At 32.5% G+C, this 45527-nt stretch carries 13 protein-coding genes (1 of these 13 cut by a window edge); all 13 read right to left on the bottom strand.

Translation table 11 applies throughout. The features are described 5' to 3' along the window. A partial coding sequence (locus tag BVC87_RS06540; RefSeq protein ID WP_200799168.1) for a hypothetical protein occupies positions 1–535 on the bottom strand: 535 nt, incomplete at its 3' end. A 219-nt stretch (positions 536–754) separates the two neighbouring features. Continuing rightward, positions 755–3277, bottom strand: a complete 2523-nt coding sequence (locus BVC87_RS06535) for a leucine-rich repeat domain-containing protein (protein ID WP_075341553.1) — start codon at positions 3275–3277, stop codon at positions 755–757. Between the two features lie 152 nt (positions 3278–3429). Next, complete coding sequence (locus tag BVC87_RS06530) at positions 3430–3708, bottom strand: hypothetical protein (RefSeq protein ID WP_075341552.1); 279 nt, start codon at positions 3706–3708, stop codon at positions 3430–3432. Positions 3709–4003: 295 nt separating this feature from the next. Further along, complete coding sequence (locus tag BVC87_RS06520; RefSeq protein ID WP_075341550.1) at positions 4004–5875, bottom strand: tetratricopeptide repeat protein; 1872 nt, start codon at positions 5873–5875, stop codon at positions 4004–4006. A gap of 163 nt (positions 5876–6038) precedes the next feature. Then, on the bottom strand, positions 6039–11264 hold the full coding sequence (locus BVC87_RS06515; RefSeq protein WP_143569734.1) for a leucine-rich repeat domain-containing protein: 5226 nt from the start codon (positions 11262–11264) through the stop codon (positions 6039–6041). Positions 11265–11429: 165 nt separating this feature from the next. Further along, positions 11430–15527 carry a leucine-rich repeat domain-containing protein gene (locus BVC87_RS06510; RefSeq protein WP_075341548.1) on the bottom strand — a complete coding sequence of 1366 codons (4098 nt, stop codon included), beginning with the start codon at positions 15525–15527 and terminating at the stop codon, positions 11430–11432. Between the two features lie 238 nt (positions 15528–15765). Then, positions 15766–16809, bottom strand: a complete 1044-nt coding sequence (locus BVC87_RS06505) for a T9SS type A sorting domain-containing protein (RefSeq protein WP_075341547.1) — start codon at positions 16807–16809, stop codon at positions 15766–15768. Positions 16810–16967: 158 nt separating this feature from the next. Beyond that, entirely contained in the window at positions 16968–23198 is a 6231-nt protein-coding gene (locus BVC87_RS06500; protein WP_075341546.1) for a hypothetical protein, read from the bottom strand. A gap of 14 nt (positions 23199–23212) precedes the next feature. Beyond that, positions 23213–28408 carry an HYR domain-containing protein gene (locus BVC87_RS23770; protein WP_075341545.1) on the bottom strand — a complete coding sequence of 1732 codons (5196 nt, stop codon included), beginning with the start codon at positions 28406–28408 and terminating at the stop codon, positions 23213–23215. A 14-nt stretch (positions 28409–28422) separates the two neighbouring features. Beyond that, positions 28423–31458, bottom strand: coding sequence for a leucine-rich repeat domain-containing protein (locus BVC87_RS06490; RefSeq protein WP_143569733.1), 3036 nt, complete (start codon positions 31456–31458; stop codon positions 28423–28425). An 18-nt stretch (positions 31459–31476) separates the two neighbouring features. Next, positions 31477–39444, bottom strand: a complete 7968-nt coding sequence (locus BVC87_RS06485) for a matrixin family metalloprotease (protein ID WP_075341543.1) — start codon at positions 39442–39444, stop codon at positions 31477–31479. A gap of 1795 nt (positions 39445–41239) precedes the next feature. Beyond that, positions 41240–42325: a helix-turn-helix transcriptional regulator gene (locus tag BVC87_RS06480; protein ID WP_075341542.1), complete on the bottom strand. Its 1086-nt coding sequence runs from the start codon at positions 42323–42325 to the stop codon at positions 41240–41242. A gap of 129 nt (positions 42326–42454) precedes the next feature. Beyond that, positions 42455–45527: the 3' portion of a M4 family metallopeptidase gene (locus BVC87_RS06475; RefSeq protein WP_075341541.1), read on the bottom strand. It continues 1124 nt past the right edge of the window; only the last 3073 of its 4197 coding nucleotides appear in the window; the start codon falls outside the window, past its right edge — the gene reads right to left on this strand; the stop codon is at positions 42455–42457.

Raw genomic sequence — 45527 nt, 5'->3', positions numbered from 1 at the left:
TTACTGGACCACAGGCTGTAAAAAACTGACCCGTAAATAAATCTGTAGCTTCAAAAGTTACATTAGGTGATTCATTAGTATCTACATACTTAAACTTGATACTGTATAAATGCGATGGTGTACTAGTAACATTACTAGATATACCAAAAGCAGTAAACGCAAACTCACTTGAGCTTTGTTGAAAAGAGGTAGAAACTCTAGAAGTAGTATTGTCATTAACAATAAAATCTTTGTAACCCACAGGATCAAAAATTCCTGTACCAAAAGCGGTATCTAAGATACATCCGTCTGGAGTTTCCATGGTAAAATTACCACTGGTCTTTACATTTTCTCCAAATGCAGCAGTATTGTAATTAAAATAAATCTGTCCTGAACCTAAAATGAAATCTGTATCTGATGCAATATAGATATCAGCTTCATAATAATCATCTGTACCATCGTTTGTGTTTCGCGCATTCACAAACGTAAAGCTTATATTCTGGGCAAAAGATGTTGCCGAAATAAGACTTATGATAGCTAGTAATAATTTTCTCATATTTCTGTTTTTTGAGGTATAGTTTATTGTTATAGTCTTTGAATATTTATAATCTGCATGTTTATTCCATTAAACGACTTCTCGATCTTCACTTTTGACAACCAAAAAAATGTACCTTGGTGAATGATCGGTAGAAAAGCATACTTTTCTATTACTTTTCTTAATGTTGGTCTCCTGTTGCTTTTTAAATTAAATTGCATAGTAATAAGCTGTTAAAAATTAAAACTGTTCTCCCTTACCTACATTTTGTAGAATTCCATTAACATCTGTATTTTGAACCTGGCCGTTCATATCTACATCAAAAATGTTGTAGCCTGCGACTCCTATTTGTAATACAGTATTATTTACGTCTATATTTTGTACTTGTCCATTTTCATCTATATCTCCTGAAGGCATAGCGAAATATCCATCTCCCATATCTGCTAAGGCTCCATTGCTTCCAAGTATATTATTCGGGTCAATAAAGTCTACACCAATTGTTGGTCTAGATCTTAATTCATAAGTTGAACTACTAACTATGGTTAAATGATTTCTATGTGCAATTGACACATAATAGTTGCCTTGCCAGACAGAAAATCTTGGATCTTCATCTCCATCGGTATCTACTACGTCTCCATTTCTTAGTAATAGTGCAGATCTTCTGTGTAGAATTTCAGAAATATCATCTGGATTTCTTAGTTGTATTTCTACCCAGTCTACTACGGCATATTCATCAGTTAAACTAAACAAAGAGCTATCACATGTTAATCCATCAGCATAAGGAGAAGTTGTAGGTAATACACTACTTAAATTATTGTGCATTAGGTAATCGTCATCATTTCCATCAAATTGAAAAGCACCTTCTAAAATTACTTGTGGAGCTACAGTTAGTGTTCCGCAAACTGTACTAAAATTAGCTGTTGCATCTATGTTTGTCCAGTTTGTTCTTGAGTATACAGAATCATCAACTTGGATACATACTAAATTCGGATTGTTTGTAGCATCGAAATACGTGATATTAGTATTAGCTCCATTTTCAATGTTTAAGCTTGATAAATTGCAACTTTTTGCTTCAAAAAGAGTCAATTTAGGTAGTCCACTTACATCTATAGTTGTAAAACTATTATTGCTTGCCACTAATGATGTTAACGCTGTAAAATCTTCAATACCTGTTATGTCTGCAATATTCTTATTATCTACATTCAAAGAAGTTACGACCTCAATTAAAGCTGTTGGCACTTCTCCATCTCCATTAGTATCATTATCATAGCCCAAAGCTTCTAAAGCTGCTTCAAAATTATCATCTGGAATTGCAGTGTAACGACAGTATGTATCACTGAAATTTGTATGATCATCTTTATATTCCCATTTATCTGTTGCATAAACAGCATTATCTACCAAAACACAAGTTAAGTTCTCATTATCTTCTGTTACAAAGAGTGACAAACTAACATTGGTTCCATTTTTAAGATTTACAAAAGTTAGATTGTTCTTGTACGCTAAGAATTTATCTAGCGCTGGATTGGAAGAAAGATCGATAGTTTCTATCTGATTCTCTCCCATTTCTAAATCTTCCAAATTAGTATATTCAGATACATCTAAAGTTGTTAACTGATTTTTAGTAACTACAATTTCTTCAATGCTTGTTGTACCTGTAGGCAATACTAAATCTGAAATTAAATTGTCTTCAACATCAATCTTTTTTAATAATGTATTCGCAGAAAGATCCAAACTTGTAAGTTTATTTGACTCTAAATCAATCTCTCTCAACAAGGTATTCTCTGAAAGATCTAAACTTGTAAGTTCATTAGACTCTAGGTCTATTTTCTCTAACAAAGTATTAGCACTTAAATCCAGCGACTCTAAATCATTATTATCTAAATCAATGAAATTCAACAATTCATTTTCAGAAAAATCTATGGTTGTGAATTCATTTTCATCTCCTTTAAAAGCTTCCAATTTTAAATTATTGGTAAGGTTAATTCCTTTCAGTAGATTCCCTTTGCAATTCATGTATACTAGATCTCTGAAATCTTCGACACCTGTAAGATCTGCGATAGATTCGCCATCAATTTCTAAACCTTTAACAGTTTCAATTCGTATGGTAGGCACTTGTCCGTCTCCTGTCATGTCATCATAGGAAGACAGTACATTTTCAAAGTTTGCATCTGGTATAGCTGTATATCTACAATAGTTTTCACTATAAACATCAGTTGATGATACATCTGTCCAATTACCTAATGCATAACTTAAGTCATCAACAGCAACACATAAATCATCATTTCCATAAATAGAAATTTTACCGCTAGCAATAGTATAGTTATTTCCATTTTTGATGTTGATATATTTTGCCTCACTAGAGACAATAACTAATTCTTCTAAAGCTGCATTACTTCTAAAGTCATAGCTTTCAATACTATTTCCCGTTGATATAAAAGAAGTAAGATTGGTATTATCACTTATATCTAAAATTTCTAAAGCTGTATTAGCACTTACATCAATTGTAGAAAAAGAATTTTCACTAGCATATAATTCCACTAAAGCTGTAAAATCTTCAATTCCTGTGATATTACTAATTCCTTTATCCTCTATATCTAATACAGTGATAACTTCAATTCTATCAGTTGGCACTTGACCATCTCCAAGAATATCATCATATGCAGATAAACTCGCCTCAAATTGTGGATCTGGAATTTGAGTGTACTGTGCAACTAATGTAGATACACTTAAAAAAAGGATTAATATTAGTACTAGTTTCTTCATTTTAGAAAATCAAACTTGACGTTTAAAATTTTTTAATTCTTTATGTAATGTTTCGTTTTTGTATTACGTCATACATTACATGTATGTTCTTTTTTATAAATTCTTTGCTAAAGTAGTATGGATTCAAAGTAAAAATCAAAAAATCAGGGGGTTCAAAAGAGGGTGCAAAAATTTAAATCACTGAATTTCAGTGTTTTATTTTTTAATCCATAGGGCTCAGCATCCTCCATTTTTAATTGAAATTGCCCTATTTTTTCTCTGTTTTCACCTACAAGATCCACTTCTGTTTTTTGAGTTTGACCATACATATCTATATCGAATATGGAACATTCTGAATTTTCCGGTTGGGTAATCCATATTATGTCGACACATTGTATTATACTATGGACGGTAATGATTAGGGTAAAAAAGCTAAGTAGTTTTGTTTTCATTTATGACTATTTTTTACAAATTCAATTTTGAACTTAATTATCTCTAATTTTTTTAAATGACTTTTTAAAAATTTGTTCTGATTTTTAAGTGCATTCCTCATTCCAGTAGGCTCACTTTTTGATTCATCTTTGTATTTTAAAATTGTCTTATATATATTGAAATTAAAAATTGACATGATCCGTAATTTTGCTTCGACAAAGTAATTTCATTCTCAAATGAATTTCAAAAAACAAGGCTAGACAAAAGCATGGACATTTTTTAAATAATTGATAATCAATTTATTTAATATTAACCTTAAAACTTTAGAAGAAAATCTTCTAAATTAATTTCGTCAGAAACACCTATCTTTTTTCGGATGCGATAACGTGATTTACTCACAGCAGCTATTGACGTATTTCTGAATTGTGCGATTTGTGTTCTGTTCAATCCAATTTTTATAAATGAACAGATTTCAATATCCGTTTTACTGAGTTCAGGGAATTCAGTTTTTAATCTTTTAATAAAATCATAATTAACTTTCTCAATATTATTTTTAACCAATAGTAGTTTTGCATCATCAGACTTATTTGCATTTAAATCAGCGATGATACTTTTAATATTTACATCTCCATTTTTATCAACGACTTTTTGTAAGCTTTTGGCAATACGTTCTTTTGATTTGATATGTTGAACCGTTTCAGTAAGTAGTTCATTTACTTCTTCAGTTTTTGTTGCTACTTTATTATTCAAAAGAATATTCTGATAGGCTTGTTCTCTAATTTTTTGATGATTTCTATAATAGATGAATACAATTGCAATTACAAAAAACAACACTATACCTACTATTAAGGTGTTACGTTTATTCTTAGTTAATCGTTGTTCTACTTCAAGTTGTTTAATTTTTGCATCTTGTAGTAACAGTTTTCTTTTCTTTTGCTCGGTTTCAAACTTAGTTTGATAGTATAATAGGCTATTCGTTCGCTGAGAATTAAATATAGAATCATTAAGTTTTATATTGGATTGACGAAGTAAGCTAGCCTTTTTGAAATTTCCTTCTTTCTCGCATAATTCCGCTAATTCTTTTTGAGCATACTGTAATACATTGATTTGACTTATACTTTTTCTTTGGATTATTTTTTCAAGAATAGGTTGTAACGCTTTAACATCGTTTTTAGCTTCAAAATATAAAGCCTTTGCGTACAATACTGCTTCTTCTGTATATTGTGGTGATCTTGTTTTGTGTGCTTTTTCATCTAACGTAAAAACATATTTCTCAGCCTCTTTTAGGTTGTCGGTTTTGATATAGAAAGTTGCTTTATGAAATGTTAATCCAAAGTCATTAAATTTTCTACTACTCTCTAACGTAAGACTGTCCTTGTAATAGTCCATTTTTTTTATGACTTCTTTTTGCTTTTGATATTGCTGAAGTTTGAAATAAGAGGATGCATTTTGAAAGGAAAGACTCATGTAATTTCTATAATCTTTTTGTGCTAAAGCTTCTTTTAATAATGCTTCCCTTTCTGAAATTCCTTTTTCGGTAAGTCCATTACGATTATAAAGTACTGATAAATTATTTCCTGCTAGTAATGCATAGCTATCATCTCCTAACTTTTTATATAGTAAAGAGGCTTGTTTGTACCCTTCTAAAGCTGCTAGAAAATGATTAGCATCTGACTTTACCTGTCCGCCATAGAGATAAGCATCTGCAGCAAAAATTGAATCACCACTTTTCATAAAAAGTTGAGCAGCTGTGTCGTAATTTTTAATCGCTTTGTTGAATTTACCTAAATCATAATACGCCAATGCTCGCTTCAATAAAATATGAGCCTCTGAACTTTCTTTTTTAAAGTGTTTTTTTAATGTTAAAAGAGAATCTGATACTTCTAATAATTTATTAGGCTCAGATCGATTTGCATACAACATCAACAAAAATCTAGACTTCGATGCCATCAAGTCATACTTTCCTAATGATTTTGAAAGTGATAGGTATTGATTGAGATAACCTTCTTGCTCATTACTATTATTTCGAACTAATGCTTTGGTTAAATCGTCTAAAATTTCTAATTGTGCAACACTATCTGTAGTTGTCTTTAAAACTATCTTCAACGAATCTATCTTACTTTGAGAAGTACCCAAGTAGGTAGCAAAAATGAAAAGCGTAAAAAATACCAGTAGCTTTCTTGTCATATATTGAGGGTTTAAGTTGCCTAAACTTTAATTTGTAATTTAAATCGTAAAGGCGTTTACAAATATTTATAAAGTCAATTGGAGTCCAAAAAAATAAGGGTTTACAAAATCTTAGCAACTTGTTAAAACCCTTATTATATCTAGATGTATGTGATTTTAATAACTAATCTGGTAACTGGATCTGTTCTCCTTTTCCTAAGTTTTTTCGAATTATGTTGATATCTATATTTTGAACTTGACCGTTCATATCTACATCGAAAACGGAATATCCTGAATTACCTAGTTGTAAAATGGTATTACTTATTCCTAAGTTTTGAATTTGTCCTCTATTACTTACATCTCCTGCAGGAAATGCAAAAACTGAAGTTGCTACTTCTATCAAAGCATTGCTTCCGTTTAACACATTACTAGTATTGGTAAAATCAATGTTTGTTGTAGTACCATTAAAAGAAATTGGTGAGGCTGATACAACCGTTAAGTGATTTCTATGCGTAATAGCAACATAAAAATCTTCTTGTATTCTACTAAATAGTACTGGAGAAACGCCATCTGTATCTACTATGGTTCCATTTCTTAACAGCAATGCAGATTTTGTAGCTTCTATCTCGGAAATATCGGTGATACTTCTTAGTTGCACTTCTACCCAATCTACTACTGCATTTTCTCCAGTGGTACTAAAAATAGTTTCATCACAAAACTCACTTTCACTATACGGAGAAGTAGTTGGTATTAATACGGTAGTATTGTTTCTTAAATTATCATGCATTACGGTGTTACCTGCATCTAACTTAAAAGCGCCTTCTAAAATTACTTTTGGGGCAATTGAGAAATTATAACCGCAGTCTACATTAAATGAAGTTTGATTATCAATGTAGAAACTACCACCTGTAACTTCAGAATTAGCATAAGTTACATCGTCAATCTGAATACAGGTTAAACTAGGATTCTCGGTAGCATCTAAATAATATATATTGGTGGTATTCCCATTTTTTAAATTTACCGCAGTAAAATTAGAATTAGATACATCTACTTCTTGAAGATTATTAAAACTACTTAAGTCAAGATATCCTTCTAATTGGTTACCTCCTATATGAATCCATTGCAACAATTTATTATTTGACAAATCTAAACTTGTTAAGTTGTTGTTTAAAATGTATAGTCCAATAAGATTATTATTATTTGAAATATCCAAGTCTGAGGTAGAACAGTCTTCCAGTGCTAATTCCTTAAGAGCTTTATTTGATGTAATATCTATTTCTGAAATATTAACATTATTGTTTAATTGTAAAAATTCTAAATGAATATTATTTTTAACATTAATTGAAGTCAAACTATTTGAGTTCATCTTAAGCGAAATCAATTTTTCGTTTTCTTCTAAGTTTACACTACTTATATTATTATTAGTAAGATTGAGCTCTTCTAACTTTTTGTTTTCTTTTAAATTTATAGAAGCTAAACTATTTCTAAAAGCAATTAGTGATATCAAATTTTCATTCTTTGAAACATCCAAACTATCCAGTTCATTTTTTGAACAAATCAAAAATTCTAATGCCATAAAATCTTCAATTCCTTTTAAATTTGATATCATTTTTTCAGATACATCTAAAGAAGTTACGTACTCAATATTTTCTGTAAGAATAAATCCATCTCCAGAAATATCATCGTAACCCAAAGCCTCTAATGCAGCTTCAAAATTAGTATCAGGAATTAAGGTATATTCACAAGGATAATTTTGATACACTTTAGTATCTGGAGTACTTGAAGGCCAATTTGACACAAAATCAACAGCATTGTCAACCGCAATACATTCAAGTACGTCGTTGCCTTGGAATGCTACTTCTGTAAGATTAGCGTTATTTTCATTTTTAAGATTAATCGTTTCTAAATTATCATGATATCCCACATTTATTTTAGTTATGCTAGGATTATCAGCAAAATTTAAATTGATAAAGCCGTTATTATTAAATGTAACTTCCTTTAAAAGAAGTAATTTAGAAAAATCAAACTCTCTTACTGGATTAGCAGTCATCTCTAAATTTTCTAAGGCTTTAAAACCCTCAAGCCCAGATAAGTCACGAATGTCAGTATCTTGAAGTATTAGAGAAGTTACATTTTCTATTAACTCAGTAGGTACTTGTCTATCACCTGAGATATCATCATAACTCAAGCTTCCTAATGCGGCTTCAAATGAGGGATCTTCAATTCGAGTATAACGACAATAAGTATCGCTAAAACTTGTGGTATCATCAATATCTTTCCAAATAGTATCTTTCCAATTAGTTGTACTATAGGCGGCGTCGTCAACTTGAATACAGGTTAAGTTTGAGTTACCAGTAGTCTTAAAAAAGGTTACATTTTTGTTATTACCATTTTTAACGCTTAAAAAGTTTAAATTATTATTACTAAGACTTACCTGGGTAAGTGCGGTAAAGTTTGATAGATTTAGAGAAGTAAGTAAATTATCTGTAGCGAATAAACTAGTAAGCTTTGTGTTATTACCAAAGATGATATTTGACAAAACACCAGTTTCATTGATCACTAATGTTTCTAAGGCTTCATTCTCTTCAATATTTAAAAAAGAGATATTCGTATTCTTTAAATCTAACTCTACTAGTTTGGTATTCAAACTTAGATCTATTGATTTTATTGGGTTACTTGATAGATCTAAATTTTTTAATTCTTTAAGTTTACTAACATCTATGGAGGTTAAGTTATTGGATTGTGCATCCAAAGTTTCTAAGGCAACAAAATCTTCAATTCCCTTAATGTTGGATATTCCGTCATAAACAATAGATAAGGAAGTTATATTTTCAATTAAAGCTGTTGGTACCAGTCCATCTTCTCTAATATCATCATAACCTAAGATATATAATGCAATTTCAAAATTGACATCAGGTATGGCAGTGTAACCGCAAGGGATGTCTCTTACAATCTCTTCAAGAGTCACGTTTAATGCTCCCCAACTGGTAAGAAAGTCTGTCGTATTGTCTACAACAACACAACCCAAATTTGAGTTAAATTGAATGACTACATTTGTTAATTGCGCGTTTTCTTCATTGTTTATTTCAAGGGTTTCCAGATATTCATTAGAATCTATAACTATTTCTGTTAGACTTGTATTTTCAACTAGGTTAATATTTGTAAATTCACAATCGTTTATAAATATTTTTTCTAACTGAGATACCATAGAGAAGTCAAAACTAGTCATGGGAATGTCTATCAGTTTTAAATCTGCTAATGCTTTAAAATCTTCTAACCCTGATAGATTACCTATATCTACACTTATAAGATCTAACGAAGTTACATTTTCAATTAAAGCAGTTGGTACCAGCCCATCATTTTCAATATCATCATAACCCAAATTATAAAGTACTGCTTCAAAATTAATGTCAGGAATTTCTGTGTAATAGCAAGGATGGTCTCTTACAGTATTAGTAGCTGTAATTTCATCTTCCCAATGGTTTAAGAAATCTGTGGTATTATCTACAACAATACACCCCAAATTTGTATTAGTTAGAATTTCTACTATGGTAAGCTGCTCATTTTTTCCATTGTTTAATTTTAACGTTTGTAAATTTTCTTGTTTATTAACAATTACTTGAATTAAGTTAGTATTCTTACTTATATCTAAAGTAACAAAACTATTATTTCTAAAATCAATTCTTTTCAATTGAGGGAGTACTGAAAAATCAAAATCTTCTACAGGTGTATTTGTTATTGTTAAAGAAGTTAAGCTTTTAAAATCTTTAATTCCAGACAGGTTAGTGATATCTAAACTTACAAGGTCTAACGAATATACATATTCAATCAATGCCGTTGGAACTTGTCCATCTCCAGCGATATCATCATAGTCTAAATCAAAAAGTGCTGCTTCAAAATTGGGGTCAGAAATAGTTGTGTAACGACAATAGGTATCGCTAAAATTTGCAGTAGCATCAATATCTGTCCACTTAGTTGTACTATAAGCTACATTATCTACCACAATACAAGTTAAATCGGGGTTGCCAGTTACACTAAAATTTTGAATAAGTTGATTGGTGCCATTTTTTATATTTAAAAAATACATATGTGAATCGTCAATGTATAAGTTAATTAGTGCCTTATTAGCAGTTAGATTTAAACCTAACAACGGGGTTTCTTTAAGACTTAAAGTTACTAGATTTGTATTTGCAGCAAGATTTATACTTTCAGATAAATTATTATCCAATTCTAGGATTTCTAAATTAGTATTTGTGGTAAAATCTAAATCAAATAAATTATTTGTATTTGCTTTCAATTCCTTTAGCTGCTCACAATCTTTAACGTTAAGATTTTCAAGTTCATTAGTGTTAGCACTTAAGTAACTTAATTGTGAAAGTCCACTTACATCTAAATCTTCCAACTCATTATTATCAACAATTAATGTTTCTAAGGCTGTAAAACTTTTGATTCCAGCAAGGTTGGAAATTTCTTTATTTGAAACATCTATTGATGTAACGGTATTAATTAATGCAGTAGGTACTTGTCCATCACCAGTAATATCATCAAAGCCAAGTGATTCAAGTGCCTTTTCAAAGTTAATATCAGGGATAGTAGTATACTCACAAAAGTTAGCATAAATAGACGCTGAATCTACGTTAGTCCATTTTGTAGTACTGTAATCAACATCATCAACTGCAACACAATTTAGGTTAGGGTTATTTTCAATTCTAAAATCAATAAAGATTTTGTTATTACCGTTTCTAACATTTAATGCTAATAAATCTGCATTTTGTAACCATAGCCTTTTTAAATTAGTATGTTTACTAAAGTCAAATGATGTTATTGCAGAGTAGCCAGTCATTTTAAAATCTTCTAATAAGAGATTGTTACTAATATCAAGAACTTCTAATCCTAAACTATTTAGGTTTACAACTTTTAAATTCACATTGTTAATAATGTTGATTTCACTGATGTCTGTTTTTTGACATTCAAGTGTTTCTAAGGCTGTATTCGCTTCTACATTTAGTTCATCTAATGCTGAGTTTTGAACTTTAAGGACTTTTAAAGCAATGTTTGCAGAAATGTCAATTTGTGTAAACTGAGCTCGTTGTGCATCCAAGGACTGTAACAGGGTATTTTGAGAAATGTCGAATGACGTAGTTAAAGGATTATTACTACAATTAAGTGTTGTTAAACTTGTAAATCCTTCAATACCTGTTAAGTCTAAAATATTAGAGTTCCTGATGTCTAAGCTAGTTACGTTTTTAATGGAATCGGTTGGTACCTTTCCATCACCAGAAATATCGTCGTAACCTAATATTCCTAGTTTGGCCTCAAAATTTGGATCTAAAATTGTGGTGTATTGTGCGCTTAATTCTAAACTCAAGAACAGCATCAAACAAATATTAAATACTAATTTTTTCATCATATGTATAGGGATTTAAAGAAGTAAAACTTCTGTTACATTAGTTTAGTTGTATTTATTACTGCAAATATTTACAAACCACTCATGGTCACAAAAAAATAGGGTTTTACAAAACCTTAGCAACTTGTTAAAACCCTTATTGTACCTGAGGGTTTATAATTTCAATAACTAATCTGGTAGCTGGATTTGTTCTCCTTTTCCTAAGTTTTTTCGAATCATATTGATATCTATATTCTGAACTTGTCCATTCATATCTACATCAAATATGGAATAACCTGAATTCCCCAATCGTGAAATGGTATTGCTTATTCCAGAATTTTGAATTTGACCACTGTTATTTACATCACCTGCTGGTAATGCAAAAATTGAAGACGATACTTCTATTAAAGCATTGTTTCCGTTTAATACATTACTAGTATTCGTAAAATCAATATTGGCAAGGTTACTATTAAAAGAGACAGGAGATTCAGAAACTACCGTTAAGTGGTTTCTATGTGTAATAGCTACATAGAAATTTTCTTGTATTCTACTGAATAGTACTGGAGAAGTACCATCTATATCTACCACTTTTCCGTTTCTTAATAACAAGGCAGATTTTGTAGCCTCTATTTGAGAAACATCTGTTACATTTCTTAGTTGCACTTCTACCCAATCTACTATTGCATTTTCTCCTGTTGTATTAAATATAGTTTCATCGCAGAATTCTTTTGTATTATATGGAGAAGTAGTAGGTATTAATACCGTAGTATTATTTCTTAAATTATCATGCATTACAATATCTCCAGTATCTAGTTTAAAAGCACCTTCCAAAATTACTTTTGGGGCTATTGAGAAATTATAACCACAGTCTTCATTATAACTAGCAATATTATCAATATTCGTCCAGTTTGTAGTTGAATAGGTTGTATCGTCTACTTGAACACAAGTTAAATTGGTATTGCCTCTAATATCAAAGTAATCTATTACTGTGTTGTTACCATTTTTAAGATTTAATGCAGTTACATTACAATTATTGATGTCGAAATCTACTAAAGATGTAGCATGACTCATATCAAGATAACCGCCAATTGGGTTATTGAATAACGACACATGCTTTAAATTTGGATTGTTACTCAAATCTAGTGTACTAATACTATTATTGCCTATAGAAAAATCCTTTAGATTTGGGTTATTAGATACATCTATTTCAGTTAAATTACAATCATTAACGGTTATGTCTTTTAACAAGATATTTTCTGAAACATCAATTTCAGTAAGATTAGGTAAACCATAAGCTACTAAATTCTCTAACAACTTATTTTTACTAATATCCAATTCACTAATACCAACATTATTCCAAATACTTAAATTTTTAAGCTGTGTATTGAGCGTAACATTAATTGCGTCTAACTTATTTCTATTTATAATTAATGATTCTAATTTTAGATTTTCTCTGACATCTATATCAGAAATTTGATTGAGTACTGCATTCAAAGAAATTAAATTCTTATTCTTCGAAATATCTAAGCTAGTTAAACCATTACTTGCACATTGTAACGTTTCCAAAGCAGTAAAATCTTCTATACCTGTTAAATCACTAATGGATTTTGAAGTTACATCTAAAGAAATTACATTTTCAATTAAAGCAGTAGGTACTTTCCCATCACCCGATTTATTATCATATCCAGCATCGAAAAGCGTTGCTTCGAAATTTGAATCTAGAATATTGGTAAATCTGCAATAGTTATTGGAAAGACTTGTGTGATTGTCAATACTCTTTTTCCAACGATCTTGTATAATAAAATCTGAAGCATCATCTACCACAATACAGTTTAAATCTGGATTTCCTGTGGTATTTAAAAAAATATTTTTATTGTTCCCATTCTTAATAATCAATGATTTTAGATTATTATTTCTTAAATCCAGAGAATTCAGTTCTTTTAGCTTACTTAAATTTAAGCTAGTTAATTTACTATCTCTTGCACCAAGCCGTATCAACTTATTAATATTACCAAGAGTTAATCTTTCGAGATTACTATTTTCATTAACATTAAGCTCAATTAAATCACCATTTCTACTTACGTCTAATTGGGAAATGTTTGTTCGGTCAGCGGTCAAAAATTCTAAAGACCTGTTTTTGCTTACGTTTACTAATGAAATTTCAGTATCACTTATATTTAAAATTTTTACCTTTTTATTTTCAGAAAGATCTATACTTTGTAAAGGGTTGTTATTGAGCCGAATCACTACGAGATTTGTATTCCTTTTCAAATTAATATTTCGTATAGAATTCCCTGCTGCTTTTAGTTCCCCTAATGCCTTAAAATCTTCAATTCCTGAAAGGTTAACTATAGATTGATTGTTAATATTTAATGAAGTCACCGCGCTAATAAATTCTGTAGGTACTTGTCCGTCATTCGGAATGTTATCATACCCCAAAGCTCCTAAGCTAGCTTCAAAATTAGCGTCTTCAATTGTAGTATAGTCACCACAATAGGTATCACTAAAACTTACACCAGTACCAATATTGGTCCATTTGGATGCACTATATGTTGCATTATCTACTAAAACACAAGTTAAATTCCTAGTTGATCTAATGTCGAAGTACGTAAAATTCTTATTATTTGCGTTTTTCACATTTAATTCGGATAATGCAGTATTAAAGTTACAATCTAAATAGGTTAATAAGGGTGAAGCACTTAGATCTAAACTCACTATTTCTGTATCATTACATTCTAATTTTTTAAGGTTACTATTAGTGGAAAGATCTAGACTAACTAATAAAGAGTTTGCTCCGCAATTTAATTCTTCCAACTGCCTTAAACCACTTATATTTAGCGATTGTACGCCACTTGAATAACAGCTTAAGAAAATTAAATTGGTATTTTTTGAAACATCTATTTTAGAGATAGCGTTAGCATCCATATTTAATCTTTCTAACGCTTTAAAATCTTCAATCCCTGATATATTTTCAATCTTCGGAAGTACATCTGAAATATTCAAAGAGGTTATATTTTCTATTAAAGCAGTGGGTACTTGTCCATCTCCAGCAATATCATCATAACCTAAAGCATCTAAGCGAGCTTCAAAATTAGGATCAGGTATAACTGTGTAGCGACAATAATCATCTGTAAAACTGGTTTGACTATCCACATTCATCCAATTGGTAGTACTATAAGCGGCATCGTCTACAGCGATACAGGTTAAATTAGGGTTTCCTAAGATATTAAAGGATGTAATATTGGTATTGTTTTCATTTTGAATATTTACACTGGTTAACAGGTTATTTGTTAAGTCTATGTTTTGGAGTGCAGTATTTTGTCTTAAGTCCAATTCAGTCAACTGGTTATCCCCTCCCCTTAAAATAGTTAAAGAGCTATAACCTAATATCAAGGTGTTCAAATGATTTTCAGAAGCTATCAGTGCATTCAAATTAAGGTTTTGACTTACATCTAAAGACTGTAGATTATTACGTTCTACTCTAAGTGTTTTTAATGCAGTAAAATCTTCAATTCCGGTAAGATCGTTGATTCCACGATTAATAAGATTTAAAAACTCTACATCAGCAATAAGCGTTGTGGGTACTTGCCCATCTCCTAGTATATCGTCATACCCAAGTTGTCCTAAACGAGCTTCGAAATTGGTGTCTGGTATTTGTGTATACCTACAATAATCAGCTGTACTAAAAGTGACTCCATCATCTACATCATCTGCCCACCTAGAACTAAAACTCGAAAAATCAACCAAAATACAACTCAGATTTGGGTTATTTTTCGCATTAAAATTATTGATAAACCCACTTGTCCCTGTTTGTACATTAAGGTAGGATAGATTATTGTTACTCACATTTATCTCTGTTAAACTTTTAAATGGAGATAGATCTAAATGTTCTACCAATGTTCCTGTAATACTCAGATCGATAAGTTCCTTATTTTCACCAAAAACAATGGTTTTTAAAGAACTACAGTTGTAAATCTTCAGATTTTCTAAAACAATATGCTTAGAAACATCTATTGAACCAATATTGTTATTACTTACCTCTAACGAAGTAAGCCCCGTAAAATCTTCTATACCTACCAAAGACGAAATGAATGTATTGTTAAGAACCAATTCTCTTACATTTATAATATTCGCAGTAGGAACTTGTCCATCTGCTGGTGTATCGTCATAACCTAAGAAACCTAAAGTAGCTTCAAAAGCGGGGTCAGGAATAGCAGTATATTGTGCGCTTAATTCTAAACTCAAAAAAAGAATCAAGTAAAAATTAAATAGTAATTTTCTTGTCATATTGTTAATGATTTAAAAAATCACAGAACTTAGCCTGTAAAACTCCCTTCTTATACACTTTTATTATAGTTTTACATAGTAAAATTCTAGTTGTAATTATTTAATCGAAAAAGGTGTTGCAAATATTTACAAATCGGTTTGAGAAGAAAAAAAATAGGGTTTTACAAAACTTTAGCATTTTGTTAAAATCCAGTATAATAAAGGGTTTTAACATACTCTAAAAGAAATTATTGAGCAATTACTTCTTTAGTATTCTTTGAGACCACCCATTTGCAAGAACCAAATAATACATCCCTTTTTGTAAATCTTGTACATCTAGAGTACTATTTTGAACGGTAGTGCTCATCATCTTTTTTCCTAACACATCATATAAAGTACCTTTTTGTTCACTTTTTAGTCCTGTTATTGTGATAAAGTCCGTAGTAGGGTTTGGGTATAAACGTATGGATTGATCTTGATTGCTATCAATGTCCTCTACAGATAATACAGCATTGCTAATTTTAGCTATTCTTCCTTCTAGTAAAACAGCAATAAAGAGTTCGTTATTTACATACAATAATTGCGATGGTCCATTTAAATCAGTAATAACATCCGTAACGATTGGATTGATAGCATTACTATTAATTTTGGATATTTTATCACCTCCATATTGAGAAAAATACAGTTCACCCTCAATAAAGAGTAAACCCAAAGAAGGAGTATCTAGATCTGTGATGATATCTGTAGGTGTTGGATTCGTTTCTGAAAGATCTATCTTTGAAATTTTATTGTCGTCCACTTGTATAAAATATAGGTCATTGTCTTTTATCAATAAAGCATTTGGAAAATCTACTCCTGTTATAATATCTGTAGCCACTGGATTTACTTCTCTCAAATCTATTCTAGAGATTTTATCTCCTGTAGATTCTGCGATGTACAAATAATTCCCTTTTATAGCCAGTCCATTAGCACCAAATACTTTATCAACTACATCTACAGGAACTGGATTAGTATTGGAAAGATCTAATTTCACAACTTTACCTGCCCTATACATCGCAACAAATAACTCATTTTTATGAACTAAAAGATGAACACCTCCATCAAACCCTGTAAGCACATCCATTGGTGTAGGGTTAGGATCCGTTAGATCAATCTTAACTACTTTATCACGCTCTCCTATGTACATCGTATTACCGTGAATTGCTATAGAACCAGGTTTATTTAGTCCCGTAACGATATCTGTAAGTTGAGCATTACCATTTTTGGCAAGTATGATTACTAAAAGAATAACTATTTTTTTCATTTGATAAAAAATTTAATAAAAAACGTGAATCTTGAATTACAAGTAAACTCTTGTCAATTTGAGTGATTTTACTTTTGATTTCGATAAACTCAATCACCAGTAAAATCGAAGTGACACTATTATCATTAAACAAGATTCACGTGAATTGGAATTTATTTTTAAAACTGCTCTCCTTTACCAATATTGGTATTTAGAATAGTATTGACATCAGAATTTTGCACTTGCCCATTCATGTTTAAATCCGCTTTATTATATCCAGAAAGTCCTAATAATTGAATAATAGCATTTGTATCTGTATTTTGGATTTGCTTATTTTCATCAAAATCTCCTGAAATTAAGGCATACCTACTGTTTCCTAAATCTACTATGGCATTCAAACCCCCTTCAATTGAAGATATAGTATTGGTAAAATCAATACTATTATTCTCAATAGTAGAAAAAGTAATAGGATTGGATGAACGGATATTCAAATGATTACGATGCTTAACAGCAATGTAATAACTGTTAAATATCGTTGAAAAACTTAAGAGGGATGTTCCATCAACATCTACAATATCACCATCACGTTGTATTAAGGCAGAACGTGAGTAATTAACTGTAGTAGGATTGTTTTTATCACTTAGTTCTATCCAGATCCAATCCACAATTGCATTATCCCCAGTAGTATTTAATACTGAAGCATCACAAGTCAACCCATCTGCATATGGACTTGTTGTTGGGATTAATCCTCCCACACGTAAATCATCACGCATCAAGGTTTCTTCACCAACATTTGGGTTTAAAGATGCGCCTTGTAAATAGACTTTTAAAGCTAGAAAAAAATCAGTTGTACAAGAAATTTCACTAAAACTATGTTGTGGATCAATATTGATCCAGTTGTTAGTACTATAGACAATATCATCCACCAGAATACAACTTAAATTTGGATTTCCAGTGGTGTTCATCCTAGTAAATCTACTATTGTAGCCATTCTTAACATTTAAATGTTCTAAAGCAGCATTATCGACACGGAGATCACTTAAAGCTCGATTAGAAGAAATATCAAGTGCCTTCAGGTTTGTGTCTCCAAGATCTAATGTTTGCAACAAAGGTAACATAGAAACATCAATAGTTTCAATGGCAGTAACGTCAGCGTATATCTCTGATAACGCATTGGCATTACCAAAAACGACTGAGGTCAATAACGGATTATCATCAATATCTACACTCTTTAATTCAAGATTATTGGTGAAATCAAGAGAGACAACCTGAGTGTTATCTACTTCTATATCTATAAGTCTCGTATTTTTAGAAAAATCAATGCTACTGATGCTATTACCTTCTATATTAAAAACCTTAAGAAGCGTATTCTCTGTGATATCTATGTCTGAAATACTATTGTAACTCAAGTCAGCGCTTATGAGTAACCTATTTTTTGACAAGTCGATAGTACTAATGCTATTGTTGTCTAAATCGAAAACATATAGGCTTGTATTTGTTGTAAAGTCAATGGACTCGATGCTATTATCATCAATTTCTACGTTTTGTAAAAACTCACATCCAGTAAAATCGATAGACGTTAAACTGCTCATTTGATCTGCATCTATCTTAATAAGGTTGAAGTTTTTTGAAAAATCTAAGCTGACGAAGCTGTTTTTATCACAATCAATATCTTCAAGTTTTAAATTACTCGAAAGGTCGATGGTACTTAAAAGGTTTTCAGAACAATTGAGTACTTTAAGATTCGCAAAATATTCGATTCCTGTAAGATCAGAAATTCCTTGGTTTTCTACATCTAAAGAAGTAATGTCATAGATGTTTAGCAAAGGTATTTGATTGTCATTGCTAATATCATCATAGCCCAAGTTTTCTAAAGCTGTTTCAAAAGCAGTATCTGGTATTGAGATATAAGGATTACATGCAATTTCACTAAAACGTGTTTGACTGTCAATATTGGTAAAAACAGCATTAGCATAAGCCTCACTATCGACTATAATACATTTTAAATTAGGGTTGTTGGTAGCATCAAAATCGGTTAAGCCGAAACTGACACTGTTTCGAAGAGTTAACAACAAAAGTTCATTGTCACTGACATCTAAACTTTTAAGATTTCTCAAATTAGAAAAATTGATAAGATTGATTTGGTTGTTTTCAAGGTTGAGATTTTTTAAAATCGTATTTGCTGAAAAATCAACAATTTTCAACGCATTTCCACTTGCATTCAATGTGGTTAACGAAGCAAAATCTTCAATACCCGTTAGATCGACAATATTACTGTTTGAAATATCAATACTTGTAAGATTTGCTATGCCTGCTGTTGGGATATAGTTGTCATTTGGGATATCATCCAATAAAGAAAGTGCTGCTTCAAATTGATTATCAGGGATATAGGTATATTGACCACATCCAATACTGTAAGAAATATTCGAACTAAAATTAACTCTTGCATAGGCTACATCATCTACCGAGACACAACTCAAGTTTGGATTTTGACTAAAATTTAAGTTTTTAACTTGTGTTAAATCAATATTTCTAAGATCTAAACTAGCTAAATCGTTTTTAGATAACTGGATGGTTTCTAGTGCTGTGTTGTTACTTAAATCTAAGTCTTGGATTTGATGGTTGCTGATACTTAACAAGTTAAGGTTTATAGCGTCGCTAAGGTCTAAAGAGCTGATGTTACCTCTACTCAATTGTATGGTTTTTAAGGCTGTAGTCTCACTAAGAATTAGCGTAGACAGTTCGTTGTTTTTACTTGAGCCTTCAATAAAAGTTAGATTGGACAGTCCTGAGAGATTTAAACTCGTGAAACTCGTATTAGAAAAAGTAAATGAATCAAGAGCACTATTATTAGAGAAATCCATGGTTGGTATGGAGGTATCGGATAGAATTAAATCTTCTAGGTTTGATAAATCTGTAATGTTTAAACTCGTCAGAGGATTTTCGCTTAGATCCAGATGTATCAATGCTGTATTGTTAGAAAGATCTATACCACTTAGCTTACTATTATCAGCATCAAAATGAGTTAATTGCGTATTATTAGAAATATCAATACCTGCTGCGGATAGGTCTAAATCATTGACAGATAAACTTTTTAAGTTAACATTACTAGAAACATCTATATGGGTCAAACTATTATTGCCTATAGATAATGTTTCTAAAGCGGTATTGGCCCTGATATCAATGGAAGTAAGTAGATTAAAATTTGCTCTTAACTCTGTTAATGCTGTAAATGCTGCTATACCTGTTAGATCCGTAATATTATTACTTCGAATATCTAGAGTTGTTATAGTTTCAATATTAGCTGTAGGGACACGGTTATCATTTGAAATATCATCATAAGCGCTTAAGGCAGTCTCAAAATTAGCGTCTGGAATATGGGTGTATTGGGTACAAGGGGTATCACTAAAAGTCACATGATCATCAACCCTAGTAAAATTGTTTTGTGCATAGCTTACATTGTCTACAGCAATACAGGTAAGCTTTGGGTTGTTTTCTAGAGCAAACGTGGTCATGTTGTCATTATTTCCGTTTTTAACATTTAAGTTGACCAAATTATTACTACCTAAACCTAATATTTTGAGTGCAGTATGGCTACTCAGATCTACTGAGGTGAGTTCATTTCCTGCCAAATACAATTCTTCTATAGCTAGGTTATTACTGAGGTCTATATTCTTTACTCCATTATTTTCTAGAAGTAGGTTTACCAGATTTGGGTTGTTGCTGAGATCAATGGTCGAGACACTATTGTTACGTAATTGTAGTATACGTAAATTTGGTGCATTGCTCACGTTTAAAGAGTCTACTGAATTGTCAATTAGGCTTAAGACTTCTAATGATGTAAAGTCTTGGATACCTGTCATATCAGTAATTCCTTGATCTCTTAATTGCAAATTGGTTACATTTTCAATGATTGCTGTAGGTACTTGACCATCATCTGAGATATCGTCATAATCCAACACCCCTAATCTTGCTTCAAAATTGGCATCTGGAATACTGGTGTAACGACAGTATTCATCAGTAAAACTATCATTTGGATCAACACCCTTCCAAAAGTTGGTGCTATAATTGACATCATCTACTGCAATACAAGTTAGGTTTGCTGTACCTGTGGTGTTAAAATGAGTAATAATGTTATTATGTCCATTTTTTAAATTCAAGTAACTGATATCACTGTTATCTAATCGAACTATTTCTATTTTTGGATTATTAGTTAAATTCATTCCCGTAAGCGATGAATTTCGGACAGTTAAAAATCGTAGATCTGTATGTCTACTCAAATTCAAAGTAGTGAAAACTGAACCGTCTAAAAGTAATTGCACCAATTTGATATTAGATTCAATATCTAAACTTTGTAACGGACTGAATCTTAAGTCAAGGTCTTCTAAATTTAAATTGTTGCTAAAGTCTGCTTCCAAAATATGATTACCTTCAGCGAAGATTGCTTTTAGAGCAGTAAAGTCTTCTATTCCTGTTAAATCTGAAATATTTGCATCTTGAATGAATAATACCTTAACTGTTTCGATATTAGCGGTAGGCACTTGTCCATCGCCTGAAACATCATCATAGCCTAAGTTTTCTAAAGCGGTTTCAAAAGCAATATCTGGTACTTGAGTATATTCACAATAGTTTCCATCTCTAAAGGTAGTGGTCGAGTCTATATTGGTCCAATTGGTAGTACTGTAAGCTGCATCGTCTACAAATACACAAGTAAGGTTGGGGTTATTTGAAATATTAAAATTTGAATTTCTAGTGATTTTTGTATTGTTCCCATTTTTTACATTCAACTTTGTTAAGTTGTTATTTATTAAGTTGATGAGTCGTAAGTCTGGATTATGGGTCAAATCTATTTCAGTAAGCGATGAATTTCTGACTTGTAAAAAAATCAACTTAGTATTGCCACTTATATCTAAGGTAGTTAGAAGTGAACCATCTAAAATTAAAGAAAACAATTTAGTGTTATTCTCAATATTCAAGTTTGAAATAGGGCTTCCAGCTAAATCGATTTCTATCAAATTCAGGTTATGGCTAAAATCAGCATTACTGATAGTGTTACCATCTGCATAAAGCGCTACTAAAGCTTTAAAGTCCTCTAATCCTGTTATATCTGATACGTTTGAATGTTCGATGTTTAGAAATAGTTCGGTCCTTATATTTGCTGTAGGTACACGATGATCACTAGAAATATCATCATAAGTGCTTAAAGCAGTCTCAAAATTAGCGTCTGGAATATAGGTGTATTGGGTACAGGCTGTGTTGCTAAAGGTCACATGATCATCCACGGAGGTAAAATTGGTTTGCGCATAGGTCGTATCATCTACTGTAATACAGGTTAAGCTAGCATTGCCGGTAGTGTTAAGGCCTGTAATGTTAGTATTATTGTCATTTTTAATATTAAGATTGATTAACAGATTGTTGGACAAATTAATGTTTTGTAGTGCCGTATTTTGTCTTAAGTCCAGTTTAGTCAATTGATTATTTTCTGCCCTTAAAGTGGCTAAAGAGATATCACCCAATATCAAGGTATTCAAATTATTTCCAAAGACAACCAGCGTACTCAAATTAAGGTTATGGCTTACATCTAAAGATTGTATATTATTACGATCTGCTCTTAGTGTTTTTAACGCTGTAAAATCTTGAATTCCTGTAAGATCGTTGATACCTCGATTAATAAGAGCTAAAGTCTCTATATTGGCAATAAGCGCTGTGGGTACTTGCCCATCACCAGAAATATCATCATAACCTAATCTTTCTAGTTCCGCTTCAAAATTGACATCTGGTATTATTGTATAACGGCAATAAGTTTCACTAAAAACAACACCATTATCTACACCATCTGCCCAATTGGAACTGGTCGTCAAACCATCAACAACAATACAGTTTAAATTCGGGTTGTTTGTGGCGTTAAAATTATTGATAAACTCACTTGTTCCAGTTTGTACATTAAGATAAGATAGATTATTACTACTTAAATTTATTTCTGTTAAACTTTCAAGTGGCGATAGGTCTAAATGTTCTATCAATGTTCCTGTGATACTCAGATCGATAAGTTCCTTGTTCTCACCAAAAACAATGGTTTTTAAGGAACTACAGTTGTCAATCTTCAGGTTTTCTAAAAGAGTATGCGTAGAAACATCTATTGAACCAATATTGGTATCACTCACCTCTAGCGAGGTAAGATCTCTAAAATCTTCTATCCCTGCTAAAGATGAAATGAATGTATTGTTAAGAACCAGTTCTTTTACATTTATAATATTCGCAGTAGGAACTTGTCCATCTGCTGGTGTATCATCATAACCTAAGAAACCTAAAGTAGCTTCAAAAGCGGGGTCAGCAATAGCGGTATATTGAGCATGGCTAATAGCAACACCTACAAAGCATTGTAATACTAGTATATAAAAATTTTTCATCGTATTTTAGTGAATTAAAATTGCTCTCCTTTACCAATATTGGTATTTAGAATACTATTGATATCAGAATTTTGTACTTGACCATTCATGTTTACATCTGCTTTATTGTATCCAGAAACTCCTAATAATTGAATAATAGCATTTGTATCTATATTTTGGACTTGTCTATTTTCATCAAAATCTCCTGCGATTAGCGCATACTTACTATTTCCTAAATTTGCTATTGCATTGGATCCACCTTCTATTGTGGAAAAATTATTAGTGAAGTCAATACTATTATTCTCTGTAGGAGAAAAAGTGATAGGATTAGATGAACGTATACCCAAATGATTACGATGTTGAATGGCGATGTAATACGTATCATCTGCCGTTGAAAAACTCAAGGGTGATATTCCATCAACATCTACTACATCACCATCTCGTTGTAATAAGGCAGATCGAGCATAACTAGTTGTGGTAGGATTGTCTTTATCTCTCAATTCTACCCAAACCCAATCAACTATGGCATCTTCACCTGTTACATCAAAAACTGAAGTATCGCAGCTAAGGTCATCTTGGTATGGACTAGTAGTTGGAATTAAACTTGCTATACGTAAATCGTCACGCATCAACGTTTCTTCACCAACATTAGGATTTACCGCTGCCCCTTGTAAATACGTTTTTATCGATAAGGTTAGGTTTGAGCAAGCTTCCACCGTTACGTCGAAACTGCAAGTGGTTATGTTGCCTGCTGCATCACTAGTTTCAAAAATATTGGTTGTTGTTCCAACAGGAAACTCGCTACCACTTGGTAATCCTGCAACTTGAGCCATTGCAAATTCGTCTGCAATTTCAATGACCACTTTTGCCGAAAACGTATCTCCTACATCATTCCAATCTCCATTAGATTTCATTATGGTATAATCCTCAGCTCCCTGAAAATCATTAGGTTCTGATCCAGTCCAATTGTTATAGTCAGAAGTACTTCCGCTATGCCATTTAAAGACTCTTTCTTCTGCACGATCTGTATATCCTATAAAAATATTGCTTTCCTCAATGGCATTAATAGTATTTCGTAACCAATCATTTAATTCTTGAGAGTCAACTGTTACAACGAACCCATTATATGACTCGGCAATATCAAATGCTTCGGCAGCAGTAGTAAGCGTATCGTATACATAATAGTTTTTATTATTGAAACTACCTATGTGCCTCAAATCTGTTACACAATTATCAACGGCTTTAGGTATGTCATAGATCACAGTTGCATCACAAGTGTTTGTAGTGATATCTGAAGGGCAACTCACGACCTGAGGACCTTCTTTATCATGTACAATAATAGTTTGTGAACAGGTGGTTGTGTTTCCAGCATCATCTGTAGCCGTCCAATTTACTACCGTAGTACCATTAGGGTAAAAACCAGAGGCATCATTGGAGTTATTATAATCGTTGGTCACTCTTAAACCACCTTGAGCACTATAAGCTTTTAAACTAAAGTATGAATTGTTACAATTACCTCTTTTAATTCCAAAATTATTGACTAACGTAAAAGTTAAATCACTACCATACGTTGTAACCCAGTTGTTCCAAACAGATTGGGAGACTGTTACGGTTCGAATATTTTCAGTACAATTCCCTAAATTATCGTTTCTGAGTATGGTACTATCATCTGGTCCTTTAAGAAAAAAGTAATTGCCTCTTTTACCATGAGCTCCACGCATGGTTATTTCTAGACTCACATCAGAGTTAAGCATAGTAGCATTACTAACTATAGTAGGTGTATCTTTTAATGCTTTGTTAAAACCGCTAAATCTATAGCGTGTTATTGGAGAAGTTACAGCTACTACAGAATAATTATCACTTATTTCTGGTTGTGGTATTATAATTGTCGCTCCACAGAGTCCTGCCTCATTATCAACAGTGATATCATTTGCACAAGTTAAAACAGGTGGTTCACAATCGGTAGTACTAAAACTTGTATGTGGATCTATATTTGTCCAATTCGTGGTGCTATTTGCGGCGTCATCCACTAAAATACAGTTGAGGTTTGGGTTACCACGAGTCTCAAAAAAAACAATATCCGTATTATTATCATTTTTGATGTTTAGATTCGATAAATCACAATCTTTTGCACTAAAAGCTGTAAGGTTTGAGGCCTTACTTAGATCTACAGATTTTATTGGGTTTTCATTGATGAAAATTTCTTCGAGTAAGGTATTCATTTCAAAATCAATGGATATTAAATTGTTTTGAGAAATCACTAAGGATGTTAATTTCATATTGTTTTTTATATCAATCATCCCTAGAGCACAATCCCAAATGCTTAATTCTTGTAAAGCTTCGTTGTGAAAAAGATCAATCTCATTAAATAATACACAGTTTTGAATGGCTACATGTTCTAATAGTTTATTTTCTGATAGGTCAATGGTACTTATTGAATTATTACTTAACGATAAATTTTGAAGATGTATTAATGCTTTTACATCTAGAGATTTCAAATTAACATCGAATAAATCGAGACTGGTAATGTTTGCATTATTTGATAGCGCTATTTCGGTAAAGGGATTAGATCTGGCAGAAAGTTCTTGTAAGGCTATAAAATCTTCAATTCCTGTTAGGTCAGCAATATTTTTGCTATCTATGTTCAGCATAGTTATATTCTCAATCAAAGCCGTAGGAACTTGTTTTGTACCAGGAACATCATCATAACCAAGATTTCCTAAAGCGGCTTCAAAAGCAGCATCTGGTATTTCGGTATAACGACAATAACCACTTGTAAATTCAGTTAGTACATCAATATTAGTCCACTTTGGCATACTGTAACCTACATCATCTACTGCTACGCAGAATAGATTTGCACTACCTATAGTACTGAAATTCTGGATAATTTCATTGGTACCGTTTTTAATACTTAAGGCTTGTAAGGATGTAGCATTTTCTATATTTACATTTTGTAATGCTTTGTTAGCAGAAAGGTTTAACTCTAAAATGTCGTGACAGTCCTTCATATTTAGTGTAATAAGATCTGTTGTGAAAGAAAGATTTAATTCTACAATAGGATTGTTGCTTATTTCTAAAACTTGAAGACTGGTATTGGTATCTAGATATAACTCTGTTAAGTTATTTGTACTTGCATTAAGTTCTATCAACTGTTTACAACCTTGGATATTGAGATTATCTAGGGCATTGACACTTGCATTTAAATGTGTAAGCTGTACATTGCCGCTAAGGTCTAAGGCATCAATTCTATTATCATTTACATCTAAAACTTGTAATGCAGCGAACGCTTCTATTCCAGTAAGGTTAGAAATCCCTCGAGCTGAAGCATCCAAGGAAGTCACGGTTTCGATTAAAGTTGTAGGTACTTGCCCATCGCCAGAAATATCGTCGAGTCCAAGATTTTCTAAAGCCGTTTCAAATGCAGCATCTGGTATTTGGGTGTAACGACAATATTCATCTGTAAACGTAGTTTGCGCATCAATATTAGCCCAATGAGCTGTACTGTAAGCAGTATCATCGACGGCAATACAAGTTAAATTAGGATTTCCTGTAGTTCTAAAAAAAGATTGTTCAATATTGCTATTAAACCCATTTTTGATATTTAACGATGATAGGTTATTATTAGCTACATACACCACTTGCAAATCAGGGCTATTGCTTAAGTTGACAAGTTCTATATTGGTATTTTCAATTTCAAAGTAGCGAAGATTACTATTGTTGCTCACATCTATACTACTAAGCGTTCCTGTATTTATTAGTAATGATTTTAATAGAGGGTTACCTGTAATATCTAAAGTAGCTATTGGATTGTTTCTTAGATATAATTCCTCTAATAATGGATTATTACTAAAATCCAAATGGGTTAAGTTGTTATTTTCTGCACGGAGATCGTAGAGAGCTTTAAAACCTTCAATTCCTGTGAGGTCTGAAATTCCTTGTGAACCTATTTCTAGTTCGGTTACCACTTCTATCAAAGCTGTAGGCACTTGTCCATCGCCAGTAATATCATCATAACCTAGGTTACCTAAAGCAGCCTCAAAATTAGCATCTGGAATACTAGTATATTCTACACAGTTAACATCATTAAATGTAACTTGAGGGTCTACACTAGTAAAATTAGCTTGTGCATATGCAGCATCATCTACGGTAATACAAGTTAACCCTGCATTTCCTGTAGTAAAAAAGCCTGTAACCTCAGTATTGTTTCCATTTTTGATATTTAAATTGGATAGCTGGTTATCCCTAATGTTGACAACGCGAAGTGCCGTATTTTGACTAAAATCTAATTCGGTTAATTGGTTCTCAAATGCAAGTAAGATTTCTAATCCAATGTCACCTAATACTAAGGTTTCTAAATCATTCCTAAAAACTCTAAGCGTTCTTAATGAATGATTATGACTCACATCTAAGGCTTTTAGATTATTACGGTCTGCTATAAGCGTTTGTAATGCTGTAAAATCTTCAATTCCTGTAAGATCATTAATATTTTTATTATTAATAGTTAAGCCCGTTACATCGACAATAAGTGCCGTAGGCACTTGACCGTCATTTGGGATATCGTCAAAGTCACTTAACTCCGCTTCAAAATTGGCATCAGGTATGGCTGTGTATCTGCAGTAGGTATCAGAAAAACTTGATGTGGCATCAATATCATCAGTCCAACGATTAGTACTGTAAGTTGCATCATCAACCAAAATACAGCTCAGATTCGCGTTGTTTTTTGCATCAAAATTATTGATAAACTCACTTGTTCCTGTTTGTACATTAAGGTAAGATAAATTGTTATTACTTACATTGATCTCTGTTAAATCTTCAAATGAAGATAAGTCTAAATATTCTATCAATGTACCAGTAATGCTCAGGTCGATAAGTTTATTATTCTCACCAAGAACAATAATTTTTAAGGAGTTACAGTTGTCAATCTTTAGATTTTCTAAAAGAGTATGCTTAGAAACATCTATTGAACTAATATTGTTATCACTCACCTCTAACGAGATAAGGCCTGTAAAATCTTCTATCCCTGCTAAAGATGAAATGGCTGTATTGTTAAGAACTAGTTCTGTTACATTTATAATATTCGCAGTAGGAACTTGTCCATCTCCTGATATGTCATCATAACCTAAGAAACCTAAAGTAGCCTCAAAAGCGGGGTCAAGAATAGAAGTATATTGGGCATGGCTAATAGCAATACCTACAAAGCATTGTAATACTAGTATATAAAACTTTTTCATCGTGTTTTAGTGAATTAAAGTTGTTCTCCTTTTCCCACGTTAGGATTCATAAGGTTGTTGATGTCGGTATTTTGTACTTGACCATTCATATCCATATCTGCATCACTGTAACCAGATCCCCCTATTATTGTAATTACTGAGTTGATATCTGTATTTTGTATTTGACCATTGGCATCTTCATCTCCTGCGAATAGCGCATACTTGCTGTTTCCTAAATCTACTACTGCATTAGAGCCTCCTTTAATTAAAGAAGTATTATTGGTGAAATCGATACTATTATTTTCAACTGTAGAAAAAGTGATTACATTAGCAGAACGTATAGCTAGATGATTACGGTGTTTTATTGTAATATAATAAGTATCTTCTGCTACTGAGAAATTAAGTACAGATACACCATCAACATCCACCACATCTCCATCGCGTTGTAATAAAGCTGATTTCGAGTAGCTTACCACTGTGTTATCTGTAGCATCTCTCAATTCTATCCAAACCCAATCGATAATGGCATTGTCTCCAGTAACACTAAATACTGAAGCATCACAAGTTAGCCCATCTGTATATGGACTTGTGGTCGGGATTAAACCTTCTACACGAAGATCATCACGCATTAAGGTTTCTTCACCAACATTTGGGTTTAAAGATGCACCTTGTAAAAAGACTTTTAATGCTAATGAAAAATCGGTTGTACAGCTTACTTCATTAAAACTGGTTTGTGGGTCTATACTAGTCCAGCTGGCAGTACTGTAGGCTACATCATATACTAAAATACAGTTAAGCTTGGAATTGCCTCTTGCATCAAAGCTTGTGATATTGGCATTGTTTTCGTTTTTAATATTTAAATCGTTTAAGTCATTATCTCTTACATCAACAGTTTTTAGTGCTGAATTATTAGACAAGTCTAAAAAGGAAATATTATTATTTTTAATACCAAATTCTTCTAATAAAGTATTATCAGACACCTCTAAATCATCAAGAATATTATTAGCTAAACTAAGTACTCTTAACGCATCCATACCTACTAGGTTAACCTCAGTAAGTTGATTAGACCATAGTTCTAAGGTATGCACTTGGTCTAAACCATTCCCATTAAACGATTCAATGACATTCTGGCTAGCATTTATAAAACGAATTTTTGTGTTGTCTGAAAGATTCAAACTATCTAAGTCGTTTTGATTACACCATAAAAACACGAGTTCTTCTAATGCCGATACATTTAACTCAGTTAGTAAATTATTAGTACATCTTAACGACTCCAACGCTGTAAAATCTTCGATTCCTGATAAACTTGAAATGGATTGACTTTGAACATCTAAAGAGGTGATATTTTCTATTAAAGCTGTTGGTACTTGCCCATCATTAGAAATATCATCAAACCCTAAAGCCTCTAAACGGGCTTCAAAATTAGCGTCTGGTATTTCTGTATAACGGCAATAGGTATCACTAAAACTGGTTCCTGCATCAATATTAGTCCAATTGGCAGTACTGTAGGCGACATCGTCTACTACAATACAATTTAAATTGTTTGTACCAGATGTCTTGAAATTAGTAACATTTTCATTATTTCCATTTTTAACATTTAATGAGGTTAAAAATGGGTTCATGTGACAATCTAAGTCTGTCAATAAAGGAAGTTGACTTAAATCTAAGCTTGTTACTCTTGTATCACTACAATCTATTTTTTTTAGATTACCATTGGTAGTAAAGTCTAGCCCCGTTAAAGCAGAATTATTATCACAAATTAATTCTTCTAATTGCGTTAAACCTATAATATTCAATGTCTCCATACCATTTGAATTACAGTATAATGATACTAAATTGCTATTGGCTGACAGGTTTAAATTAGAGATATTATTAGCAATAACATCCAATACTTTAAGTTCTCTAAAATCTTCAATTCCTGTTAAGTATTCTATACGAGGGAATTGATCTTGGACATTTAAATTAATTATATTTTCAACGATAGCGGTTGGCACTTGCCCATCCCCAGAAATATCATCGTAGCCTAAGTTTTCTAAAGCGGTTTCAAATGCAGGGTCTGGAATTGCTGTGTAACGACAATAGTTCAATGTAAAGCTAGAAGCTGCATCTATAGCCGTCCAGCTAGTTGTGCTGTAATCGACATCGTCTACAACAATACACTGAAGGTTTGGATTACCTGTTGCATTAAAACTTGTAATGATATTATTATTGTTATTTTGTATGTTAAATGATAACATCTCATTATCTGCAATATTTACTGTCTCTAATAAGGGGTTAGCACTAGCATTTAAGGAACGAATATTAGCATTTTGCACATTTAAATCCTTTAATACTACACAATCGGATATATCTACAGTAGTGACAGCTGTATCATGTATTCTTAGCTCTATAAGTTTCGAGTTATTGGCTAGATTTAACGTTTCTAAATTATTACATTCAAATGCTTGTACATTAGTTAACTCTAATTTATTAGAGAGATCTATGGCTGGAATTGCAGTGGCGTTACATAATAAAATTTCTAAAGCAGGGTTATTTGAAAGATCTAATGCATTAAACCCAAAATTCTTTTTAACGACTAAACTTTTCAGCATTTCATTATTGCTCAAGTTAATATCTGTTAATTGGTTTAGTTCTACATCTATAACTTCTAAAGCTGGATTATTAGATACAATAAGGTGTTTTAATTTATTTCTTTCACCACTTAAAACTCTTAATGCAGCATTGTTATTAATATTAAGGCTGTCTATTACATTTCTGTTAAAATTTAAAACTTCTAATAATGGATTGCCTTGTAATTCTAGTCTTTGAATACTGTTTCTAGAGCAGTTTAAATTGGTTAATGCGGCAAAATCTTGAACACCTGTAAGGTTTGCTATCCCTGTATTTTCAATATTTAATTCTGTTATATGCTCAATCAATGCCGTAGGCACTTGACCGTCACCAGAAATATCATCATAACCCAAGTTTTCTAAAGCGGTTTCAAAAGCTTGGTCAGGAATAGAAGTATATTGGGCATGGCTAATAGCCATCCCTAAAATGCATTGTAATATTAGTATATAAAACTTTTTCATCGTGTTTTGTTTTGGGGATTAAAATTGTTCTCCTTTTCCAACATTTGGATTCATTATATTATTGATATCCGTATTTTGGATTTGGCCATTCATATCCATATCTGCATCACTGTAACCAGATGCTCCTAATACAGTAATTACTGTATTGATATCGGTATTTTGGATCTGGCTATTGGCATCTTCATCTCCCGCAAACATAGCATACCTGCTGCTTCCTAAATCTATTACTGCATTAGAGCCTCCTTCAATTAATGAGGTGTCATTGGTGAAATCGATACTATTATTTTCAACTGTAGAAAAAGTGATGGTATTTGCTGAACGTATACCTAGATGATTACGGTGTTTTACTGTAATGTAATAGGTGTTTTCTACTGTTGAAAAATTAAGTACAGACGTACCATCTACATCCACCACATCACCATCGCGTTGTATTAGTGCCGAACGTGAATAACTCACTATCGAACTATCTGTAGCATCTCTGAGTTCTACCAAAATCCAATCGACTATTGCATTACTTCCTGCAACATCAAAGACTGCAGCATCACAGGTTAATCCATCAGCATACGGACTTGTGGTTGGTAATAAACTAGCTGCACGTAAATCATCACGCATTAAACTTTCTTCTCCTGTGTTTGGGTTTATAGCTGCGCCTTGTAAAAGGACTTTTGCCGCTAATGCAATTTCTGTAGTACAGGAATTATCGGTGTCATTCACCGTAATATTTTGTGTACAAGTAGCAATATTTCCTCCCTGATCTGTCACTGTCCAGGTAACTACGGTAGTTCCTATTGGGTAAAATCCAGAGATATCTAAGCGCCCATCATAGTCATTAGTTAGTTCTAAATCTCCTGAACTCAACACTTTAATTTCATAATAGTTATTTGCAGGTAAACCGCAAGCAGTTTCTCTAATGTCTTCATCTCCTTCTAGTGTAAAGGTAAGATCAGTACCAAAGGTATTTATCCATCCGTTCCATCTTGCTTGATCGATATCTATAGTTCTTGTGGTTAACTCACAATTTCCAGTACTTCCTAACACTAATGAGCCATCGGGTCCTGATAATTTAAATCTCTGATATCCAAACCTATGATCACCTTGAAATGTGATTTCTAAAGAAATACTAGGCTCTTGTGTATTTGTTACATCTTTGATGATTGAAGGTGTGTCGATATGTCCCCCTTCTCGGAATTTATAAGGAACTATTCCGGTAGTGACAATAATATTATTTCCGCAGGTATCAGTAACTGAAGGTGGCGGGATTGTAATGTTGGCTCCACACGTTCCAGGATCATTAGCTACGATAATATCTGAACACACAATCGATGGCGCCTGTGTATCCGTAATGGTTATATCAAAAGAGCAGCTAGCTACGGTACCATAAATATCTGCAATGATAAAAGTATTTGTGGTTACACCGATTGGGAAAAATGACCCTGAAGGTAGTCCACTAACCTGAACTGGGCCATTACCGTAATCTACAAACTCAAGCAGTACATGTGAAGTGGAAGTAGCGCTTGTATCATTCCAGCGACCACCTCCTATCAGCCAGGTATAATCTTCTCCATCACCACTATCACTAGGTTCATTTGATCTCCAATTATCATAGGTAAAGGGTTCGCCGCTTTGCCATTCAAAGGTGTCTTCAATGGTTAGATCATTGTATCCAATAAGAAGATTTCCAATCCCAAGACTGTCTGCTTTGTTTCGTATATAACTATTCTCTTCTGCCGAGCTAATGGTTACAATCTTATAATTGTTGGTATTGGCAAAATCAAAGTGATTTTCTGCAGTATCGGTAGCATCTGAGATGAAGTAGGTGCTATTGCCAAAGGTTCCCAAAATAGTAAAACCATCGATAGCAGCGGGTGCGCCTTCTGCTACTTCACATTCGATAGTAAAGGTTGGAGTTGCAAACGTAACCGCTTGTGGGCATTCTGCTGTAATATCAGCTGGGCAACTAATAGTCGTTGGTATAGGATCACAACAACTGATCTCTCTAAAACTAGTATGCGCATCTACTGCAGTGAAATTGGTCGTAGCGTAGACGGCATCATCTACTAAAACACAGGTTAGGTTTGGGTTATTCTGTGTATTGTAACCACCCATATTTTGATTATTACCATTTTTAATATTTAAGTAGTTGAGGTTGTTATCGTTTACAAAAAGGTCGTCTAATGCTGTGGCTGCTGATAAGTCTAAACTTTCTAAATTATTAAAGGTCAAGCTTACTTCTGTTAGATTTGATAAGTCTGCTGGCAAGACAATAGCGTTAATACCGTTATTGGTCGCATTGATTTCTTCAATAAGCGGATTGTTACTAATATCTATGGTACCAATGGAAGAATCACTAATAAAAATACTTTTTAGCTGTGTGTTTGCAGTTAAATTTACAGTGTCAATAGTCTGTTCAGTGAGTCGTAGATTTTCCAGCGCTGCAAAGCCTTCTATTCCTGCTAAATTGCTAATAGGATATACCACAAGATTTAAGATAGTGACGTTTTCAATCAATGCCGTAGGCACCTGTCCGTCACCCGAAATGTCGTCGTAGCCCAACGTTTCTAACTCTAACTCAAAGTTACTATCTGGTATGGCAGTATAGCGGCAATAATTATCTGTAAAAGTGGTTTGTGCATCCACATTGGCCCAAGTAGCTGTACTGTACGCAGCATCATCTACGGCAATACAAGTTAGGTTTGGGTTTCCTGTAGTATCAAAAGAGGCGATATTCTCATTATTATTATTTTTTATATTTAGGCTAATGAGATTACAATCCTTGGCATTCAAAGCTATCAGGTTGGGTAACATACCAACATTTAATAACTGTATGGGGTTTTCCTGAACATACACTTCTTCGAGTAGCGTATTTGTACTAAAATCAATTGATGTGATTTGGTTTTGAGCAACCACTACCGATGTTAATTTAGTATTACCCTGTAAATCAATTCTTTCAAGAGCATTACCCCAAATACTCAAACTTTTTAATTCTGTGTTTTGTGAAAGATTGATAGCTTCAAATTGTGTACAACTTTGGATTAATAGGGTTTCTAAGAGGGTATTTTCAGATAAATTAATAGTCCTCATTGAATTATTACTTAACGCTAAGCTCTTAAGATGCATTAAGTTATCTACATTAAGTGAGTCTATATTTACTTCGAATAAATCAATATCGGTAAGGTTTTCATTGTCTGAAATATCTATATCGGTAAATGGATTAGACCTTGCTCTGAATACCTGTAGGGCTGTAAAATCATTAATTCCTGATAGATTTGAAATATTTCTATTATCTAAGTTGAGGGTAGTTACAGTTTCAATCAAAACTGTAGGTACTTGCCCATCACCCGAAATATCATCATACCCCAAGTTTTCTAAAGTGCTTTCGAAAGCAGTATCTGGAATTTGAGTATAACGACAATAATTTCCTTCTGTAAACTCCGTTTGTGCATCTATATCGTCCCAATAAACTGTACTATACGCCACATCATCCACACGTATACAAGTAAGATTGGAATTATTTGTTGCTTGAAAATCTATAATTGCTTCATTATTGTTATTCTTAATATTTAAGCTGAAAAGGTCAGTATGATTACAAATAAAAGTTTCTAATGCAGAAAACGTACTAACATCTAACTCGGTTATTGGATTTCCTCCTATATTAAAAGTTTTTAGGTTGGTAAGGTTTAGAAATTCAAATTCTTCAAGCTGATTACCATTAATTAAAATGGTTTCATAGTTGGTATTCGTTCCTAAAATCAGCGTATCGAAATTGCTTTCATCTGCAATAAGTGTTACTAAGTTCGTATTATGAGATACGTCAAGTGTTGTCAACGCAAAATCACTATTAGAAACATTCAAACTCGTTAATGCCGTAAAATCTTCAAGACCAGATAAATTACTAATGCTTGCACCTTCTAAATCCAGATTTGTTACTACTTCTATCAGAGCGGTAGGTACTTGCCCATCTCCTGCAATGTCATCGTAGTCTAAACTGTTTAATCGAGCTTCAAATGCAGCATCTGGAATTTGGGTATAACAAGGCCCCTCTCTAAAACTGGTTTGCGCGTCTATATTGGTCCAGTTAGTGGTACTGTACGCTGCATCATCTACAGTAATACAAGTTAAATTAGCATTTCCTGTAGCAAAAAAGGCTGTAATGTTCGTATTGTTTCCATTTTTGATATTGAAATTGGTTAACTGGTTATCCCTCACGCTGACAGTGCGAAGTGCCGTGTTTTGTGTAAAATCTAATTCGGTGAGTTGGTTCTCAAATGCAAGTAAGATCTCTAATGCAATGTCTCCCAATACTAAGGTTTCTAAATCATTCCTGGAAACATTAAGCGTTTTTAATGAATGATTATGGCTTACATCTAAGACCTGTAGATTATTACGCTCTGCTCTAAGCGTTTCTAATGCTGTAAAATCTTCAATCCCTGTAAGGTCATTGATATTTTTATTAATAAGAAATAAAGTTTCTCTATTAGCAATAAGCACCGTAGGCACTTGACCGTCATTTGGGATATCATCAAGACCTAAACCTCCTAATTGCGCTTCAAAATTGATATCAGGGATGGCTGTGTATTCGCAAAAATCATCAAAAGTTATCCCAGTATCAATGTTCGTCCAATTGGCAGTACTATAGGCTACATCATCCACACCAATACAACTTAAATTAGGAACATTAGTGGCATTAAAACTGGTAATGGCTTCATTGTTTCCATTACGCACATGAAGCGAGGTTAAATCGTCATTATGAGATACATTTACGGTTTCAAGTAAGCCATTAGCACCTAAATTCAAAGCTGTGATTCGTATATCCCTCGCATCAATTTCTGTAAGTGCTGCACAATCTGAGACGTTTAAACTACTAACTTGTGTGTTTCGAACTAAGAGTTGCTCCAAGTCTACAGCTCCTGTTACATCAATACTCGTTAAACTATTATTGTTATGTGCCTGAACATTGGTTAGTTTGTTGTTGTTTGAGAGGTCTAACGATGGGATACTAGTGTTGTTGCAAAGTAATATTTCCAAATCTGGATTGTTAGAAACATCTAACTGATTGAATCCAGGGATAAACTTTACAACAAGACTTCGTAGCAGAGGATTACCCGATACATCAACAGATTGTATACTGCCATTATTGCTCTCAATATCCAATACTTCCAGATTCTCGTTGTTTAGTACGTTGAGGCTGGAGAAGCTGTTGTTCTCACAAGATAAAATTCGTAGGGCTTGATTACTCTGTACATTTAAGTCTGTTATTACATTGTTATTACAATTCAACTCTTCTAACAAAAGGTTGCCTTGCATATTGAGTTCTTCAATGGTATTTCCAGAACAGTTGAGATTGACTAAGGCTGCAAAACCTTCAATACCTTTAAGGTCTGATATACCGCTACTCTCTACATCTAAAGTCGTCACACCATCAATCAACCAGGTAGGTACTTGGCCATCATTAGGCATATCATCATAGCCCAAAGTGCCTAAAGCGGCTTCAAAAGCAGTATCGGGAATTGCTGTATAACCACAAGACGTATCACTAAAAACCGTTTGTGCATCAATTTGTGTCCATATATTGGTACTGTATACCTCGTTATCTACCAAAATACAGTTGAGGTTAGGATTGTTTTGTGCACTAAAAACGGTTAAGACATTATTATTATTACCGTTCTTTACATTTAAACTACTGAGGTTATTACTATGAAGTCGTAATGTTTCGAGTGCATTTAAGTCAGAAACGTCTAAAGAAGTTAATAGATTACCGTTTAAATACAATCTTTTTAAGTTGTCATTATTACCAATAATGACGTTACTAATATTCATACGGGCTAAATCTACTTCTTCTAATAAGTTGTTATTAGATATATCTACAGTAGCTGGATTTAAGGTAGTTATATCTTCTAGAATCAACTGAACCAAGGCTGTATTAGCAGAAATATCTATGCTTTCTAAACTTGTCTCTGCTAAATCCAGAATTTTTAACGCTAAATTATTTTGAAGATTTATTGCTGTGAATGGGTTTCCAAATGCATATAACTCTTCTAAAGCCGTAAAGGCTTCAATTCCTGCCATATTACCAATGCCTGAGCTATCTACGTTAAGGCTTGTAATGGTATTGATATTATTGGTAGGTACTTTATTATCTCCTGGAATATCATCGTAACCCAAGGCTCCCAGTTGTGCTTCAAAATTATCGTCTAAGATATCTGTATATTGTATTACATTTAAGGTTACCTCTGAAGACGTAATAGGAGTATCGCATAGGTTATTTAAAACTGCACGGTACTTATTTCCATCAAAACTTGCTGGTATATTATTTATGTTAAGGGATAGTCCAGTAATACCTGAATAATTTGTATTATTAGTAAGATCTATCCAAGTACTACCATTATCGGTACTCACTTGCCATTGTATGGTTTCATAATCTTGAGCTGTAATTTCAAAAGACGTATTCCCATTCTCCGCAGCATTACCATTTCTTGGAAAAGTTTCTGTTAATATCACTATATCATCACAGCAAATATATTTTTCTGTCATAGGAGCAACACCACACCCCACAGTTTGACGGAAAAGACCCATAGTATGAGCAGCTCCATCAATATCTCCTTGACTTAAACCATATGTGTTTTGACCACGAGATATGGTGTAATGCATTACGGCACCTGGGTTGATAATGTGCCCTAATTGATGTGCATGACCTAATTCGTGTAAGGCGACACTTTTAAAATCATGTTGATTAGACCCTGGATTACCATCACCATAATACCAATTAACACTATCGTCAAAAGTAATATCTAATTCCCTTACAATTAACCTATTGGTATTAGCACATGAACCTAAAAAGCGTGTTTTAACATTACCCAGTACCCCTAGTCCTAATTCATTACCGTTATCAAAACGTATAATATTAATACCATCATCTGCTGTAACATCTACTGTAGTTGTATCTCCGAACTTAAAATTAATATCTGATTCACAATTCCAGATTTCAAAAGCTTGTTCTAAATAAGCTTTTGCAGGACTTGTGTTAAAATCGGTATGATATTGAAATGTATACCCTCCATTGCCATCATCATCTTGCAGAATTGAAGGGAGCGCAGCACTATCTGTGACTATTCCGGCATGATTAAAGGTAATTGTAAGATCGCTACTACTGTTCACTGGTTGATTACCAACAGGAGTCACTCGAACCCTACCTGTTCCTGCTAAAGTGGGTACTTCAACTTCTATTTGAGTATCCGACCAACTAATGATTTCCGAATTACTGTTGGCGGCAACATAACTAGCTCCACCTGTATTTGAATTAGGGAAACTAACCGTTCCCTTAGTAGTTCCAAAGTTACTTCCGGTAATAGTTAATTTCGTTTTTGTACCCGCACTTACGGTTTCTGGTGAAAAACTACTAATAGAAGGAGTAGTGCTGTTTACTGCAATTCTATTCATAGATATTGGACGAAGCTGTATGGTTTGAAATTTTGTTGCCGCTCCTTTTTCTATTGCAGGAAGTAATTCCTTTTGAATTGATTGGTATTTGTTGAATACATCAGCAGCTTCATCTGTATTCAACTTATCATAACAAACAGCTCCTTGTGCCGCTCCTACCAAACTATATAACGAACTAAATCCCGTGATGGTTTTGTTGAACGATTTTAAGAAGAAAACCCCTGTTGTTCCAACATCGAGCTTAGCTGCACTGGAACTAACTTCAATCTCATCATCTACCTGTCCACCTGTTGTAACAATTCGAGTAATTTTGGAAGCATCTCCTTTGATTTTTTTATAGACCTTTACCTCGTGTACGGTATAAATGTCATGGCGTTGTAAATCCCAATACGATTTGCTGGATATGATTTCTCCTTCAATAACTTTAGTAGCATTATCTACTCTTTCCTGAATAGACAAAGGTTTCATCAACACTCCACAAGATTGACCAAAAGATGTTGCTGAACATAAAATTGAAAACAGAAAAAGTTTAAGTAATTTTCTTGTCATAATTAGGGTTTATTTAGTACAGATGCTAATGTGAATTTTATGGTTTCTATATACTTGAAATGACGTTCTGAAATTCGTTCTGATTCAGAAATAAATTCGTCATTCTTTTATCCACAAAATTCGATAGTATACTGTACTGTATTTTGAAACTATTCTTATATATTTTATTATTTACACATTCCTAAACTTGTGATTGCAAATGTAATTTCATTGGGAAATGAATTTCAAAAAATGAGGCTAGACAAACGCATGGACATTTTTTAAAAAACTAAAAATCAAATACTTAAAACTTTACTTATAATCTTTATCCCCTCTTAAAATTCATATCACATTTTAATACCTCTTTTAAAGTTGTTCTCATTTTCAGCATTACGATTTAAATAGTATTCATCTTAGAATTTTACGTCTGAGCATTTATATTCAAGCCTGCTCAATTACATCTAAAGCTTTAATTAATCTATATTCAATAATGATTTATATACTTTTACATTTAGGATTAAGCATAAGGCAGCAGCGAAAAGAAGGGGATTTTTAGGATTTTATATATTGCTTCTTATACCGAATGCAAATATTTATAAATCAATTTAGGGAGCGAAAAAACAGGTATTTACAAAATATTAGCAACTTGTTAAAACTATTGGTATAGCTGGAGAAAAGAAGATATACTATTTAACGTAGGTTAGATGTAATTTTACCTATAACTCCTTATTATTAAGGAAGTATTTGCGAACGGAACCTGAGTTTATCGAAAGGGAAGTGAAGCAATATTTGTCTTTAAAACAAGATTTTCGTTATTACATTAACAGATTACTTCTTTACTATCATTGACATATTTTTTTTAAAACGCTAAATAATAGCGGTTTACATTAATATGCAAATAACCTTTATTTCCTCTCCTTTGTCTTGATACAAAGGAGCAAAAATCAAGACTGGAATGATAAGAATTTTAAAATACTACTGTACCTCCAGCCACAGATGAAAAGAACTCGCTAAAGCTCAAACAGCTTTTCATCTTACAGCCAACCCTGCTACCTTGATTTTTAAAAATTCTTATCAATAGGTCGTTTTCTTGGTGAAATGTCATTACAGACGTTTCTCAAAATTTTTGTCGAGAGTCTCGTAATGACGCAATTCATTAATTTACATTTTTAAAAATGTATTTTTAAATCGAACTCACGTTATTTAAAACAAATTAAAGTTAAAATGTATAAATAAATGTGCTGTGAGCTAAAATGTCAGTTCGAGTATCCCGATGGGTATCGGGATGTATCGAGAACTAATTCAGAACTAAAAATCTTATTCTCGATAACTCTGCTGAACTTGATTCAATACAATTTTTCCCCATTTTATTTCGAAAAATCACTATCATTAACATCTTCTTTTAAATACTGAAAAAACAAACATTTATATTTATATGTAAATGACCTTTATTTCCTCTCCTTTGCCTTGATGCAACCTTTCGACTGCGCTCAAGACAGGATTCACAAAAATCAAAACTGGAATAATAAGAATTTAAAAATACTACGGCATCTCCAGCCACAGATGAAAAGAATTGTTCATTATCTTATATTTTCAAATTAATGAATTCACGAATCTTACGATTTCGCTAAGGCTCAAACAGCTTTTCATCTTATAATCAACCCTGCTACCTTAATTTTTAAAAATTCTTATCAATAGGTCCTTTTTTAGTAACATGTCATTACAGTAGTTTCACAAAATTGTTATCGAGGATATCGAAGTGACAGAATTTACTCCAAACACGAAACGGGTTAAATAATAATATATCTATTGAAACTTACATAGAGTTTAAATATGATAATATGCTTATATCACTATTAAGATTTAATTTTTTTCGAAGTCGTGTTTTAGCCACGTTTATAGTGTTTACTGTTGTATTTCTTATGGCTGCAATTTCTTTTGAAGAAAGTCCTATTTTAATGTATGAACAAAACTCTTTATCTAATCTGGTCATATTGGGATGTGCTTGAGTAAGATTTTCGAAAAAACTACTATTGACCAAATTCATATTTTGTTCAATAAGTTTCATTTTTGCATTAATCTCGTTCTGTTGATACAACTCAAAAATAACTTGATTGATATTTTTCTCTAATTCTCCTTCTTTTTTAGCTAGTTTAAGTTTATTTATAATGTTTTCATTAAGATGTGTTTGTACTTGGTTATTAGTTAAAACCATTTCTATATCTTTCTGCTTTAATAACAGTTCTTGTTCGTGTTTTTCTTTTTCTAATGCTAATAGTTCTTTTGATTTTGTCTGGATAACTTCATTTTGTTCTTTTAACTGAATATTCTGATTTAAAATAGTGATTTCATTCTTGTTTCGCATTGCATTTACAAATTGTAGTCCTAAAGCAAAAACAAGCAATACCATCAAAATAATTACAAAACTCAACATGCCAAATTCTCTTTGCGAAAATTGACTATGATATAAAATTGAAAACGTAATGAAAGCGTAAGAAAAGCTTAAAACTCTCCATATTTTATTCTTCAATAAGAATATGCTGAAAAGTCCAATAGCTAATACTACAAAAGGGATTTCAACTTTATTATCATCAATATAAGCAGGAATATAAGCTAATGTTGTTATGCTAAACAAAAGTTTTAAACAGGCCACCTGACTTTTTCCTCTAGAATTTAAGTAGATTACTCTAATAAAAGTTAATATAGCTATAGGAAGTATAAATAAAGAAATGTAATTTTCCTCTACAAACTCTTTAATAAAAATTACAGGAGATACAACAACAATACTAATCAGACTAATAAGGTTTAATAATCGAATAACACGTCTATCAAATTCAGTAGTAACATGTTCTACTCCCTTATCTACTAGTGAAATGAAATATGATGTAATTTTTTGAAACAATAGAAATTCTAATACCGATTATAAAAGGTAAAAATACGAAAAAGTAGAAAGCACTAATAGAAAAACTCAGCAATGCCCTATAATTGCTGAGTTTATAATACTACTTAACATCATAATTTATATCCCCGATTATTCATCAAGTAGCTGTATTTGTTCTCCTTTTCCTAAATTTTTACGTATCATATTGACATCTGTATTTTGAATTTGACCATTCATATCTACATCGAATATGGAATATCCTGAATTTCCTAATTGTAAAATAGTGCTATTTACTCCTGAATTTTGAATTTGACCACTACCTTCAACGTTTCCTGCTAGCAAAGCAAAAAGTGAGTTTGAAACCTCAACTAGTGCGTTTGAACCATTCAATACATTTCCTTCACTTGTAAAATCTATGTTGGCATTATCACCATCAAATATTATTGGCGAATTTGTGACTACTGTTAAATGGTTTCTATGTACTAAAGCTACATAATAACTACCTTGCCAAGCTGAGATAAATGGGCTCACAGTACTTCCTTCTGGATTCAGAAAAGCACTATTACTTTGTAATAAAAATGATTTTCTTGCTACTATTTCATTAATATCATCAGCATTTCTAAATTGGATTTCAACCCAATCCACTACAGTGGCTCCACTACTTATATCGAAAATTGATGCATCGCAAGTAGCTCCATCTGCATATGGAGAAGTTGTTGGTAGCAGTCCATTGGCACGTAAATCATCATTCATATTAAAAGTTGAATTATTAAAAGGTCCTTCTAAAAAAGCTCTTAAATTCATTGAGCATGATTCGCAATCTTCACTAAATTTAGCTGTTGCATCTATATCTCCTAAAAACTTAGTATCAAAAAAATCTTTATCAGTTACTTGAATACAAGTTAAATCAGTATTTCCATACGCCCTGAAACTTGTAATAGTTCCATTGGCTCCGTTGTGAATATTTAAATTAGTTAAAGAGTTGTTATTTACCCAAACCGCTTCCAACTTACTGTTCTTACTAAAGTCTAAACTTGTAAACTTTCCGTCATAGACATACACTATTTGTAAATTCGTATTTGTACTTAAATCAATAGTCAACAAGTTTGTGTTAGTAAGCGATAAACTCTTAAGTTTAGTATTAGCATTCAAATCAAGTGAACTTAAACTAGAATCATCTATTGATAAATGTGTTAACTCTGTATTCTTACTGATATCTATAGTTTCTAAAACAGCTCCTTTTAAAAATATGCCAGATAATTTTGTATTTAACGAAACATTTAATGATGTTAAAGGACTGTCTTCAAGATAAATTTCACGTAAATTTAAATTATTACTGAAATCTGCAGTTGAAATTTCATTTCCATCTCCAAAAAGGGATTGTACTGCTGTAAAATCTTCGATTCCTGTTAGATCTTTTATTTTGTATCCTGAATAATCTAAATCTAGATACTGAATTGTTTCAATATTTGCTGTAGGTACTTGTCCATCTCCTGAAATATCATCATAACCTTGATCTTCTAAAATTGCTTCAAAAGCAGTATCAGGAATTGCGGTATAACGACAATCATGACTAACAAAATAAGATTGATCATCCTTTTTACTTCTCCAATTTGATTCAAATGTTGTAGCATCATCTACAGTGATGCATGTTAAATTTGGATTACCTGTACTAGTAAAATTGGTTACATTACCATTGTTTCCATTCTTAATATTAAGAGAAGATAGATTATTACTATTAACCCCTATAATTCGTAATACTGGATTTTGACTTAAATCTAATTCTGTTATTGCATTACCTCCCGCATATAACTGTTGTAAAGCTGGGTTTTGAGTAACGTCTAAACTAATTAAGTTACTATTACTAATCCCTATAGCTCTCAACAGTGGACTTTTTGAAGGATCGAAATCTTCAATATCATTATTCTGTGCCCAAACTCTAGTTAAATTGGGGCAACCTGTAATATCTAAGCTTGTTAGTTTGTTATTTTCTAAAAGCAATAAATCCATTTTAGGGCAACCAGTGATATCAATACTTTCTAAACCATTATTTCTCCCAGCAACTACTGTTAATTCTCCGTTATTACTAAAATCAACATTTTTTACAGTATTATTATTAAAGATTAAAGATTCTAAAGCAGCAAAATCTTCTATACCTGTTAAATCAGTAATTGATTTACTTGAAACATCTAAAGATGTAATGTCTTTGATATCATCTTTAGGTACTCTTCCATCTCCTGAAACATCGTCATACCCCAAAGCTTCCAGAGCGGCTTCAAAATTAGAATCAGGTATTGTGGTATATTCTCTTACAGTTAGTGTTGCTACACTTGAAAGTATATCGTTACCGCAGTCATCTGCTAAATACACTCTGAATTTATAACCATTAATGCTTAAAGGAACATTGATTAATTCTAAAGTTTCGCTATTTTTTCCTGAAACAGTCAAGTTATCGAATCTTGTATTCCAAGCTGTTCCATCTTTACTTACTAACCATTGAACAGAAGTATAATTTGTACCTACAACTGTAAATTGTGTTGTTCCATTTACTTCAACTGTAACATTGGCTGGTGGTGTAGTTATTTCAGGAATTACAGGTACATGTGCTTCACCAACACCTACTGCATAAAAGGCATTAGCTACCGAAGCCACCTGTTGTGAACATGCTCCATATAAATCTGTAGCTGCTTGAATAGCTGCCACTCTTGCATCTGCATAATCTGAAGTTGATGTTAAATAATTCTGTTGCATTTGCCAAACAATATCTGCAGCTTCATATACATTAATTCCTGTAACTGAATATGAATTTCCTATATCATTAGTTCCAGAACCTCCGTTATATAATAACCAAAACCAATGGTTTAACACTCCACTATTAGTATGCACACCACAATAATCATTTCCGTTTTGACTAGGCGTACAATTGGTAGTATCGTACCAATAGGTACCTCCGTAGGTATCTGGCTGCCCATATGCATTTGGATTGGAGAACGAACGCAATGCTCCACCCGCATTTTGATCATTTATTCTAGATGGATCTGTGGTAGTTCCTAAATTGTCATTGGCATAATTTTCAAACACCATGGCCCAGATATCTGATAATCCTTCATTTAAGGCTCCTGACTCGAATTCGTAATCTAAATTAGAAGTTGCGTTATTAATCCCATGCGCAATTTCATGAGCTATGACATCTAATGTAGTTAATGGTGTAAACCTTCCTGCA

It is taken from the genome of Tenacibaculum agarivorans, assembly GCF_001936575.1.
GTDB classification, from domain to species: Bacteria; Bacteroidota; Bacteroidia; order Flavobacteriales; family Flavobacteriaceae; genus Polaribacter; species Polaribacter agarivorans.
This window is presented reverse-complemented; position numbering and strand designations above follow the sequence as displayed.

What these genes read in the sequence shown, in the direction of transcription:
- BVC87_RS06535 (WP_075341553.1), bottom strand. Translation starts at nt 3,277, where the DNA reads ATGAAGAAACTAGTACTAATATTAATCCTTTTTTTAAGTGTATCTACA.
- BVC87_RS06530 (WP_075341552.1), bottom strand. Translation starts at nt 3,708, where the DNA reads ATGAAAACAAAACTACTTAGCTTTTTTACCCTAATCATTACCGTCCAT.
- BVC87_RS06520 (WP_075341550.1), bottom strand. Translation starts at nt 5,875, where the DNA reads ATGACAAGAAAGCTACTGGTATTTTTTACGCTTTTCATTTTTGCTACC.
- BVC87_RS06515 (WP_143569734.1), bottom strand. Translation starts at nt 11,264, where the DNA reads ATGATGAAAAAATTAGTATTTAATATTTGTTTGATGCTGTTCTTGAGT.
- BVC87_RS06510 (WP_075341548.1), bottom strand. Translation starts at nt 15,527, where the DNA reads ATGACAAGAAAATTACTATTTAATTTTTACTTGATTCTTTTTTTGAGT.
- BVC87_RS06505 (WP_075341547.1), bottom strand. Translation starts at nt 16,809, where the DNA reads ATGAAAAAAATAGTTATTCTTTTAGTAATCATACTTGCCAAAAATGGT.
- BVC87_RS06500 (WP_075341546.1), bottom strand. Translation starts at nt 23,198, where the DNA reads ATGAAAAATTTTTATATACTAGTATTACAATGCTTTGTAGGTGTTGCT.
- BVC87_RS23770 (WP_075341545.1), bottom strand. Translation starts at nt 28,408, where the DNA reads ATGAAAAAGTTTTATATACTAGTATTACAATGCTTTGTAGGTATTGCT.
- BVC87_RS06490 (WP_143569733.1), bottom strand. Translation starts at nt 31,458, where the DNA reads ATGAAAAAGTTTTATATACTAATATTACAATGCATTTTAGGGATGGCT.
- BVC87_RS06485 (WP_075341543.1), bottom strand. Translation starts at nt 39,444, where the DNA reads ATGACAAGAAAATTACTTAAACTTTTTCTGTTTTCAATTTTATGTTCA.